This window comes from Corynebacterium hylobatis, from assembly GCF_003955685.1.
In the GTDB taxonomy this organism is placed as follows: Bacteria; Actinomycetota; Actinomycetes; order Mycobacteriales; family Mycobacteriaceae; genus Corynebacterium; species Corynebacterium hylobatis.
In genome coordinates, this window is sequence record NZ_RXHJ01000016.1 from 1 (window position 1) to 55,387 (window position 55,387).

Below are 55,387 nucleotides of genomic sequence, written 5' to 3' on the forward strand. Positions count from 1 at the left end.
AGAAAGTACTGAGACTCACTGTCAAAAAAGACCCGAGACAGCACACAACATCGGATTTGTTCTCACTGGTGCCGCTTCTCACCACGCTTTCGGTTTGATTGCCACAGACCTACTACCGAATCTTCATACCCTGGACACGGGCCAGTTCTTCCCCCGCTGGACCTGGGAACCTGTCCAGGCGCCCGAGGGTGAGCTGGACTTCGGCAGGGGCACGGCGGCGTCGATAAGCGAGCCCGGCCATGAAGGTGAAGTCCTCGACGGTTACCGCAGGGTCGACAACATCACCGACGAGATTCTGGCTCTCTACCAGGAGGCACTCGGTGCGGATGTGTCGAAGGACGACATCTTCTACTTCGTCTACGGCCAACTCCACGATCCCGGTTACCGGGAGGCCTATGCGGCGGACCTGAAGAAGATGCTCCCGCATATTGAGACGCCCACGGACCGGGCACGGTTCGATCAGCTGGCAGTTGCCGGCCGGGAGCTGATGGACCTGCACATCGGCTACGAGGATGTCGAACCATGGCCGGTGGACATCCAGGTCAAGAAGACCGCTGACCCGCAGGACCGGGAAACCGGGCGGGTGACGAAGCTGAAGTGGGCGAAGGTGCGCGATCCGGAGACCAAGAAGCTGGTCGACGATCGCACCACGCTGGTCTACAACACCAGGGTGACCATCGCCGGTATCCCTCTGGAGGCCGATGAGTACATGCTGGGGGCCCGTTCCGCCCTGGCGTGGATCATCGACCGGTACCAGGTGAAAAAGGACAAGGCGTCGGGCATCGTCAATGATCCCAACGACTGGGCCGATGAGGTGGGAAACCCGCGCTACATCGTGGATCTGATCGCCAGAACCACCCGGGTAGCTGTGGAAACCGTGCGGATCGTGGACAGTCTGCGACGTTACTAATGAGACTCAAGTGACTGGAGTTATTCAAAACACGGGCCTCTCCCCCGTTTTCCCTGTAGTCTGGCGACCATAACTTCATAACGATGTTTCCGATGATCACCAGGAGAGTGACACAATGAACACCCGCATTATGAAGACCATTGCCATCGCTGCCAGCGCCGGACTTTTCCTCGCTGCCTGTGCCGATACCGACGACACCGTCGCCGATGATCCCGGAACGGTGACCACGACCGCCACGACACCGGGTGCGTCCCCGGTCGAGACCACCATGACCACCGCTGACACCGATCCGCAGATCGAGGGCGAGGATCCTGTCTTCCGCGTCATCGACGCGGTGCTGGCCGAGTACTCGGACGGCATCATCGTGGACATCGACCGCGAGGATGACGCGGACAGCTTCGAGATCGACGTGGTCCAGGGCGAGGACCTCATCGAGCTGCAGGTCGATTTCGACGGCGCTCTGCGCGAGGACGATCGCGAGGGCGACGGCGAGCAGGTCCTCCGCGCCCAGGACGCGACCGTCACGGCTGAGGATGCCATCCAGCAGGCCCTGGAACTGCACCCGGAGGGGCTGCTGGATGAGGCTGAGCTCGACGAGGAGGATGGCACCCTGCAGTGGAGGATTTCACTGGATGACGCCGACCGCAATGACCTGGCAGAAGTGGACATCGCCGCGAACTAACGCCTGCGTCCACCCCGTACCTCCAGAAGGTCTCCCACGCAGTGGGGCACCTCCTGGAGGTTTTTTGGTTCAGGCAGTGCCGGTCCCGGCGCCGAGGTCACCTCTTCCGGCGGCGCACCAGCACAGCCAGGACGAGAAGAATGAACACCGCTCCAACGACGACCGGAGCACGGAGAAGCCTTGTCTCCGGCACCTCATTGCGCTGCTCGAGGCCACCGGAACCGGATAGAACCTCAGCCTGCTTCGCCACCGGCTCCGGCTGATCCTCCACGGATACATCTCCGGCACCCGTCAGACGTTCCTGTGCCCAGTCCGCGAAGTCCTCGCTGGTGATCACCGGCTTGTCGTATTTGCGTGCGAGTTCGGCCTTGGTGTCCTGTGCGTCCGGGTCGTCGCTGACCAGCAGGTCGCAGGTGCTCTTCGTCACCGACTGCTTGTACTCCAGATCGAGCTCCTCGCAGAGGTCGGCGAGTTTCTCTCCGTGCGGGTAGTGCTGGCCGTCGATGAAGACCGAACCGCGGAAGGCCACGCGGGTGCCGTCACGGAGGAGTTCGTTCAGGTCATCCCCGGACGTCGGCACGTCAGGCGCCGGCGGAATATGTTCCGGGGAGACCGCGTCAGTGGGGTCAGATAGGGAGGACACGCCCGAAACATACCAGGATTCCCGACTTTTCTGGGGATCCTCAGATTTCCCCGAGCTCCGCCAGCAGCTCCAGACCCCGTTTCGCCCATGCGATCTCCGCCTCGGCGTGGAGCACGCGCCCCTCATAGGAGAAGCGTTTGAAGGCGGTGACCTTCGCTCGGTCCCGGTCCGGGACGTTCTCCAGGCGCCGCACGAGGGTGGGGTTGCCGCCGCTTTCCACGCGGTGGATTTCATCGAGTGCCAGACGACGCTGGTTCTCGAAGTGAGAGATGTGTTCCCGCAGGAAGCTCGCCGCTGACTGCGGGGTTCCCCACTCCAGGTAGGCGGCCTTGAGCCGGGCGGGGTCCCGGTCGGCGACATAGGACATGGGTTCCTGCTGCCATTCATGCAACGCGTCCCTGCCCTGCTCATTGACCGTGTACTCGGTCTTGGTCTCCCCCTTGCTGCCCCAGGGCACCTCCCGGGTGTCCACCAGACCTTCGCGCTCCATCTTCCGCAGCTCGGGGTAGATCTGCGAGTTGGCGGCATGCCAGACATGGCCGACGGAGGAGGCGAACTTCTTCGCGGCGTCATAGCCGGTCATCGGACCCGAGGACAGCAGGGCGAGCAGAGCATTTCTGAGGGACACACCACATTCTTACCCCACCCAGCCACCGGGAGACCAGCACCCCCCTTCGCCGTGGTCAGCCCCATTTTGTGCAGCGCGGGAAAAATGCCCCCGAACTTTGTCTTGCGTTGGCACACAACATGCCCTACTGTGTGACCTACCCCACCAACTATCTAATAGATTAGATAGTTGGCTAGATAGAGCCAGGAGCCCATCATGTCCAACGCAGCCAACGCATCCGCTACGACGACCGCCAAGATCCTCCCCCACCCCCTCAACGCCTGGTACGTCGCGGCGTGGGATCACGAGGTGACCGCCAAGGAGATCATCTCCCGCAAGGTGGCCAACAAGTCGCTCGCGCTCTACCGCACCGAGGACGGCCGCGCCGTTGCACTGGCGGATGCGTGCTGGCACCGCCTGGCTCCCCTGTCGAAGGGCAAGCTGGTGGGCAAGGACGGCATCCAGTGCCCCTACCACGGCCTGACCTTCAACTCCGCGGGTCGCTGCACCGCCATGCCGGCCCAGGAGACCCTCAACCCCTCTGCCGCGGTGGCCTCCTACCCGGTCGTCGAGCAGTACCGCTACATCTGGGTCTGGCTGGGTGATCCCACCCTGGCCGATCCCACCCTGGTGCCGGACATGCACCAGATGACCCACCCGGAGTGGACCGGTGACGGCCGGACCATCGCCGCCGACTGCAACTACCAGCTCATCCTGGACAACCTCATGGACCTGACCCATGAGGAGTTCGTCCACGCCTCCTCCATCGGCCAGGATGAGCTCTCCGAGGCGGAGTTCGAGGTCACCCGCACCGAGGATTCCGTCACCGTCACCCGCTGGATGCGCGACCTCGATCCGCCGCCGTTCTGGAAGAAGAACATGAACGACAAGTTCCCCGACTACGAGGGCAAGGTCGACCGCTGGCAGATCATCCACTACTACTACCCGTCGACCATCTGCATCGACGTCGGCGTGGCCAAGGCCGGTACCGGCGCCCCGGAGGGCGACCGCAGCCAGGGTGTCAACGGTTACGTCATGAACACCATCACCCCGGAGACCGACCGCTCCTCCCACTACTTCTGGTCCTTCCAGCGCAACTACCGCCTGGACAGCCAGCTGATCACCACCCAGCTGCGCGACGGCGTGCACGGGGTCTTCGGTGAGGACGAGGCGATGCTCAAGGCCCAGCAGGAGGCCATCGACGCCAACCCGGACCACGAGTTCTACAGCCTCAACATCGACGCCGGCGGCATGTGGGTCCGCCGCATCCTCGAGAAGGCCCTCGCCGCCGAGAACCGCCTGGACATCCCCACCACCCACGCCCCGCTGCGGAAGAAGGCCTGATCATGAACCCCTCCATGAATGACTGGCAGGATGCGACGGTCGTCGCCACGCAGGATGTCGCCGAGCGCATCCGCCGCATCACCCTGCGCCCCACCCGCCCCGTCCAGGGCCGGACCATCCACCCCGGCGAACACCTCAAGGTGCAGGTGGACATCGGGGGCAAGGCTGACCAGCGCTCCTACTCCATCTCCGATGCCGCACAGGACGGCTCCGAGCTCTCGCTGACCGTCTTCCACACCCCGAACTCGCGCGGCGGTTCCGTCTTCATGCACACCCTGCAGGTCGGCGACACCCTGCGCGTCACCGCACCGCAGCAGAACTTCCCGCTGCGCGTCGGTGCCCCGCGCTATGTACTCGTCGCGGGCGGCATCGGCATCACCGCCATCCGCGGCATGGCCGCCCTGCTGCGCCGCCTCGGTGCGGACTACGAGATCCACTACGCAGCCCGCTCGCCGGAGGCCATGGCCTTCCGGGAGGAGCTGGCCGCTGATCACGGCGAGCGACTCCACCTCTACCTCGACTCCGAGGGTTCGCTTCTCGACGTCCCCGCCCTCATCGCGGGCATCAATGAAGGTACGGAACTGTACATGTGCGGGCCGATCCGCCTCATGGACGCCATCCGCCGCGCCTGGGAGGACGCCGGGCTGGAGCGCACGAACCTGCGCTTCGAGACCTTCGGCAACAGCGGCTGGTACGAGGCGCAGACCTTCCGTGTCAACCTCCCCCGCCTGGGGGTGTCCACCGAGATCAGCACCAACGAGACGATCCTCGAGGCCCTGCAGAAGGTCGGCGTGGAGATGATGTACGACTGCCGACGCGGCGAATGCGGCCTGTGCCAGGTCACGGTCGTCGATGTGGATGGTCACATCGACCACCGTGACGTATTCTTCTCCGATCGGCAGAAGGACTCCTCGGAGAAACTCTGCGCCTGTGTCTCCCGGGTCGTACCCCGCGAGTCCCTGTCCGTTGCCGCCAACGCTCAACTGAGCATCGACGTCCCCTGAAAGGTCCTGCCATGGACATCAGAAAAGCCATCGACACCACCCCGATGAGTGCCTACCAGTGGTACATCGTGGGCCTGGCCACCTTCCTCAACGCCCTGGACGGCTACGACGTCCTGGCGATGGCCTTCACCGCCAACTCCGTCACCGAGGAATTCGGCCTCAGCGGTAGCCAGCTCGGCTCCCTGCTCAGCGCTGGCCTGATCGGTATGGCCCTGGGCGCGCTCATTCTCGGCCCGTTGGCTGACCGCTTCGGCCGCCGCAACATCCTCATCGCCGCCCTGGTCATCAACACCATCGGCCTGGCACTGTCCGCCACCGCAGGTTCCGCCACCGAGCTGGGTCTGTGGCGTGTGGTCACCGGCCTGGGCATCGGCGGCATCCTGGCCACCGTCACGGTGATCACCAGCGAGTACTCCAACAACCGCAACCGCGGCATGGCAGTGAGCATCTACACCGCCGGCTACGGCCTGGGTGCGACCCTCGGTGGACTGCTCGCCGCCCAGATCATCCCCGTCTTCGGCTGGCGCTCCGTCTTCGCCGCCGGTGCCGCACTGACGCTGGTCTCCATCGTCTTCGTCATCGTCAGCCTGCCGGAATCGGTCGACTACCTCCGCGCCAAGCGCCCCGCGGGCGCCGAGGCCCACATGCTCAAGATCGCCCAGCGCATCGGCAAGCCCGGCATCACCGGCTTCGCCACCCCCGCCCCCGGCGCGGAGACCCGTAAGGTGCGCCTGACCGATCTGGTCACGGGAGATTTCCGTTCCACCACCCTCAAGCTGTGGGCCGCGTTCTTCTTCATCATGTTCGGCTTCTACTTCGCCAACTCCTGGACCCCGAAGCTGCTCGTCGAGTCCGGCATGACGGAGAACCAGGGCATCATCGGCGGCCTGGCGCTGACCCTGGGCGGCACTTTCGGTTCCCTCCTCTACGGCCTGATCACCGTGAAGTACAACGCCCGGCACACCCTCATGGTCTTCTCGGTGCTCTCGGCGATCACGCTCGTCGTCTTCATCACCACCACCTCGATCCCGGCGCTGGCCTTCTTCAGCGGTGTGCTGGTCGGCATGCTCATCAACGGCTGCATGGCCGGCCTGTATACGGTCACCCCGCAGAGCTACCCCTCCGAACTGCGTTCGAGTGGCGTGGGCTGGGGCATCGGTATCGGCCGCTTCGGTGCGATCCTCGCGCCGATCACCGTCGGAGCGCTTCTCGATGGCGGCTGGTCCCCCACCGCCCTCTACTCCGGTGTCGCCGTGGTCGTCGTCCTGGCGGCGGTCGCCCTCATCGGCATCCGTCCCCAGCTCGGCACCGCCGACTCCTCCGAGCCGGCATCTGCTGATGCGGCCAGGGAACCCGCTGCCGTGAACTGATCTGACTGCTGCTGCGCCGCCCTCCTTCCCCGGAGGGCGGCGCTCCTGCTTTCATCTTCGTTTCATCTTTGTCTCCTAGGCTGGACATTGAAGCCGGAAACGGCAGTAAATCCGATACCCGTACAGGAGTGAAGAACCATGAAAACCCGCAGTTTCATCGCGGCCGGTGTCACGCTGGCCATGTCCCTCAGCCTGGGCGCATGCACCGATTCCGCCCCGCAACCCACGCCCGAGACCATCTCGCTGTCCACTGAGGCAGGAAACCAGGCGGAGACCCCGGCCGCCACGACCACCACGGCCACCACGGCCACTGCCACCAGTCCGGAACAGCAGGCCGAGCAGACCGGGGAGGACCCGGTATTCGCCGCCATCGACGCTGCCCTGGCCGCCTACCCCGGCGGCATCGTCGTGGACGTCGACCGTGAGGACGGTCGCCACACCTACGACATCGACCTTGTCCTGGACAACCAGGTCATCGAGCTGGAGGTGGACGTGGACGGCACCGTCCGCGAGGACGATCGTGAGGGCGACGACGATGACGTCCGTGAGGCACGTGCCGCCACCGTCAGCGCCACCGAGGCCATCCGTGAGGCCCTGGACCGCCACCCCGGCGGCTACCTCGATGAGATCGAACTCGATGAGGATGACGGACGCCTGTACTGGGAGATCGAACTCGACGACGCCAACTTCAACGACCTGGCGGAGATCGACATCCCCGCCAACTGACAGCCGCTGACACCGTGCAGTACAACGCGCGGCGCACCCCTTCCCGCGGTGGGAGGGGCGCGTTAGCCTTTCAGCATGCACCCCACCGAGGAAGATCTCGCCGGATTCTTCGGCACCCATGACACTGAACGCCACCTGTACGACGTGTTCGCGGGCAGAACACTCGCAGGATTCCCGGGCACGCGCGTGAAAGTCCACCGCACCCAGATCAGCTTCTACCACCCTCGTCTTTTTGCGGCCGTCTGGCTCCCCGTGCGGGCTGTGCGAGGCCGACCCGAGGCTTATGTGGTGGTGACCTTCATGCTGGACAGACAGCTGGATTCACCCCGCATCGTCGAGTCCGTCGAGCCCCGCCCCGGGCGCTGGACCCACCATGTACTGGTCTCCACCCCACAGGAGATCGATGACGAGCTACTGGGCTGGGTGGAACAGGCCAGGCAGCTCGCCGACCATGGATAGCGTGCCACGATGGCGCCCATGAGGAGCTGGCCGGGGAGACATCGCGCGGGGGGAACCCGGGACCAGTCCGGGCGAGAGCGTCGATAAGCGGAAAAACCGGCGCCCCCGACAACCTGGTGGTTGTCGGGGGCGCCGGCCGAGGAGTTTAGGCGAAGACGGCGGAGGCCTCGTCCAGGCGGGCGACCTGCTCGGCGCTGAGCTCGAGCTTCGGCGCGGCCATCAGCGCCGGGAGCTGGTCGGCGGTGGAGGCGGAGGCGATCGGGGCGGTGACCCCCTTGGCCATCAGCCAGGCCAGTGCGACGGTGGCAGGCTCCGCGCCGGTCTCCTTGGCGACCTCGCGCAGGACCTCAATGGTCGCGAAGGCGTCATCGGTGGCCTGGCCCTCGGCAAAGCCCTGGCGGGCCTTGCCCTCCAGATCCTCCTTGGCAGCGTACTTGCCGGTCAGCAGGCCGGAGGCCAGGGAGAAGTAGGTGAAGACGGCCGGGCCGAACTCGTCGACGATCGGCTTGATGCCGGTCTCGTAGTCCTTGCGGGTCAGCAGGTTGTAGGCCGGCTGGACGGCGACGGGGCGGGCCGGGGAGTCAGCGGACTTCTCGAAGAACTCACGCAGGCGCTCCGGGCTGTAGTTGGACAGCGCCAGGTGCTTGATCTTTCCGGCCTTGATGAGCTCCTCGGCGATGGTGATCTGCTCCTCGATGGAGACGGTCTCGTCATCGTAGTGGTGGTAGAAGATGTCGATGGTCTCCAGGCCGAGACGCTCGAGGGAGGCGTCGACTGCGGCGTTGGTGGCCTCACGGCTGCGGCCGGTGTGGGGCTCCAGGCCGCCGGACTTGGTGGCGATGATCAGGTCACCCTTGCCCCGGGCCTTGAGGTACTCGCCGAGGACGATCTCGGACTCGCCACCCCGGCCGTCCTCCTGCCAGACGGCGTAGAGGTCGGCGGTGTCGATGAAGTTGCCGCCGGCGGCGACGAAGGCGTCGAGCACCGCGAAACTCTGCTCACGGTCGGAGGTCCAACCGAAGGTGTTGCCACCCAGGTTGAGGGGGTAGATGTCGAAGTCGGTTCCCTTGATGTGGGTCATGTTCTCGTTCACTCCTGTGTTGTGGTGTTTTCCGGGTACGTCCACTACTGTAGGTGGTATTACTTTAACTTTCAAGTTTCACCGATGAAACGGCCCCTACCTGCTGTATTAGGATGAATATCCATGAACGACACCCGCTGGCTACAACCCGAGGAATCCGCCACCTGGCTCTCGCTGTGGTCCGTGACCAACTGGTTGCCCGCCCGTCTCGACGAACAGCTCAAAGCCACCTCCGGCGTCGGACTGACCGACTACTTCGTCCTCGCCCAGGTCTCCATGGCCCCCGAGCAGAAGATCAGCATGACCGAACTGGCCGCCCTCTCCGACATGACCGCCTCCCGGCTCTCCCACACCGTGGCCCGCCTGGAGAAACGCGGCTGGGTCCACCGCTCCCCCGACCCCACAGACAAACGCACCAACATCGCCCACCTCACCGAGGAGGGCATGGACTTCCTCACCTCGGCCGCCCCGGGGCATGTGGAGGCGGTGCGCAGCCTCATCTTCGACGCCCTTGAACCCGAGGAATCCCGCGAATTCGGCCGACTGCTGGGCAAGGTCCTCAGCCGGCTCGACCCGCCCCGACTGCCACGCGCCTAGAACTGCTTCTCGACACCCGCCGCCACGATCGACCGCATGATCTGCGCAGTCTCCGTCGGCGTGGTGCCCACGTGCACACCGGCGGCCTCCAGGGCCTTCTTCTTCGCCGCGGCCGTGCCCACCGAACCCGTGACGATGGCGCCGGCATGCCCCATCGTCTTGCCCTCCGGGGCGGTGAAACCAGCAATGTAGCCCACGACCGGTTTGGTCACGTTCTCCCGGATGAACTCCGCCGCGCGCTCTTCTGCATCGCCGCCGATCTCCCCGATCATGATGATCGCCTCAGTGTCCGGGTCAGCCTCGAAGGCGGTCAGCGCATCAATGAAGGTGGTGCCGATGACCGGGTCACCGCCGATGCCGATGGCCGTGGAGATGCCGATGTCCGCGAGCTCATACATCATCTGATAGGTCAGGGTGCCCGATTTGGAGACCAGCCCCACCGGCCCGGAGCCGGTGATGTGCGCCGGGATGATCCCCGCCAGTGAGTCCCCCGGGGTGATGATGCCGGGACAGTTCGGCCCGATGATGCGCGTGCCGCCCACCTGCTTCGCGTGCGCCCACGCCTCCGAGACGTCCCGGACGGGGATCCCTTCCGTGATGACCACGGCAAGCGGTATCCGCGCGTCGACAGCCTCGAACATGGCGTCCCGCGCGAAGGCCGCGGGCACGAAGATCACCGAGACATTCGCCCCGGTCTCATCCATCGCCTCGGCCACCGTGCCGAAAACCGGCAGCTCCGTACCATGCAACGTGAGAGTCTGCCCCGCCTTGCGGGGGTTGGTGCCGCCGACGATGTTCGCGCCGGCGGCCAACATGCGGGTGGTGTGCTCCCGCCCCTCGTTGCCCGTGATGCCCTGGACGATGATCCGGGAGTTTCCGTCGAGGAATACCGACATGGTTTCAGCCCTGCACTTTCTGCTGCTCAGCGGAGGGGGAGGCGGCGAACTCGGCGGCCCGGTCAGCCGCCTCGTCCATGCTCCATACGCCCGTGACCAGCGGATGATCGTATTCCGCGAGGATCCGGCGGCCCTCGTCGACATTGTTGCCGTCGAGGCGCACCACCAGAGGTTTGGTGGCGGCCTCCCCCAGTGCCTCCAGCGCGGCGACGATGCCGTGCGCCACATCATCGCAGGCGGTGATGCCCCCGAAGACGTTGACGAAGACGCTCCTCACCTGCTCATCCGCCAGCACGATCTCCAGAGCGGCGGTCATGGTCTCCGCCGAGGCCCCGCCGCCGATGTCCAGGAAGTTGGCCGGTTTCTGCCCGCCATGTTTTTCACCGGCTGCGGCCACGACGTCGAGGGTGGACATGACCAGACCCGCACCGTTGCCGATGATCCCCACTGAACCATCGAGCGTGACGTATTTGAGCCCTTTGTCCCGGGCCTGCTGCTCCAGCGGGTCGAGATGCCCTGCGGCCTCCGCCAGTGCCGCCCGGTTGTCGTGACGGAAGGCCGCGTTGTCGTCGAGGGTGATCTTCGCGTCGATGGCGATGACCTCCCCCTGTTCGGTGAGCACCAGCGGGTTGACCTCCACGAGGGTGGCGTCCTCTGCGCGGTAGACCTCATAGAGTTTCTGCAGCACCGGCACGACCAGCTCCCCGACCTCCTCGTCGAAGCCGGCCGCTGCCACGATCTCACGGGCCTTGGCCTCGTCGAGCCCGGTCAAGGGGTCAACCTCGACCCGCGCGAGGGCCTCGGGCTTCTCCTCCGCGAGTGTTTCGATGTCCATCCCGCCCTCGGTGGAGCACATCGCCAGGTAGGAGCGGTTCGCGCGGTCCAGCAGTACCGAGAAGTAGTACTCCGCCGCGATGTCCACCGCCTGCGCGATCATCACCTGTTTGACGGTGTGACCTTTGATGTCCATTCCCAGGATGTCGCCCGCGGCGGTGGCCGCCTCCTCCGGCGTGTGGACGAGCCGAATGCCCCCGGCCTTGCCGCGACCACCGATCTTGACCTGCGCCTTGACCACAGTCACCCCGCCGATCCGGGCGGCCGCCTCACGGGCCTCCTCCGGAGTGGCAGCAACGTCCCCCCGTAGGACGGGAACACCGTAATCCTCGAACAGGTCGCGGGCCTGATACTCGAACAGATCCACGTGGCATCCCATCCGCAGCCTCGTCAGCCGCTGTTGTGTGCTTCTGTATCTATACAGTGAACTCTATCACTCTGAGTGCAGGCGGACCGGGAGAAATGGTCGTCGAAAAGGCGTCGTCGAGAGGACCCGTCCTCTCGACCAGGAGTGGGCTGATATCGGGGAGGTGATCTCGACGACGTGGTCCCGCCCAGGTGGGCGGGGCGTCGGGAAGCACCAAAAAGCGCCGCCATCCGATACGGATGACGGCGCTGTGATGCTGATGGATCAGCGGCTCACGCGAAGCGGAGGCTTAGCGTGCGGCCTCGATCTGGACAGTCTGGGCGATTGCCTCGATGACACCGGCGACCTTGACGGCCTCCCAGACCTGCTCCTTGGTCAGACCCTCCTCGCGGACGGTGTTGGCGTGGGCGACGACGCAGTTCTCGCAACCGTTGATGGTGGAGACGGCGAGCGACCACAGCTCAAAGTCGACCTTGTCAACGCCAGGCTTGGCGATGATGTTCATGCGCAGGCCCATCTTGACCTGGGAGTAGTCATCACCCAGGAAGTGGCGGGCACGGTAGGCCACGTTGTTCATGGCCATCACGGTGGCGGCACCGAGAGCTGCCTCGAAGGCCTCCTCGGAGAGGTGCTCCTTGGCCTCCTCGGCGATCTCGGAGAACACCGTGTCGTTGCGGGTGGCGGCAGCGGAGGCGACCAGTGCGCCCCACAGCTGCTGCTCGTTCAGCTCGGTGGACCGGGTCAGGGAACCCAGGTTGAGCTTCTGGTCCTTGGCGTATTCCGGCAGTGCGCCGCGCAGGTTCTCGATCGACATGTTTACTTCAGGGACTCCTGGACGACGTCCATCTTGTCGATGTTCTTGGTCGGGTCGTTGGCCTGCCAGTTGCATGCGCAGACCTCTTCGGACTGCAGGGCGTCGAGGACACGCAGGACCTCGTCGACGTTGCGGCCGACAGCGTCCGGGGTGACAGACACGAACTGGATGATGCCGTCCGGGTCGATGATGAAGGTCGCGCGGTCAGCGACGCCGTCCTTGTTCTCGACGCCGAGCTCGCGGATGAGCTCGTGCTTGATGTCGGAGAACATCGGGAACGGGACGTCCTTCAGCTCCGGGTGGGTTGCGCGCCAGTTGAAGTGGGCGAACTCGTTGTCGATGGAGCCGCCGAGGACCTGGGTGTCGCGGTCCTGGAACTCCTCATCGAGCTTGCCGAAGGCAGCGATCTCGGTCGGGCAGACGAAGGTGAAGTCCTTCGGGTAGAAGAAAACGACCTTCCACTTACCCGGGTAGGAATCCAGGGAAACGGTCTCGAAGTAGTCCTCCGGCTGCTGGGCGTTGACGCCCTGCAGGTCGCCACCCTTGAGGGCGGTGAGCTCAAACTCAGGGAACTTCTCTCCAACGGTCATGATTGCCATGCAAATGTCTCCTCGAAAAATGTGGTGAAGGCCCGTAGGAAAAGGTGATATCAGTTACCTTTTCGTTAGCCAGTTACCATTATGCACTGTCAATACAGTTTCGTCAATTAAAAAAACTTGTAAGTTAGTATAAAGTAATAGGCATGAGCAATAAAGAGTATCGTCCCACCCTTTCCCAGCTGCGGACCTTCGTGACCATCGCCGAGAACAAACACTTCGGTACCGCCGCCACCAAGCTGGGCATCTCCCAGCCCTCGCTCTCCCAGGCGCTGGTCGCCCTTGAGCACGGCCTGGGCATCCAACTCATCGAACGCTCCACCCGCCGCGTCATCGTCACACCGGCCGGAGAGCAGCTGCTCCCCTACGCCAAGTCGACCCTCGACGCTGCGGAGGCCTTCATCGCCCACTCACGTGGCACCCACGGTACCCTCATCGGCCCCCTGACGATAGGCATCATCCCCACCGTCGCCCCCTATATTCTGCCCACCCTGCTGACCGCGATCAACGAGAAGTACCCGGACCTCGTTCCCCACATCGTCGAGGACCAGACCCGCCACCTGCTGCAGATGCTCCGTGACGGTCACCTGGACCTGGCCATCATGGCCCTGCCCTCGGAGACCTCCGGCGTGGCCGAGGTACCGCTCTACAACGAGGACTTCGCGGTGGTCGTCCCCGACAACCACCCCCTGGCCGGCCGCACCGACCTCGGACTGGCCGAGCTCGACCAGCTCGACCTGCTGCTTCTCGACGACGGCCACTGCCTCCACGACCAGATCGTCGATCTGTGCCGCAAGGCCGACCTCAACCCCACCGAGGCGACCAACTCCGTCACCCGGGCCTCCTCGCTGACCACCATCATGCAGCTGGTCGTCGGGGACCTGGGTTCGACGCTGGTGCCGGTCTCAGCGCTGAACACCGAGTGTCAGCGTCCCGGCCTGGCCGTCGCGCGCTTCCGCGACGACGTCACGGCCCAGCGCCAGATCGGCCTGGTGCACCGTTCCTCCAGCTCACGCGCGGAGGAGTTCCACATGCTGGGTCAGCTGGTCACCGAGGCCTTCCACGCTGCCGTCGCGGAACCGGTCAGCGCGTGACCGGTGCCGGCAGCGGTCCGGCCGCGGCCTGACGGAACATCATCGCCTGCATGAGCAGCAGGGCCGGGGTGAGCACGATGAGTGCCAGACCGAAGGTGACGATCGCCGACACAACAACCACCAGGCCCGCGACAATGTTGAAGGCGAGCAGACGGCCGTAGTTGCGCAGCCCGGCGCGGAAACCCTGGGAGATGCCGCCGCCGAGACCGGCGCGCCGGTCAATCACGAACCACACCATGAACATGGTCAGCGGGGCGATGAGCACCGCGATCAGCATGATCAGGGCGATCCCGGCGAAGAGACCGCCCAGGAAGGCCAGCGACTCATCCGTCGAGGACATCTGGCTCTCGCCGATGGGATTGGCTGCCAGGAACAGGGGCACTGCGAGAGCCGCAAAGAGGACGCTCGTGGCGATCTGGAGCAGGATGCTCAGGCCGAAGGCGGGGCCGAAGTTGACGTTGTCGGTGAAGTCCCCCAGCCCGATCTTCGCCTTGTCCACCTGCCGGAGGGCACCGTGGTAGACGAAAATCATCAGGGCGGCCAGCGCCAGCCCGAAGATCAGCTGGGCACCCTGGTAACCGAGGCTGGTCTGCACCGCCGCACCGGCATCGAGGCCACCGAAGGCGAGTTCGATGAGGATCGAACCGGCCATGATCACGATTCCCAGGACGAGACCGCCGACGATCCACACCAGCCAGTTGCGGAAGACAGCCCCGAAGGCCCAGCTCACGGCCTCCAACGGCTGGACCTTGCCGGTACCCTGCGGCTGACTGTAGGCGGGCTGCCCGTACATCGGCTGGCCGGCGCCGTAACCGGCGTAGCCCGCACCGTAGCCTGGGGTGTCCTCGGGGTGCGGTGTGGAGGGGTAGGACGGGTACTGCGGCCGTTCGTTGGACGGCTCACCCGCCCGGTCATCAGAGGGGTCGTTCGGGGTGGACATGAGTCCGCCTTCCTGGTTTCTCGCGGTCTGGTACGCGACCAACGATAGGCGAAGGGGCGGTAAGCGGTAGGATCTGGCGTCAATCATGTCTAATCCTTCTGCAGCCCCGGTCACCCGCGAATCCCTCCTCCAGCGACTCGCCGATGTCTCGCTTGCCGACGAGCGCTCCTTCCGCCGTCGCCTGCACAAGGCCCGCGCCCCGAAGGCGCTGGCGGCGATCGCGGCGGATGTGGAACGCGCCGTCGAGAAGCGCGCCCTCATCGAGGCCGGTATCCCCGAGATCGAGTACCCCGAATCCCTGCCTGTCTCCGCCCGGCGCGAGGACATCGCCGAGGCGATCGAGAACAACCAGGTCGTCATCATCGCCGGTGAGACCGGCTCCGGTAAGACCACGCAGATCCCGAAGATCTGCCTGGAGCTGGGCCGTGGCCGGCGTGGCCTGATCGGGCACACCCAGCCGCGGCGCCTGGCGGCCCGCACCGTCGCCGAGCGTATCGCGGAGGAGCTCGGCCAGGAGATCGGTGGGACCGTCGGTTACGCGATCCGTTTCGACGACCGCGTCTCCGCCACCTCCGCCGTCAAGCTCATGACCGACGGCATCCTGCTCGCCGAGATGCAGCGGGACCGTTTCCTCAACGCCTACGACACACTCATCATCGACGAGGCCCACGAACGTTCCCTCAACATCGACTTCCTGCTGGGCTACCTGCGCCGGCTGCTGCCGAAGCGGCCGGACCTGAAGGTCATCATCACCTCCGCGACGATCGACCCCGAACGGTTCGCGGAGCACTTCGCCGACGCCGAGGGTGAGCCCGCCCCCATCATCGAGGTCTCCGGCCGTACCTTCCCGGTGGAGATCCGCTACCGGCCCATGGAGTTTGAACGCGACGGGAAGGTCATCGACCAGGACCCCATGGACGCGTTGTGCGAGGCCTGCGAGGAGCTCATGCTCGAGGGTCCCGGTGACATCCTCTGCTTCTTCCCCGGTGAACGCGACATCCGCGACGCGATGGAGGCCATCGAGGGGCGGAAGTGGAAGGGCGTGGAGGTCACCCCGCTGTTCGGTCGCCTGTCCAACCAGGAGCAGCACCGCGTGTTCCAGCCGCACTCCGGCCGACGCATCGTGCTGTCGACCAACATCGCCGAGACGTCGCTGACCGTGCCCGGCATCCGTTATGTCGTGGACACCGGTACGGCGCGTATCTCGCGCTACTCCACCCGCAACAAGGTCCAGCGTCTGCCCATCGAGCCGGTTTCGCAGGCCAGCGCGAACCAGCGTTCGGGCCGCTGTGGCCGTGTGGCCGACGGCATCGCCATCCGCCTCTACTCGGAGGAGGACTTCAACTCGCGTCCCGAGTTCACCGACCCGGAGATCCTGCGCACCAACCTCGCCAGCGTCATCCTCCAGATGGCACTCATGCGCCTGGGGGACATCGCCGAATTCCCCTTCGTGCAGCCCCCGGAGAACCGCGCCATCCGGGACGGCCTCCTCCTGCTCCACGAACTGGGCGCCCTGACCAATGAGGAAAGCGACGGTCAGCCGGTCCTCACCCCCGTGGGCCGCGACATCGCCCGCATCCCCGTCGACCCCCGCATGGCGCGCATGCTCGTGGAGGCCAACCGCCTCGGTGAGCTCGATCCCCTCATCGTCATCGTCGCCGCGATGACCATCCAGGACGTGCGCGAACGCCCCCTGGAGCAACAGGCCCAGGCCGACCAGAAGCACGCCCGCTTCAAGGACACCACCAGTGACTTCCTCAGTTCCCTGAAACTGTGGGACTACATCAACCAGTCCCGCGACGACCTGACCGGCAACGCCTTCCGTCGCCGCATGAAAGCCGAGTTCCTCCACTACATGCGCATCCGCGAGTGGTACGACCTGGTCCGGCAGCTGCGTGAGGTCACCCGCCAGCTCGGCTGGTCGACGCGTCACGACGTCACCGGTGACCGCAACCCTGATGCCATCCACCAGTCACTGCTCGCCGGCCTGCTCTCCCACATCGGTTCCCGGGACGGCAACACCCGCGAGTTCAAGGGCGCGCGCGGCACCCGCTTCATGATCTTCCCCGGTTCCTCCCTGGCCAAGAAACCGCCGGAGTTCATCATGGCCGCCGAACTGGTGGAGACCTCCCGCCTGTGGGCCCGCGACGTGGCGAAGATTGAACCAGCCTGGGTGGAGAAACTCGCCGGCCCGCTGCTCAAGCACCAGTACTCCGAACCGGCCTGGTCCCGGAAGCGCGCCTCCGGCATCGCCCACCAGAAGTCCACCCTCTACGGTGTGACCATCATCGCCGACCGGACGGTCCCCTATCACCGGGTCGATCCCGAGGCAGCCCGCGACATGTTCATCCGGCACGCCCTCATCGAGGGCGACTGGACCACCCACCACACGTTCTTCCACTCCAACGTGGAGAAACTCGAGGCCGCCGCGGAGATCGAGGAGAAGGCCCGCCGCCGCGGCATCCTCGTCGACGAGGACACCCTCTTCGACTTCTACGACTCCCGCCTGCCCCAGACCGTGACCACCGGTCGCCACTTCGACAGCTGGTGGAAGAAGGAGAGGCAGGACAACCCGCAGCTGCTCGACTTCGACCCCGAGGCGCTCCTGGGTGACGACGCCGGTTCCATCACCGAGGAGGCCTTCCCCGACACCTGGCGCAAGGGCAGCATCGACTACGACCTCGAGTACCGCTTCGAACCCGGCCACCCGCAGGACGGTGTGACCATCCTCGTGCCCATCCCGCTGCTGGCCGGCATGGACCGCGAGGGCTTCGACTGGCTGGTGCCCGGCCTGCGTGAGGAGCTGATCACTGAGCTCATCCGCACCCTGCCGAAGGAACTGCGCCGGACCGTGGTGCCCGCCCCGGACTACGCCGCCCGTGCCGTGTCCCGCCTGATCCCCCACGAGGGACCCGTGGTGGAGCAGCTCGCCGAGGTCCTGCGTTCCCTGGGCGGACGCATGATCTCCGCAGGGGACTTCCGGCCCTCCGCGCTGCCCGCGCACCTGAAGATGACCTTCGGAGCCGTGGACAAACGGGCCAAGGTCGTCGACGCCGACAAGGACCTGCGCGCCCTGATTGACCGCAACGCAGGCTCCATCCGGTCCTCGGTGTCGAAGGTCTCCCGCACCAGCGAATCCCAGGCCGTGGCGAAGTGGACCCCGGAGAATCTGGGTACCGTCGCTGAGGAGGTCACCACGGTGGTCGACGGCCACGAGGTCACCGCCTACCCCGCACTGGTGGCCACCCCGGGTGGCGTGGAGATCCGCGTGCACCCCACGAAAGCCGCTGCGGAGGCATCCATGATCACCGCCACGCTGACGCTGCTGATCCGGGAGATCACCGTCAACGCGAGCCAGATGACCAAGGGGTTGCCGCTGCAGCAGCGGGTCGCGGTGGACAACTATCCCCATGGTGGGGCCGCAGGCCTCGTCGAGGATGCCCGTGTCGCCGCCATCCGTGATCTGATGCTCGAGCACGGTGGTCCGGTGCGGTCCCCGGAGGAATTCGAGGAGCTGAAGAAGAAGGTCTCCCCCGATGTACCCGGTGCGGTCCGCCGCACGGTGGTCTCCCTGGCACCCGCGTTGATCGAGTACCAGTCCGTGGCCGAAGAGCTTGCGAAGTGGAGCGGTGGGGCCATCGACGACATGAAGGCCCAGCTGGAGTTCCTCCTGCCGCGCAACGCCGTGACCATCCACGGGGCAGCACAGCTGCGGCATCTCCCCCGCTACCTGCAGGCAGTGCGTATCCGGCTCGAGGAGATGGGGCAGGACCCGGACAAGGACGCTGACCGCCAGGACGAGGTCGAGGAGGCGCAGACCTATCTCAACCTGCGCCTGGCGAAGCTGCCGAAAGGCAGGGAGAAGACACGCGAGGTCAAGGACATCCGCTGGATGATCGAGGAGCTGCGGGTCAGCCTCTTCGCCCAGCGGCTGGGAACCGCCCGCCCCATCTCCCTGCGCCGGATCCAGAAGGCCGTGGACAAGCTGCGCTGACGCTCAGCCCTCCAGGGCTGCGGCTGCGGTCTCCTCCTCACGGGCGCGGCGACGCATGAGTCGGATCTCCGACTCGAAGTCCTCCGCGGACTCGAAGGACTTGTACACCGAGGCGAAACGCAGGTAGGCCACCTCATCCAGGGCCCGGAGGGGTTCGAGGATGGCCAGTCCGATGTCGTTGGCATCCACCTGCGAACTGCCCTGGGAACGGACGATCTCCTCCACCTGCTGGGCCAGGCGTTTGAGTGCGTCGTCGGAGACATCGCGGCCCTGGCAGGCGCGGCGCACACCCAGAATGACCTTGTCACGGCTGAAGGGCTCGGTGACGCCGTTGCGCTTGACCACCAGCAGCACGGCTTTCTCGATCGTGGTGAAACGCCCGCCGCATTTGGTGCACTCCCGGCGACGACGGATGGCGGTTCCCGCGTCGATGATGCGCGAATCGATGACTCTGGAGTGGTCATGGTGGCAGAACGGGCAGTACACGGCGTGTCTTCAGTACCTTTCGGGGACGGGACCGGCAGAAATCACTGGCACTGATCCTACCCGCCGGGAGCGGTGGCCCTAACCGTTCTGCGGGACGACGGGGCGTTCCGCGACAGTCGGGGAGGCGGGGGCATCCTCCTCACCTGTCCCCACCAGGCAGGCGCTGGCCACCGCCAGACCCAGCAGGGCTCCGAGAAGATAGGTCAGGCCGGTCTCCCGGGGGCCGGTCCCCTGCTCCGCATGGTCGTTCCCCCACACCTCCATACCGTTCGCGGTTTCCCGCCCCTGCGTTCGAGGCCACGGACGGAGCGTTCGAACGTGCCGCTCGGCGGCGCTGCCCTCATTGAAGCCCGAGGGCTCCCACACGGCAGCTGCAGACACACGGCTGCCACCACTGCCCTGATCGCTGTCACCTGCACTGGAACGGTTGCGGAAGGTGGTCATCACGGGACCCTTTCGTTGACTACGGCGAGAATATCGGGAATGCCCAACAGATTCGAACAGAAACACCGTTCAGATGTTCGAACTAGATGGTATGTTCGATTTATAGCACCAGCCGGAAACTTTGTCCACGGAACCGGCAGATCAGTCGAACATCCGTACCAGAACGTGGTACACATGTATCAGGTGAATGGCACGCTGAGCGCGGACCATTCGAACAGTCGCCACCCGCACCACCGACCTCGTACCCAAGGAGCGAGTAAGGACCATGACCCGTAAGAGCAAAACCAGTAGTCCCACCCCTTCGGGCAAGCCCGATCCCGCCACCCTCTCGGACCGGCAGCGACGGATCCTGGAGGTCATCCGGGATGCCGTAGTGCTGCGCGGTTACCCGCCGAGCATCCGGGAGATCGGTGATGCCGCCGGCCTGCAGTCCACCTCCTCCGTGGCCTACCAGCTCAACCAGCTGGAGAAGAAGGGCTTCCTGCGCCGTGACCCGAATAAGCCACGTGCCGTGGATGTCCGCACCCTCCCCTCCACCGATATGGGGAAGAAGCCGGGCCGCCGCGCCGGCGCGAAGGGCCCCCAGGCGCCCGCCGGGGCCACTGCCGCGAACTTCATCCCGGTGGTCGGCCGGATCGCGGCCGGCTCCCCGATCCTGGCTGAACAGGAGGTCGAGGAGTACTATCCGCTGCCGGCCGACCTGGTCGGTGACGGCGAGCTGTTCATGCTGCAGGTCGTGGGCGAGTCGATGAAGAACGCCGGCATCCTCGACGGCGACTGGGTGGTTGTGCGTTCCCAACCTGTCGCCGAGCAGGGCGAGTTCGTCGCCGCACTTATCGAGGGAGAGGCCACCGCGAAGGAGTTCCACAAGGATTCCACCGGCATCTGGCTGCTGCCCCATAATGAGGACTTCGCCCCCATCCCGGGCGACAAGGCGGAGATCATGGGCAAGATCGTCTCGGTGTTCCGCAAGCTCTGATGCGCATCGCCGGATCCGGGCAACCGGCACGGCAAAAACCCACATCATCCCACCGGAACGGACGGACAGTAGGGGCGGGCGGGCCCGGGGGCGAGCCCGTTCCCGCCCCTTATTCCTCCCCCATTCCTACTGCTTGATCGGCATTCCCTCCCGCGCTGCCCGTTATTTTGGAACAATGGCAGAAACAGACATTCCCCCACTGTCCGATGTCTTGCTGCGAGGCATCCGAGGAGGATCCATGTATGCAGAGGAACGCCGGCGACAGATCGCCTCCCTCACCGCCGTTGAGGGGCGGGTCAACGTCACTGAACTGGCCAATCGTTTCGACGTGACCGCTGAGACGATCCGCCGCGATCTCGCTGTGCTCGACAGGGAGGGGGTGGTGCACCGAGTCCATGGCGGAGCTGTTGCCAGCCAGAGCTTCCAGACCACCGAGTTCTCCCTCGATGCCCGATTCCGTTCCGCCCCCACCGCCAAATCGGCGATCGCGCGCGCGGCCCTGCGCTTCCTGCCGGAACCTCACCGTGGTCTCTTCCTCGACTCCGGTTCCACCATCGGTACGCTGGCGGACCTCATCGCCGAGCAGCCCAACGCCGGCCAGTGGTCGATCGTGACCAACAGCCTGCCCATCTCACTGAATCTGGCCAACAAGGGACTGCGGGAGGTGCAGTTGCTCGGGGGTTCGGTCCGGGCCATCACCCAGGCCGTGGTCGGTGACACCGCCCTGCGGACACTGGCGCTCATGCGGGCGGACGTCGCGTTCATCGGTACCAATGCCCTGACCCTGGACCACGGCCTGTCGACCGCTGATGCCCAGGAGGCGGCCATCAAGTCAGCGATGGTGACCAATGCGCACAAGGTGGTCGTCCTCTGCGACTCCACCAAGCTGGGCACCGACTACCTGGTCAGTTTCGCCAGCATCAATGACATCGACGTCCTCATCACCGACTCCTCCGCCCCGGAGTCCTACCTGGCGAACCTGCGCGAGCGCGAGGTCGAGGTCATCATCGCCGACGACTGACCTCCGCGCCCGGCCGCAGGGATCAGCTGAGCAGGACCCGGCGGGCCACCTCGCGCGCCTCATCCGGGCCTGCGGCCCCGAGGACCTCCTCGGCCGCCCGCTGGCAGGAGGCCAGATCCACCTCGGCCAGCTGCGCCCCGACCCCGGCCACCGCCGTCGCGGCCGCGGACAGGGAGGACACACCCAGCCCCGTGAGCACGCATGCCAGCAGCGGATCCGCTGCGGCCTCGCCACAGACACCGACGGGGGTGCTGGTGAGGGCACCGACCCGGCAGGTCTCCTGCACCAGGCGCAGCACCGCCGGCTGCCACGGGTCCGTGAGATAGGCCAGCTGCGGGGAGAGCCGGTCGGCGGCCATCGTGTACTGGGTGAGATCGTTGGTGCCGATGGAGACGAAGTCCAGGTGCGGCATCAGCTGGTCGGACATCAGGGCCGCGGCCGGCACCTCGACCATCGCCCCCGGGGTGAGCCCCCGGTCACGGCACAGGCCCGCGAACCACTCGGCCTCCTGTTCGGTGGCCACCATGGGTGCCATCACCCAGGTGGGGGCGTCCTCGCTGCGCCCTTCGGCGGCCAGGGCGATCGCATCGAGCTGGCGGGTCATCAACCCCTCGTTCTCCCGTGCGAGACGCAGGCCGCGCACGCCCAGGGCCGGGTTCTCCTCTTCGCTCAAGGTGGCGTAGGCGATGGGTTTGTCCGATCCCGCATCCAGGGTCCGGATGACCACCTTCGAGTCAGGGAAGGCCTCGAGGACCTTCCGGTAGACCGCCGCCTGCTCCTCGACGGTGGGTTCCGCGGAGGTCGACAGGAAGCTCAACTCGGTGCGGTAGAGGCCCACCCCTTCCACCTGAGCCTCGGCGGCGAGGCGGGCGGCGTTGCCGTCGGCGACATTGGCCAGCAGCTGGACACGGTGGCCGTCCGTGGTCTGAGCGGGGCCACGCCACTGGGCGATGACCGCGGCCCGCTCGCGGAACTCTGCGAGGGCTGCGCGGGAGGAGGCCTCATCGGCGTTGCGGGTGACGGTGCCACGGGCGCCGTCGACAAGCACGACTTCGCCGGCGGTGATCTGGCGTATCTTCTTCCCGGCGGCAACGATGCACGGCAGGTTCAGCTGGCGGGCGATGATCGCGGTGTGGCTGGTGGGCCCGCCGAGCTCGGTGACCAGGCCGACAACGTGGGAGGTGTCCAGGGTGGCGGTGTCGGCAGGCGAGAGATCGTCTGCGAAGAGAACGGCCTCGCCCTCGATGTCGGGCAGGCCGGGCTCCTCCTCACCACGCAGCTCGGCGATGACGCGGTCGCGGATGTCCCGCAGATCCGTGGTGCGCTCGGCCATCACTCCCCCGGCAGCCTCGAACATGTCGATGAATTTCTGGGTGGCGGCGACGGTGGCGTATTCGGCCGGGTGACCGAAGCCGATGTTCTTCTTCACCCCCCGGCGCCAGCCGCGGTCATTGACCATGCCCACGGTGGCGGTGAGTACCTCGGCGGCGGCCCCCTCCACGGTCTCCGCGCGGGCCGACAGGCGCCCCGCGACAGTGTCCGCAGCGGCGGTGAAGCGACCGAACTCGCTGTCGTGGGCGTCCTCGGCGATGGTCCGGCCGGCTTCCGGCAGGTCCGGCCGGGGGCGCACCCATACGGCCGGGGCATAGGCGATGCCGGCGACGACGCCGGTGCCCTTGAGGGATGCTGCTTCGGAGGTGCTGCGGGCAGATTCCATGAATCCTGACTCCCATCTCACAGAAAAAGGGTGGTGTGACCTCCAGAACACCACAGAATCCACCGTTTCGCAATGATCCGGGCAACCGCAATCCTTGACAATCGGACATGATCGGACAATAATCAGGTCACACAACAACATTGAGTGTGACTTAGTTCATCATTTCCATAACGGAGCGTTGACACCCCCTGAGACGGGCATGTGCCCGTCGACAACGCCATACGCTTGAGTCAGATCACGGCATCGGCCGGTTCCCGGCCGGGGTGCCGGGCGGTCCGGGGCCTGCGCCCCACCTGCAACCGCAATCCAGATTTTCCCGACCGGACAGGGAGCCGACAGTGATACTCACCTTGACACCGAACCCCAGCATCGACGCCACCATGCAACTGGACTCAGAGCTGCGCCGCGGCCACGTGCAACGGCCGACCTCGATCACCCAGGTCGCCGGAGGCAAGGGTGTCAACGTCTCGCACGCGATGCTGCTCGCGGGGAAGCACACCCTGGCGGTTTTCCCCGCCGGAGGCAACGACCCCTTCGTGGCCCTGACCCGCCAGACCGAGATCCCCTTCCACGCGATCCCCGTTGAGGAGGGCGTGCGCATCAACACCACCATCGCCGAACCTGACGGCACGACCACAAAGATCAACGGCCTCGGCGCCACCATCGACGACCGCGTCCGCAAGGTGGTCGAGGAGACCGTCACCCAACTCGCAGCCAGCTCCTCCTGGCTGGTCATGGCCGGTTCCCTGCCACCCGGGGTCCCCGTCGGCTGGTACACCGACCTCATCGCCACCGTGCGGGCCACCCACCCGGACCTGCCCATCGCGGTGGACACCTCGGATGCCGCGATCCGGGCGCTGGGCCAGGGTCTGGAGCGGGCAGCGCCCACCCTGATCAAACCGAACGGCCTGGAGCTGGGCCAGCTGGTCGACCGTGACGGTGAAGCCCTGGAGCAGGCGGCCGCGGCCGGTGATTTCGAGGAGGTCGTCGCCGCCGCCCGGATGGTCATCGAGCGGGGCATCAACGAGGTCCTGGTCACCCTGGGTGCCTCCGGGGCGGCTCTGGTCACCCGGGAGGGGGCCTGGTTCGCCACGCCGCCGCCCGTCGAGGTCAGGTCCACCGTCGGGGCTGGCGACAGCTCGCTGGCCGGCTATCTCATTGCCCGGGCGGAGGGCGACGGACCTGCCGACTGCCTCACCCGGGCGGTAGCCTACGGCACAGCCGCCACCGGGCTGCCAGGCACCACCATCCCGTCCCCTGCTCAACTGAATCTCACCGACACGCACGTGCGTGCCCTTTAAGACGCAGAGGTATTCCATGTCGATCATCACCACCGATCTGGTCCGTCTGGACGCAGACCTCGGGTCCACCACCACCGATGTCATCACGGCCCTGGCCGGTCTCGTCCACGAGTCCGGCCGTGCCACCTCCGCCGCCCTGCTTGCCGACGCCGCCCTGGCCCGCGAGGCCCAGAACCCCACCGGGGTGCCGGGCAGGGTGGCCATCCCCCACTGCCGTTCCGCGGCCGTGACCGAGCCCACTCTGGCTTTCGCACGCCTGTCGCAGGCAGTGGATTTCGGCGGCCCGGACGGGGACGCTGACCTGGTCTTCCTCATCGCCGCCCCGGAGGGCGGGGGTAAGGCGCACCTGAAGATCCTGTCCAAACTCGCCCGCGCGCTCGTGCGCGGCGACTTCGTCGACCGGCTCCGCGCCGCAGAAACCCCGGAGGACATCGTCGCCGCGGTCTCGGAGGTGGTGGGTGAAGGGGGCGTCGGGAAGCAGCCCGAACCACAGCCGGAACAGGCGCCGGCCACCCCGGCCGGCGCACAGGTCACCCGGATCGTCGCGGTGACCTCCTGCCCCACCGGCATCGCGCACACCTACATGGCCGCTGACGCCCTCACCCAGACAGCGCAGGGGCGTGACGACGTTGAACTCGTCGTGGAGACCCAGGGTTCCTCCTCCACGAAGGCGATCGACCCGGAGATCATCCGCAACGCTGACGCCGTCATCTTCGCCACCGACGTCGGGGTGCGCGACAAGGAACGCTTCGCCGGTAAACCCGTCATCGAATCCCCCGTCAAACGTGCCATCAACGAACCCGCGAAGATGATCGACGAGGCACTCGCCGCGGCCGTCAACCCCGACGCCCGGCGCGTGGCGGCGGGACCGGCCACCACGGAGAGCACCGGGCAGGCGGCGCAGCTGGGTTGGGCCCGCCGCATCCAGCAGGCCGTGATGACCGGCGTGTCCTACATGATCCCCTTCGTCGCCGCCGGTGGTCTGCTGCTGGCCCTCGGCTTCCTCGTGGGCGGTTATGACGTGGCCAACGGCTGGCAGGCCATCGCGCTGCAGCACTCACTGACCAACCTGCCCGGCAACGACGTGCTGGTTGACGGGGCGACGGTGACCTTCGACCGTGCGGGGCTGAGCCTGTATCTGGGTGCGGTGCTCTTCGCCACCGGTCAGATGGCGATGGGCTTCATCGTCGCCGCGCTGTCGGGCTACACGGCCTTCGCACTGGCCGGCCGTCCCGGTATCGCCCCCGGCTTCGTCGGTGGCGCCATCTCCGTGCTCGTCGGTGCCGGCTTCATCGGCGGTCTGGTCACGGGCATCCTCGCCGGCCTGGTGGCCTACTGGATCGGCAACTGGAAGGTGCCGCGGGTGTTGTCCTCGCTCATGCCCGTGGTGATCATCCCGCTGCTGACCTCACTGTTCGTCGGGCTGGTCATGTTCCTACTGCTGGGTCGCCCACTCGAGGATCTCATGACCGGGTTAACCGAGTGGCTGTCCTCCATGTCCGGTTCCTCCGCGGTGGTGCTGGGCATCATCCTCGGCCTGATGATGTGCTTCGACCTCGGTGGGCCGGTGAACAAGGCCGCCTACCTCTTCGCCACCGCGGGTCTGTCCACCGGCGATGAGTCCTCCATGCAGATCATGGCGGCGGTCATGGCCGCCGGCATGGTCCCGCCGATCGCCCTGTCCATGGCCACCATCGTGCGCCAGAAACTGTTCACCCCCGCGGAGCAGGAGAACGGCAAGTCCGCCTGGCTGCTGGGTCTGTCCTTCATCTCCGAGGGGGCGATCCCCTTCGCAGCCGCGGACCCGCTGCGCGTCATCCCCTCGATGATGGTCGGCGGTGCCGTCACGGGTGCCGTGTCCATGGGTCTGGGTGTGGGTTCCCGCGCCCCGCACGGCGGTGTGTTCGTGCTCTTCGCCATCGACCCGTGGTGGGGCTTCCTCCTGGCGATCATCGCCGGCACGGTCGTCTCGGCGATCGCGGTCATCGCGCTCAAGCAGTTCTGGCCCAACAAGGCCTCCCAGGCCATGGCAGCGGCCCCAGTCAGTGCCTAAGCTGGTCTCCAGCACCTGATAATCAACGAAAGGACCCCCACCCATGGCCTCCAAGACCGTCACTGTCGGCTCCGCAGTCGGCCTCCACGCCCGCCCCGCCGCCATCGTCGCCGATGCCGCCGGCGAGTACGACGACGAGATCCTGCTGACCCTGGTCGGCGACGAGGACGGCGAGGAGGCGGATGCCGCGTCCTCCCTCATGATCATGGCCCTCGGCGCCGAGAAGGGCGACCAGGTCACCATCACCTCGGACAATGCCGCAGCCGTGGAGAAGATCGCCGCCCTGATCGAAACCGATCTGGACGCCTCCTAGTCTTCCGCTGGTCCCCCTGGAATCACTGACGCCGCCCACCATCTTCCGGTGGGCGGCGTCAGCTGTGTGCGGGGTGTGCCGGCTCAGGCGAAGGTGGCGTAGAGATCGGTGATCATCTCCGCCGGATCCCCTTCCGGGGTGGGCATGGTGACATATTCCTCCCAGAACACCGGCCCGGTCGGTCGGCCGAGGGAGCGGACATGGTCGCTGAGCTCCTGCCACGCGGCACCCAACCCGTCGTAGGAGCCGGTGTGACGCCGGACGAACGCCTCATGCTCCGGGATCCGGTGGACCAGATCGGGGTGCGCCGCGCTCAGCGCCTCGGCGTGTTCCTCGGCGACGGGAAATCCCCCGGCGATGTCGACCACGTCGGTCAGCGGGGAGAAGTAGTAGGCGCGGGCGGGGCCGGCGGGTTCGGCGCCGACGGAGCGGACCGCCTGCAGTGCGCGGGTGAAGGCGCCGTCGAAGTAGCCGGTCATGTTGTCGGTGGGGACGGTCTCGCGGCTGGCCACGAGAATATGGGCGGGGACGATGACTGTGGTGTGGTCACTCATGTCCCCAGACTAGAAGCCGCGGCCTAGAACTTCGCGGCTTTTCCCTCACCGATTGTGGTGTAGAGCTTCTTCAGCACCGGATAGGCGATGAGGATGCCGGCCGAGCCCCAGGCGATGCCCTCGAGCTCCACACCGAAGACCGTCAGGGTCAGGTTGCCCACCCCCGCAATGAGGGCGACCGCGGCGGCCGTGAGGTTGACCGGGTTATTGAAGTTGACGTTGTTGTCCTGCCAGATGCGCACACCCAGCATGCCGATGAGTCCGTAGAGCACGATCGTCGCCCCGCCGAGCACACCGGCGGGGATGGTGAAGATCAGGGCCCCGAATTTCGGCACAAAAGCCAGGGCCACCGCGGTGAGGGCGGCGACCCAGTATGCGGCGGTGGAGTACACGCGGGTGGCGGCCATGACACCGATGTTCTCCGCGTAGGTCGTGGTACCCGAACCGCCGAAGGAACCGGCCAGCGTTGTGGCCAGACCGTCGGCGACCAGGGCGTCACCGGCCAGGTCATCGAGGTTGCGGCCGGTCATCTCACTGACCGCCTTGACGTGGCCGACGTTCTCCGCGATGAGGACGATGACCACCGGCAGGGTCACCAGGATCGCCGAGAGCTGGAACTGCGGGGACTGGAACTCGGGCAACCCGAACCAGGCGGCCTGCGCGATCGTCTCCCCGGTGCCCTCCGCGAGGTTGCCGGTCACCGCGGCGAAGGCCCAGCCGATGACCACGCCGATGAGGATGCCCAGGCGGGCCACCATGCCCCGGCCCGCGACGGTGGCCAGCACGATCGCCACCAGCGTCACCGTGGCCACCAGCGGCTGGGACTGGAAGTTGGTGGTGGCCACCGGTGCCAGGTTCAGACCGATGAGGGCGACGATCGCGCCCGTGACGGCCGGCGGCATGACCGCATCCAGGACCCGTCGCCCGGCGGCCTTGACCACGAATCCCACCGCCACCAGCACCAGACCCGCGACGAGCACCCCGCCGAGCTGGGCACCCATACCGTGCTGCTGGCTGGCCATGAGCGGGGCGATGAAGGCGAAGGAGGAACCCAGGTAACTGGGCAGCCGGTTGCGGGTGAGCAGCAGGAAGAGCATCGTGCCCAGACCGGAGAACAGCAGGGTCGTGTTGACGGGAAAACCCGTCAGGGTGGGCACCAGCAGGGTGGCGCCGAACATGGCGACCACATGCTGCATGCCGATGCCGATGGTGCGGGGCCAGCTCAGCCGCTCCTCGGGAGCGACGACCGCGCCGGGAAGGATTTTCCGGCCGTCACCGTGCACGTTCCAGCCGAACCGGCTGCGGGGCTCACTGGGGGTGTTGGTAGTCACGGCTCAACAGTAGTCCCCGGCGCCCCGCCCCAGCGCGCGGGTGTCAGGACGCCTCGGGGGTGGTCTCCGGCTCAGGGTCGACGGCGAATTCCGCGAGTTCCGCGGCGAGGGATCGCGGCAGGCGGACGTCGATGAGCGTGCCTTCGCCGGTGTATTCCTCGGAGCGGACGGTGCCGTACTCGTGGAGGCGGGAGATGATGTCACCGCGGGTGAAGGGCACGAGCAGGACGAGGTGGGCGTCAAGCGAGTTGAGGAAGAGCTCGATGCGCGCCTCCAGCTCGGGGACCCCCTCCCCCGTCATGGCGGAGATATACACGGCCTTCTCCACGGTGTGCCGCAGTTCGGCCAGCACCAGGGGATCCGCCTGGTCGATCTTGTTCACCACGATCAGCTCCGGCGGGGCCTGCTCCCCGGTCTCCTTGACGATGTCGTAGATGACCTTGTTCACCGCCTCGATCTGTTTGAGTGGGAACGGGTCGGAGCCGTCGACCACATGCAGCACCAGGTCTGCGGCAAGCACCTCCTCCAGGGTCGATTTGAAGGCCTCGACCAGCTGGGTGGGCAGGTGTCGGACGAAGCCGACGGTGTCGGTGAAGACGACGGCGCGGCCGTCGGCCAGTTCGGCGCGGCGGGTCGTGGGGTCCAGGGTGGCGAACAGGGCGTCCTCCACCAGCACGCCCGCACCGGTCAGTGCGTTGATGAGGGAGGACTTGCCGGCGTTGGTGTAGCCGGCGATGGCGATCTGCGGGATCGTCGAGGACTGGCGGCGCTGGCGTTTGATCTCCCGGGCGGTCTTCATCCCGGAGAGTTCGCGGCGTAGTTTGGCCATCTCCTGGCGCAGACGGCGGCGGTCAGCCTCGATCCGGGTCTCACCCGGACCACGCAGACCCACACCGCCGTTGGAACCGGCCCGGCCGCCGGCCTGGCGCGAGAGGTTGCCGCCCCAGCCGCGCACGCGGGTGTAGAGGTACTCCATCTGGGCCAGCGAGACCTGGGCCTTGCCCTCCTTCGACTTCGCATGCTGGGCGAAGATGTCGAGGATGAGCATGGTGCGGTCGATGACCTTGGTGTTCAGCGCGGTCTCCAGCGCGACGAGCTGACCGGGTGAGAGCTCACCGTCGCAGATGACGGTGTCGGCGTCGGTCGCGGCGATGATCTCCTTGAGCTCCTGGACCTTGCCGGAGCCGATGTAGGTGCCCGGGTCCGGCTTGTCGCGGCGCTGGTAGAGCATCTCGAGGACCTCTGCGCCGGCGGTCTCCGCCAGGGCGGAGAGTTCGGCCATGTTGGCCTCGACCTCGGCGACGGTCCCCTCGGTCCATACACCGACGAGGATCACCTGCTCCAGGCGGAGCCTGCGGTACTCGACCTCGGTGATGTCCTCGGTGTCTGTCGCCCGGATCTCGGTGTCCCGGGTGACGCGGCGGAAGCGGTTGCGTTCCGCCAGATCCAGCTCGCCGGTGGTGGGGGTGAGCAGGCCGGACAGGTCCGTGCCGGGGTCCTCCGGCAGCTGCGGCTGCGGCGTGTTGTCGCGGAAGGCGCGGGCCAGCAGGTCGTCATGGTCTCGGTCGTTCTCAGAAACATCAGTCATTGACAACCATTGTCCCACGTCGTGTCAACCAACTCCACCACCGGCACTCACGCAGGAATTCGACCGTCACCGTCCGGAGGCTTAGACTGGGCAACCATGAGCACCGACCTGAAGAGCATCGGCCTGGGATTCGACCGTTGGCAGGACGCCGTCGAAGCCGCCATCGCCACCAACCAGCTGGTTGTCACCGGCGAGATCCGTGACGGGCAGCTGATCCAGTACACGGACGCCTCCGGCGCCCAGATCAACATTCTCGCCGTCGAACCGTTCGCGACGTTCGCCGGCTTCGAGTCGGTCACCCAGACCTTCGCCCACATCAGCATGGTCAACGATGTCCTCGCCTTCTGTGAGATCGTCGATCCCAACGGCACCGTGCTGACCTCGATCACCTGCAACCTCTCCCAGGGCCCCCTGCTTGTCGACGCACCGACGCAGTCCTGGCAGCAGGTCGGCGTCACCGCCCTGGCCCTCGACGTGCAGACCTACGAGTCCCCGGAGGCCTACGAGGCCGCCACCGGCGAGGTCCTGGGCCTGCTGGTCTCCGAGGGTGCCCAGCTGGTCGCCGCCGGTTCCGGCGCAGCCGTCCCGGATGCCGCGGCCACCTTCTCCGCCCGCGTGCTGGAGGCTGAGTACCGCAACAACCAGCTCACCGGGCAGCGTTTCATCCACGCGACCGTCGACGGGGCCTTCCCCTTCGACGTCTGCCTGGTGGATGCCCCGGAGCTGCCGCAGAAGAACTCCGTCATCGCCGGTACCGCGATGCTCACCGCCTCCGTCCTCTCCCCCATCTCGGGCGGCGGCTGCGGAGGTTGCGGCGGTAGCTGCGGCTGCGGCGGCCACTAGGGGGAGGCTGACATGCCGGACAGGATGATGGTTCCGCTGGAACCGCAACGACGGTGGTGGATCCTGCTGATCATCGTGATCAGCATCCTGCTCATCCTCGCCATCCTGCGGTTGCAGGGGTTGCTGCTGATCCTGCCCATCGCGGTGATTGCGGTCCTGGTGGTGGGCAAACGCCCCGACACCTCAGAGACCCGCGCCCTGCGTTCCTCGATCGCCCTGTCCTCCGAGGACATACAGGACGTCATCGCCGAGTTCGAGAAGTTCTCCTCCTCACCGGAGGCCGAATACATGGCTGACCGCACCCTCACCCGGCCGGCGCTCCTGGACCCTGACTGCCCCGATCCCGACATCGAGGCCTTCCGTCACGAGTACGCCACGGCCCGCCGCTTCCTGGGTCGGCTGGAGGCCCGGCTGAGCAAGAACAACCTGGATATTGCCCAGCTGGAGTCCCTGCTGAAGGTGACTGACCAGCGTGCCCTGGAGATCCGGGAGGCGTGGATCGCCGCCCGGCAGGCGGCCCAGCGTCTCGGCCCGGACTACTGAAGCTCCACCTCGCCGGTGGCGATGATCCGCGAGGGCCCGGTCAGGGTGGAGGTCCCGCCCCCGATCTCCACCACCACGCGCCCTCCGGGGATGTGCACTGTGACCGTCCCCGCCGCCAGGCCGGCGTCCGCCAGGGCGGCACGCGCCGCGGCCACCGTCCCGGTGCCGCAGGAGCGGGTCTCCCCCACCCCGCGTTCGTGGACGCGCATGTGCACCTGTCCCTGCTGCAGCGGGGTGCTGATCTCCACGTTCACCCCGTGGGGGAAGAACCCGCGGTCGTAATCCGGCTCGGGCAGGTCCATCCCCGCCAGTGCGGCCGCGTCCAGACCGGGCAGCACGCAGGCCAGATGAGGATTACCCAGGTCCACGCCCAGTCCGGTGATGTACCTGTCCCCCAGCCGCGCGGTGGACACCCCGGTCACCTCGGCCGGGCCCATGTCCACCGTCACGGTGGCTGCCGTCAGGGTGCAGCCGTGCACGCGGACGCGGCGCTCCCCGGCGCGGGTGCCCACGGTGAAGTCGTCCGTGTCCACCAGTCCGCGGGAGCGCAGCCAGTGGGCGAAGACGCGTACCCCGTTGCCGCACATCTCCGCGACCGAGCCGTCGGCGTTGCGGTAGTCCATGAACCACTGCCCGTCACGGTGGTCGACGCGCAGGACACCGTCCGCCCCGAGTCCTGAGCGGCGGTCACACAGGGCCCGGACCTGGGCAGGATCCGGGTTGAAGGGTCCGGGGAGGATGAGGAAGTCGTTCTCGGTGCCGTGGCCCTTGGCGAAGGGGATGGGGTTCACCGGAGGAGTTCCAGTGCCTGCTCCGCCGGGTCCGCGGCGGCGTCGAACCAGGTGATGCGGGGGTCCCGGTTGAACCAGGAACGTTGGCGCCGCACGTAGCGGCGAGTGCCGGTGATGGTGCGTTCCACCGCCTCCTCCCAGCTCAGTTCCCCGGCGCGGGCGGCCAGGACCTGGGCGTAACCGATGGCGCGTCCCGCGGTGGAATCAGCGGCCAGGCCCTTGTCCGCCACGAGGTGATCGACCTCCTCGATGAGGCCGCGGTCGAACATCTGGCGGGTGCGCAGCTCGATGCGGGGGTTGAGCCAGGCCGGTTCGGTGCGCAACCCGAGGATGCGGGTGCCCCAGCGCGGCGGGGCGTTCTTCGGCGGTTGGGAGGCCTGGAAGGGCTGTCCGGTCAGTTCGATGACCTCGAGGGCGCGGACGGTGCGGCGGGGGTCCTTGTCCTCGATGACTGCTGCCGCGGCGGGGTCCAGCTCGGCCAGTTCGGCATGGAGGGTATCCACGCCGACCTCGGCCAGGCGGGCCGCCCAGCGGGCACGTACGGCCGGGTCGGTGGGCGGGAACCGCCAGTCGTCGACAAGTGACTGGACGTAGAGCATGGAGCCGCCGACCAGGACGGGCACCCTGCCCCGGGCCAGGATGTCGGCCACGTCGGCGACGGCCTCCGCCTGGTAGCGGGCCACCGAGGCGGTCTCGGTGACGTCGAGGACGTCGAGCTGGTGGTGCGGGATCCCCTCGCGTTCCTCGACGCTCAGCTTGGCGGTGCCGATGTCCATGCCCCGGTAGAGCTGCATGGAGTCGACGTTGACCACCTCGCCGCCGAGTTCGTGGGCCAGACGCAGGCCGAGGGCGGATTTCCCGGAGGCGGTGGGGCCGACCACCGCGATGGGCCGGATCATATCTGCCATGCCGCCACGTACCTTCCGACTCCGTGGGAGGTGTCCGCCTCCACCAGTTCCGCCCGCTGCGGTGACAGCGCCGCCAGTTCCAGCCACAGTTCCGGTTCCAGCACCCCGGCCTCCGCCAGGAAGCCACTGTCCGCGGCCCCATGGCCGGCGAGCAGGTCGCGGCACCACTGGTCTGCCTCGGGACCGCGCTCAAGCAGCGTCAGCGGGGCGCGCGGGGTCAGTCCTGCGCTGCCGTCGACCGCCACGAGCGTCAGGGCGGCCGGGTCGAGCACCCCCAGCTCCCCCCGGACCGATCCGATGGCACTGGCCCGTTCCCCCAGGACGTGGCGCTGCACCAGTTCCGGCAAGTGCCGCCCGGCACTGACCTCCACCTGTGGGGCGCCCCACGCCCGGAAGGAACCTGCCACCCCGGTCTCCCAGCGCGGGGAGCGCGAACCGACCAGGTGGATGGGGCGGGGGCCGGCGGCGTCGATAAGCGAGCGGACAGCGGCCACGATGCGCCGGCCGACCATATCAGCAGGGGCGAGGTCGGGGACCAGGGCGGGCCCGGCGGGCATGACGACAAGGTTGATGCTCACCCGGGACATCCTACTGGCTCGTGCTCACACTCCCGAAGCGTGCGCGGTATGTTTGTTGGAGCACAATTGGCAGCCGTGTCGCGCGGCAGACGACCAGCAAAGGACCCCGACATGACCAACTCCCCGACGCCTTCCCCGACGCCCGGCCCGAAGCCAGGACCCCGGCCCGGGCCGAAGCCGGGACCCCTCCCGGGGGTCGGTTCCCGTCCCACCCCCTCCCCGCGGCCGGCCGCCCCCGCTGTCGTCCGCCCGGTGAAGAACGACCCCGCCAAATGGGGCCGCGTCGACGCCGACGGCACGGTGTACGTGAAGACCGCGGACGGCGAACGCGAGATCGGATCCTGGCAGGCCGGCACCCCGGAGGAGGGACTCGCCCACTACGGCACCCGCTTCGATGACCTGGCCACCGAGGTGGAGCTGCTGGAGACCCGACTGAGCGCACACCCCGACGATGCGAACGCCATCAAGGAGACCGCCGCCCAGTTGCGCGAGACACTGCCGACGGCCGCCGCCATCGGTGACCTCACCGCCCTGGACAAACGCCTGGTCACCATCATGGAGCACTCCGAGGCCGCCGGTGAACAGGCCAGGGCGGACCGCGCACGACGCCGTGAGCAGGCCATCACCCGCAAGGAGGCGCTGGCCGGTGAGGCGGAGGAACTCGCCGAGAACTCCACCGACTGGAAGCCCGCCGGTGACCGGCTCCGCGCCATCCTCGATGAGTGGAAGACCATCCGCGGCATCGACCGCAGGACCGACGACACCCTGTGGAAGCGCTACTCCCGCGCCCGGGATGCCTTCAACCGCCGCCGCGGCTCCCACTTCGCTGAGCTCGACCGTGGCCGCGCCGCCGCCCGCCGTGCCAAGGAGGCCCTGGTGGAGCGTGCCGAGGCCATCAAGGACTCCACCGACTGGAACGAGACCGCACGCGCATTCCGGGACCTGATGAAGGAGTGGAAGGCCGCCGGCCGTGCCCCGCGCGAGGTCGACGACAAGCTGTGGGAGACCTTCCGCGGCGCCCAGGACCACTTCTTCAACGCCCGCAACGCGGTGACCGCCGAGCGGGACAAGGAGTTCGTCGCCAACGCCGAGGCGAAGGACAGTCTGCTCACCGAGTACGACGCCCAGATCGACCCCGCCAAGGATCTTGAGGGTGCCCGCGCGAAGCTACGCGACCTGCAGGAAAAATGGGAGGAGATCGGCTACGTCCCGCGCGGCCAGGTCCGCGAGTACGAGGACAGGATCGCCGCGCTGGAGAAGCGCGTCGCCGACGCCGAGGAATCCCAGTGGCGCCGCACCGACCCGGAGGCGCAGGCACGCGCCAACCAGTTCCTGGTCAAGGTCGAGGAGTTCACCACCCAGGCCGAGGCCGCCGAGGCCAAGGGCAACGCCAAGAAGGCCGCGCAGCTGCGCGAGCAGGCTGCCCAGTGGCAGGAATGGGCCGACGCCGCGGTGAAGGCCGTCGAGGACCTGTAATTGCGTTTCATCCCTGTTGATCGGCCGGTTCCGGGAACGGAACCGGCCGATGCCGTCCGTAACCTCGTCTTCCTCGCCAACCTCGCCGCCCAGGAGACCACCGGCGACACCGCCTCCTCCACCTCGGTGGAACGGGTCCAGCACCGCCTGCGCGGCTCCGCCGAATACGACACCCTCGCCTTCGCGCTCGAACTCGACCCCGAGGATGACTACGCCGGTTATCTCCTGGTGAGCACTCCCCTGCTCGAGGACACCCACGTCATGGAAGCGGAGGTCATCCTCGACGCCGGTCACCTCCCGCTTCCCGGCCACCCCCTCTCCACCGGGGCACACGAGGTGCTGGACCTGCTCTACGCGGAGGCGGAGGCCCTCGCAGCCCGCCACGGCCGGTCCACCGTCCAGACATGGCTGCTGCACCCCGCCACGGAGGAACCCGGCAGCGGTGACTGGGCCGGGCTGCTGCGCGGCCGCGGCTACGAACTCGGTCTCACCGAGATCCAGGGGGTCGTCTCCGTCGACGTGCCTGCCCCGGACTGGCCGCCGACGCTGCGTATCGACGTCGTGCGCAACCTCACCTTCCCCACCCCGCTCATCGACGACGTACTCGCCCTCTACCGGCAGGCCTCCCTCGACGTGCCCACCGGCGGGCTGGACGCCGGGGAGGTGGACTGGACTCCGCAGCGACTGGGGGCCGCCGCGCGCCGGGTGGTGAACACCGGCCGGGAGATGGTCAGCGTCGTCCTCTCCGATGCGGACGGGGTGATCGGCATCAGCGAGATCACCCGGTTCCCCGGTTCTGAGCCGGAGGTTGCCGAACAGGGTCTCACCGTCATCGCCCCCCGCGCCCGAGGGCGCGGTCTGGGTCTGGCCGTCAAACGCGAGGTGCTCCGGCAGGCCGCCGCGGCCCTGCCCGGTGTGAAGCGGGTCTACACGTCAAACGCCACCGCCAACACCTGGATGATCGGGATCAACAGGCAGCTGGGGTGGCGTGTGGTCAGCGGGGGTTCGGGCTGGCAGCTCCGGCTCTAGCTCTGCGGATCGTCCTGCGGCCGGTGGCGTTCAGAGGCCCGGGCCCGGCGGTCGTCCTGCAGCAGCGGGTTCGTCTCCGCAGCAAAATTCGCATCCTGCTGCATGCGGCCCACCTCATCGAGCGGATCTGCCTGCGCCCGGGCCCGGGCGATCTCCGCCTGCTCCGGGCTGCGGCGCAGCACCACGAAGGCGAAGCCGAGGAAGGCCAGACCCACCGCGAGCAGAGAGAGCCAGAAACCGATGTTCATCTCCACCCCGTCCTCGGCGGTGGGGCGGGTCTGGCGCAGCCAGACCGCGAAGATGGAGTAGGCGAAGCCCACGGTGGTGAACATCCAGGCCAGGGAGGCCAGCGCCGTGCGGCGGGTGATCAGCACCAGGGTGGTCAGCACACCGACACCCAGGAAGACGAGGATGGAGTAGACGTACTCGGTGATCTTGATGCCCGCCTCCTGGGCGGGAGCAAGCTGGAACAGCACCTCGTAGCCCCGGACCTGGCCCGCCTGGGGCAGGACCAGGGAGACCACGTAGAGGACGAGCGCGGCGACAAGCAGCCAGAGCTGCTTACCCAGGTACACCCGGGCGGAGGCACGTTTCTCCCGGGCGGCGAGATCGGTGCTGGTGGATTCACTCACGGTGGTGGTCTTCTCCTCAGGATCAACGGTGACGGGTCCCACCCTACCCCTGCTCAGGGGCGGGTCAGCAGCCGCAGGAATCAGCCGGCGCCGGTGCCGGGGCGGGGGCGGGGGCACCGACACCGGGCAGACCCAGACCAACGCCGATGGGTTCGGTCGTGGGCACCTGCCCGGCGGCGGACATGTCGCCGGCGCGGGTACGGCGGTGGGAGGTGACGGGGGTGTCAGCAAGCAGGAAATACGGTGCAGAGCCGGTGACCGTGGTGGTGACCACGTCCCCGGGACGGATCTCCCCGTCCAGGGCACCCTCAGGAAGGAAGTGCACCAGGCGGCCGTCGCGGGCGCGGCCGGTCATGCGGCCGGTCTTCTTGCGTCCCTCGGCCTGGACGAGCAGCTCCACATCCGTGCCCACCAGTCCGGCGTTGAGCTCCTCCGCGATGCGGTCCTGCAGGGCGAGGAGGCGCTCGAAACGCTCCTGGACGACTTCCTTGGGCACCTGGTTGTCGTAGCCCGCGGCCGGGGTACCCGGGCGTGCCGAATACTGGAAGGTGTAGGCGGAGGTGAACCGCGCCTTCTCCACGACGTCGAGAGTGTGCTGGAAATCCTCCTCCGTCTCGCCGGGAAAACCGACGATGAGGTCAGTGGTGATCGACGCGTGCGGGATCTTGGCCCGGACCTCGTCCAGGATGGCCAGGAACTTCGTGGAGCGGTAGGAACGGCGCATCTCCTTGAGCACCTTGTCCGAACCCGACTGCAGCGGCATGTGCAGCTGGGGGCAGACGGCCGGGGTCTCCGCCATCGCATCGATGACATCGGAGGTGAACTCCGCCGGGTGCGGGGAGGTGAAGCGCAGGCGCTCCAGGCCCTCGATCTGTCCGCAGGCGCGCAGCAGCTTCGAGAAGGCGGAACGGTCGCGCTCCAGATCCGGGTCGGCGAAGTTCACGCCGTAGGCGTTGACATTCTGCCCCAGCAGGGTCACCTCAGTCACGCCCTGGTCGACCAGCGCCTGCACCTCGGCGAGGATGTCACCGGGGCGGCGGTCGATCTCCCTGCCACGCAGGCTCGGGACGATACAGAAGGTACAGGTATTGTTGCAGCCCACGGAAACAGAGACCCAGCCCGCGTAGGCCGACTCCCGCTTGGCGGGCAGCACCGAGGGGAAGGCCTCGAGCGAGTCGACGATCTCGACCTGGGCCTCCTCATTGTGCCGGGCACGCTCAAGCAGGGTCGGCAGGGAGCCGATGTTGTGGGTGCCGAAGACCACGTCCACCCACGGGGCGCGGGCCACCACGGTCTCCCGGTCCTTCTGGGCCAGGCAACCGCCGACGGCGATCTGCATTCCCGGGTGCCGGTCCTTGGTGGCCTTGAGGTTGCCGAGGGTGCCGTAGAGCTTCTCGTCGGCGTTCTCCCGGACAGCACAGGTATTGAAGACCACCAGGTCAGCATCCGTTCCCGCGGCGACGGCCGAATAACCCGCCCCCTCGAGCAGCCCGGACAGGCGCTCGGAGTCATGCACGTTCATCTGGCAACCGAAGGTGCGGACCTCGTAGGTCCTGGACGGGGTATCAACGGGGGTGTTCACGGCTGGTAATTGTAGCTTTCTCCAGCGGGGGCACCCAATCCGCGGTATCGGTCACTGAGCCACCCAACAGTGTCCACCAGGTTTTTCCTGAGTGCACCTCAGTCCGTCTTTGCCCGGTCTTTGTCTGTTCTTTGTCCGGTCACAGAATCGTTTGCTCAAAACCACACCCGTGACGCCCGCCTGTGCCTAAGATCAGACTATGACTCAGACCACACCCTCATCTGATCGTGGCCCCACGGACACGCCCATGATCCGGATGACGGACGTGCAGAAGTACTTCGACGATTTCCAGGCCCTCAAGGACATCAACCTTGAGGTACCCCGGGGGCAGGTTGTCGTGGTGCTCGGCCCCTCCGGATCCGGCAAATCCACCCTGTGCCGCACCATCAACCGGCTCGAGACCATCGAGGAGGGCACCATCGAGATCGACGGTGTCCACCTGCCCGAGGAAGGCCGGGACCTGGCCAGGCTCCGCGCCGATGTCGGCATGGTCTTCCAGTCCTTCAACCTGTTCCCCCACCTGACCATCCGCGACAATGTCACCCTCGGTCCGGTCAAGGTCAAGAAGATGAAGAAGGCCGAGGCCGGGAAACGGGCCATGGAACTGCTGGAACGGGTGGGCATCGCCAACCAGGCCGACAAATACCCGGCCCAGCTCTCCGGCGGCCAGCAGCAGCGCGTGGCCATCGCCCGCGCACTGGCGATGAACCCGAAGATCATGCTCTTCGACGAGCCGACCTCCGCCCTCGACCCCGAGATGGTCAACGAGGTCCTCGACGTCATGGCCGCCCTCGCCAAGGAGGGCATGACCATGGTCGTGGTCACCCACGAGATGGGCTTCGCCCGCAAGGCAGCGGACCGTGTCCTGTTCATGGCCGACGGGGCGATCGTCGAGGACTCCACCCCCGAGGAATTCTTCACCAACCCGAAGACGGCCCGCGCCAGGGATTTCCTGGGCAAGATCCTCTCCCACTGATGTGCCACCGCTAACCCTCAATTCCCGAAGGAAACAATGATCATGAAGAAGAACCTCCTGCGTCTCGCCGCCGTCACCTCCACCGTCGTCCTCACCGGAGTCACCCTCGCCGCCTGTGGCGGGTCCTCGGGCGGCGACGGCATGCTCGCCGCCATCGAGTCCGGTGAGGTCACCATCGGCACCAAATACGACCAGCCGGGCCTGGGCCTGCGCAACCCGGACGGCTCGATGTCCGGGCTCGACGTCGACGTCGCCGAGTTCGTGGTCAACCAGATCGCCACCGACAACGGCTGGGAGGCCCCGGCCATCACCTGGCGTGAGACCCCCTCCGCTCAGCGCGAGACCCTCATCCAGAACGGTGAAGTCGACCTCATCGCCGCCACCTACTCCATCAACCAGGGCCGCTCCCAGTCCGTCAACTTCGGTGGCCCCTACCTGGTCACCCACCAGGCCCTGCTGGTGCGCGAGGCAGAGACCGCGATCACCGACCTGGAGAGCCTCGACGGCAAGATCCTCTGCTCCGTCACCGGTTCCACCCCGGCCCAGACGGTCAAGGACGCCCTGCCGGGTGTCCAGCTCCAGGAATACGACACCTACTCCTCCTGCGTCGAGGCACTGCGCCAGGGCAACATCGACGCGATGACCACCGACGCGACCATCCTGCTCGGCTACTCCGCACAGGCCCCGGGCCAGTTCAAGGTCATCGAGATGGAGCGTGACGGCGAACCGTTCACCAACGAGTACTACGGCATCGGCCTGGCCAAGGACGACACCGAGGGCACCGACGCGATCAACGCCGCGCTGACGGAGCTGCACGACTCCGGTGAATTCGACAGGCTGGTCCAGGAGAACCTCGGCAGCGACGAGTCCGTCTCCCCGGGCACCCCGGGTGACCTCTCCTTCCTCGACAACTAGCGGACCGGAAGGAGACCCCCGTGGATGCACTCTGGGCCGATCTCGGCCCCCGGTTGTGGTCGGCCTTCTGGCTGACCATCCAGCTGACGATCTACTCCGCCATCGGCGCGATGATCCTCGGCACCATCCTCACCGCCATGAGGGTCTCCCCCGTCGGGATCCTACGGAACATCGCGACCTTCTACATCAACACCCTGCGCAACACCCCGCTGACCCTCATCGTCATCTTCTGTTCCTTCGGCCTGTACCAGAACCTCGGACTGGTCCTGGCTGACCGCAGCTCACCCACCTTCCTGGTGGACCAGAACTTCCGTCTCGCCGTCCTCGGCTTCGTGCTCTACACCTCGGCGTTCGTGGCGGAGTCCCTGCGCTCCGGCATCAACACCGTGCACTTCGGGCAGGCGGAGGCCGCCCGGTCCCTCGGGCTGACCTTCGGGCAGAGTTTCAGCAACATCGTCTTCCCCCAGGCCGTCCGCGCCGCGATCGTGCCCCTGGGCAACACCCTCATCGCGCTGACGAAGAACACCACCATCGCCTCGGCGATCGGCGTCGCCGAGGCCTCCCTGCTGATGAAGTCCACCATCGAGAACCACGCGAACCTGCTGTTCATCGTGTTCGGCATCTTCGCCCTGGGCTTCATCATCCTGACTCTGCCCACCGGCCTGGCGCTCAGCCGGCTGTCCGACCGACTGGCGGTGAGGAAATAATGACCGTACGCGCCACAGTGCTCTACGACGCCCCCGGCCCCCGCGGCCGCCGCGTCAACCTCCTCCTGACCGTCGCCACCGCGGTCCTCACAGTGCTCATCCTCGCCTGGATCGGCTGGACCCTGAACAACAACGGCCAGCTCGAGGCCGCGAAATGGACCCCGTTCCTGGATTCCCAGACCTGGCGGACCTACCTGCTCCCCGGCCTGTGGGGCACGCTGAAATCGGCTTTCCTGTCGATCATCCTCGCGATGATCCTCGGCGTGCTGCTGGGCCTGGGACGCCTGTCGGAACTGGCGTGGCTGCGCTGGATCTGCGCCGTGATCATCGAGTTCTTCCGCGCCATCCCGGTACTGCTGCTCATGATCTTCGCCTACCAGCTCTTCGCCGAGTACAACATGGTCCCCTCCCGGCAGCTCGCCTTCGCCGCGGTTGTCTTCGCACTGACCATGTACAACGGTTCCGTGGTCGCGGAGATCCTGCGCTCCGGCATCAACTCCCTGCCCAAGGGACAGACCGAGGCCGCCCGTGCGCTGGGTATGTCGCACCAGCAGACCATGCGGACGATCCTGCTGCCGCAGGCGATCGCCGCCATGCTGCCGGCGCTGATCGCGCAGATGGTCATCGCACTGAAGGACTCCGCGCTGGGTTACCAGATCGGCTACGTGGAGGTCGTCCGTTCCGGCATCCAGTCCGCCTCCTTCAACCAGAACTTCCTGGCCTCGCTGACGGTCGTCGCGATCATCATGATCCTGATCAACTGGGCCCTGACCTCCCTGGCGCAGCGCGTTGAGCGGCAGCTGCGGGCCGGCCGGGCGCGCCGCAACATCCTGGCCAAGGTGCCGGAGATGCCCGACCAGGGCATCGACACCAAGGACAACGTCAACGTCGACTGGCAGGCCCCCGGTTACGTGGAGATCCAGAACCCGGACCGCTGAGCCCTCCTCAGACGGGAAAAACCGCTGCCACCCGGCTCCGGGTGGCGGCGGTCCGCTGTTTCACCGGCGGTGTCAGCCGAGACCGGCAATGCGCTCCTCGAGGGCCTCCCGCGCGATGCGCAGGCTCATGCCCTGGGGGAAACCACGGCGGGCCAGCACCCCGACGATGCGCCGCAGCGCCTTATCAGTTTCCGCCCGGTCGGCCGGGGCCTCGCGGATGGTGCGCGCCTTCTTCTCTGCCAGGGCCCGGGCGGTGGCCTCCTCGTCGGCGGCGTCGATCTGCTCAAGGGCCTCCGCCCGCGTGGCGGAGTCGACGCCCTTCTGGCGCAGCTCCTGCTCCAGTACACGGGTGGACTTGCCGCGGCGGGCGTGGCGCTGCCGGACCCATTCCCGGGCGAAGGCCGCGTCGTCGAGGAGGTTGACCGCCGCCAGGTCATCGAGCACGTCGTCGACGACCACGGGCTCGAACTCGGCCTCGATGAGCCGCTCGCGCAGCTCCTGGCGGGATCGGGCCCGCACATCAAGCAGCCCCAGGGCGCGCCGACGCACGGCCGCCTTGGCCTCCTCCGCCTCCTGGTCGAACTGGCCCGGCGTGAATCCGGCGATCGCCTCCTTCAGTTGGGCGATCTTCTGCTCCCGGCTGGTCATGGCACCTCCTGCCCGCTATTCCGCGGTGGCTGCAGCCTCAGCCTCAGCTTCAGCCTCGGCCTCGTCGTCGAAGTCGACGTTGGGCACCATGTCGACCGGCTCATCGGTGAGGGTGTCGCCTGCGGCGGCCGCCTCAGGGCCGATACCCAGCTTGATGAAGATCTTGCGCTCGATCTCGTCGGCCAGCTCCGGAGTCTCCTTGAGCAGCAGGCGGGCCTTCTCCTTGCCCTGCCCGAGCTGGTCACCCTCGTAAGTGAACCAGGAGCCGGACTTCTTCACGATGCCGTTCTCCACGCCGAGGTCGATGATGGAGGACTCCCGGGAGATGCCCTCGCCGTAGATGATGTCGAACTCGGCGATCTTGAAGGGCGGGGAGACCTTGTTCTTGACCACCTTGACGCGGGTGCGGTTACCGATGGCGTCCTGGCCGTCCTTGAGTGTCTGGATGCGGCGCACGTCGAGGCGGACCGAGGCGTAGAACTTCAGTGCCTTGCCGCCGGTGGTGGTCTCCGGGGAGCCGAACATGACGCCGATCTTCTCGCGCAACTGGTTGATGAAGATGGCGGTGGTGCCGGAGGTGTGCAGGGCTCCGGTCATCTTGCGCAGTGCCTGGCTCATCAGACGGGCCTGCAGGCCGACGTGACTGTCACCCATCTCGCCCTCGATCTCGGCCTTCGGGGTCAGGGCCGCGACGGAGTCGATGACGAGGATGTCGATGGCGCCGGAGCGCACGAGCATGTCCGCGATCTCCAGGGCCTGCTCGCCGGTGTCCGGCTGGGAGACCAGCAGGTTGTCGGTGTCCACACCGAGTTTCTTGGCGTAGTCGGGGTCCAGTGCGTGCTCGGCATCGATGAAGGCGGCGATACCGCCGGCTTTCTGTGCCTGGGCGATGGCGTGCAGCGCCACGGTCGTCTTACCGGAGGACTCCGGGCCGTAGATCTCGACGACGCGGCCGCGGGGGAAACCGCCGATGCCGAGGGCCACGTCGATCGCGGTGTTGCCGGAGGAGATGATCTGGATCGGCGGACGGTTCTCGTCACCGAGGCGCATGACCGCGCCCTTGCCGTAGTCCTTCTCGATCATCGCCAGCGCGGCGTCGAGCGCCTTCTGCCGGTCATCGCCCTTGGCGGAGGTGGCCTTCTTCTTGGTTGCCATGGTGGCGTTTCCTTCTGTTGGGTGGTCTGTGGTGACGTCGGTGGGTTGGTCGGGCAGGAAAGTGTCCACATCCTCTTGGACTCCGTTCGCCCCCGAAAGGCTCCCGGTTCAGGGATGTCCGCCCTCCCGCACGATGTTCTGGCCCCACGGTATCCACAGGGTGGGACACAAGGATCGTCGAATTCGAACTTACACGCACGTTTGTTCGAAAGCAACGTCAGCGGTCGAGGTCATCGCGTCCCAGTCGGCGCCCCTCCGGAACATCGAAGTCATCACACAACTCCAGCCACACCTTGCGCAGGTCAACACCGTCCTCGATGAGCTGCTCCGGGGTACGCCCACTGGAGACGAGCACATGGGAGTGCGCGAGGAACCGCGCTTGGGCCCGCCCGAACTCGTCCTCGAGGAGCTGATGGAATTCCGTCAGTCGCATGCCCGCATGATACCGGGACCTGTGTCCACAGGCCTCCCCGACGCTCGACTGAACACCGTTCAGTGCTACCGTGTCCCCATGACCACAACCACCACCCGCACCTCGCGGTCCACGGTCCAGGACCTGGCATATGTTGCTGTCTTCGCGGCCCTGATCATCGTGCTCGCCTTCGTCGCCATCCCCATCGGCGCCGCCGGCGTGCCGATCGTCCTCCAGAACGCCGCGATCGTGTTGGCCGGCCTCGTCCTCGGTGGCCGCCGCGGCTTCCTCGTCGCCGCGCTCGTCCTCTTCCTCGGCCTCATCGGCCTGCCCGTGCTCGCCGGTGGGCACACCACGCTCGCGGCCCTGGCCGGCCCGACCGTCGGCTACATCGTCGGCTACCTCGTCTCTGCCGGTGTCGCGGGCGCCATCGCCTACCGTGCCCCCGCACGCAACCGCGGTGCCCAGGTCGTGTGGTTCACCGTCGCCGCCGCCGTCGGCCTGCTGCTCCAGTACTTCTTCGGTGCCCTGGGACTGGTGTGGCGAGCCGGACTGAGCCTGGGCGAGTCGATCATCGCCCAGGGCGCCTTCCTCATCCCGGACGCCGCGAAATTCGCCGTCATGGTGGTCATCGCCCTCGGCATCCACGCCGCCTTCCCCGATCTCCTCTCCCGCAGGAAATAATGCCCACCATCACCTTCGACAACGTCTCCGTCGTCTTCGACGGAGACGTCTCCCCCACCCTGGACCAGATCAACCTGAATCTCACCGAACACCGGATCGGCATCATCGGCGCCAACGGCTCCGGCAAATCCACCCTCGCCCGGCTCATCAACGGACTGGGCTCCCCCACCTCGGGGCAGGTCAGCGTGGACGGACGCGACGTGGACAAATACGGCCGGGAGATCCGCCGCCGCGTCGGCTTCGTATTCTCCGACGCCGAGAACCAGATCGTCATGCCCCAGGTGCGTGACGACGTCGCCTTCTCCCTGCGCCGCCTGAAGCTCTCCCGCGCCGAACGCGATGCGCGTGTCGACGCCGCCCTCGACCGCTTCGGCCTCACCCCTCTGGCGGAGGCCTCCCCGCACACGCTCTCGGGCGGCCAGAAACAGCTGCTCGCGCTCGCCGCTGTCCTGGTCATCGAACCCGATCTGATCATCGCCGACGAACCGACCACACTGCTCGACCTGCGCAACCGCATCCGCATCGCCCGGGAGTTCGCCGCGCTGGAACAGCAGCTCATCGTGGTCACCCACGACCTGGACCTCCTCGAGGACTTCGACCGCGTCATCTGCCTGGACAACGGCCGCATCATCGCCGACGGTGAGCCCCACGAGGTGTGCGCCCACTACAGAGGCCTGATGCTCGCGTGAGGAACATCCCGCTGGGTGTCCACCTGCCCGGGAACACCCTGATCCACCGTGCCCCCGCCGGCTGGAAGTTCCTCACCCTGCTGGTCTTCATCCTGACCTCCACCTTCCTGGTGGACACCCCTGCCATGGCCGGCCTGTGGCTGGGCATGGTGGCCGTGGGTTATGTGGTGGCCCGCGTACCACTGCGGATGGCCCTCGGGCAGACCCTACCGGTCCTGCCGGTTCTACTGGCTCTGGGAGCTTTCCAGTGGTGGCAGCGCGGCCTCGACCTCGCGCTGACCATGGTGCTCGTACTGCTGGCCTCCGTGGCCGCCGCCGCGCTGCTCACCCTGACCACCACCATCGCCGAGCTGATGGCGGCCGTCGAGAAGGGTCTGTCCCCTTTCGCCCGCTTCGGCCTGCCGGTGGAGACCATCTCGCTGGCGGTCTCCCTGACCTTCCGGCTCATCCCCCTCCAGCTGGCCACCGTGCAGGAGGTGCTGGCTGCACGCAAGGCCCGCGGGGCGGGCTTCTCCATCGCGGCCTTCGGTACCCCAGTACTCATCCGTTCCATCCGCCGCGCCCGACTGCTCGCGGAGGCCCTCACCGCCCGGGGCGTCGGCGACTGATCCCTGAAGTCCGCCCCGCACCAGGCACAGAAAAACTCCCCGGAAACCAGTGGCTTCCGGGGAGTCTGCTTGTCTACGGGGTTACTCGCCGCGCAGCTCGCGCATGCGGCGGGCGACGGCGTCATCGGCGACGTTGTCGGCACCGGGCGCGCCACCCTCGATCGCCTTGTCAGCGGCCGGGGAGGACAGCTCGTTGCCGCCCTTCATCTCGGCGCGGATCTGCTCGAGGCGGGAGTGTCCGGCCATCTGGATGCCGGCCTGCTGCACCTCGGCCATGCGGCCCTCGACAGAGTCCTGGGCCAGCTCGGCCTGGCCGAGCGCGTTGGCGTAACGGCGCTCGATCTTCTCGCGCACCTGGTCCAGGTTCGGGGTGGAACCGGCGGTGATGGAGTTCATGGACTGCAGGGACTCGGAGACCTTCTCCTGCATCTTGGCCTGCTCCAGCTGGGAGAGCAGCTTGGTGCGCTCGGCGACCTTCTGCTGCAGGGCCATGGAGTTGCGCTCCACGGCCTGCTTGGCCTGGTCGGCCTGCTGCAGGGACTGGTCGTGGAGCTGCTTGGTGTCCTCGACGGACTGCTCCGCGGTGACCAGCTGGGCGGCGAAGGCCTCGGCAGCGTTCTCGTACTCGACGGCCTTCTTCTCATCGCCCTCGGCGCGGGCCTTGTCAGCCAGCTGCAGGGCCTGACGGGTGTTGGCCTGGAGCTTCTCGATCTCGCCGAGACGACGGTTCAGCTGCATCTCCAGCTGACGCTGGTTGCCGATGACGGCAGCGGCCTGCTGCGACAGCTCCTGGTGCTGGCGCTGCGCGTCCTCGATGGCCTGCTGAATCTGCACCTTCGGATCGGCGTTCTCCTCGATCTTCGAGTCGAACAGCGCCATCAGGTACTTCCATGCCTTGACGAAGGGATTAGCCATGTCGGATCGGGCCTTCCTAGATTTTGTTCAACGTTAACGACACCATGGTAGCGGACAGAACCACGTACCGTCGGGCGCGGTCGGGCGGTGTTATGCGCGCAGGGTGCCCGTGACGAATTCCTCCGTGACGGACTGCAGCGCCATGGAACCGGCGGCCTCAATGAGGACGTCCGCGACCGAGGTGCCCAGCGCATGGCAGACCGACGCCAACAGCTCGGAGGAGACCTCCTTGCGGCCGCGTTCCAGTTCGGACAGGTAACCGGGTGAGACACGCGCAGATTCTGCGAGTTCCCGCAGAGTGATGCCCTTTTCCGCCCGGAACGAGCGGAGGGCAGCACCGAGTGCCTCCCGGAGCAGGGGTTCAGGCGCCCGCCGGGAAGCGACGAGCGGGGTATCAATGACAGCGGTGGTAACCATTACTCCTTCTAACGACCAGCGGCACAGGTTTGTTCCACCCGGGCCAGCAACCCTTCCAATGCGGCGGCCACGGCGGCCTCCCGGATCTCCCGGCGGGATCCGGTGAAGTTGTGTCCCTCTGTCTCCACGCCGTTGTCGTCCGCATAGCCGATCCAGACCTCCCCCACCGGGCGTCCGTCCTGTGGATCGGGTCCGGCCACCCCGGTCAGAGACACGCCCCAGTCTGCGAGGCAGACCTTGCGCACCCCCGCCGCCATGGCGGCGGCCGCCTCCACGGAGACCGGACCGAAGGTGTCCAGCACCCGGTCCGGGACACCTGCGAGCAACATCTTCAGCTCTGTGGCGTAGGTGATCAACCCGCCCCGCAGCACCGTGGAGGCGCCGGGAGTGTCGGCGAGTGTCGCGGTGGCCAGGCCCGCGGTCAGGGACTCACAGAAGGCGACGGTGAGCCCGCGGCTCCGCAACGCCTCGACGAGGTTCACGGCTGCCGCCGGGAATCGATCAGGTACTGCGCACCCGTCCACACGGTGACCACCACGGCGGCGAGCATGACCAGCCAGCTCGGCAGGTCCATCCACGCCGGCAGGGGCATCAGGTACAGGCCTACCGCCACCGCCTGCAGGGTGGTCTTGACCTTGCCGCCCTTCGAGGCGGGGACGACCAGCCCGCGACGCAGCATGACCATCCGCCACACGGTGATGCCGAATTCCCGCACCAGGATCACGATGGTGACCCAGACGGGCAGGACACCGATGATGTTCAGGCTGACCAACGCGGCGGTCATGAGGGCCTTGTCGGCGATCGGGTCAGCGATCTTGCCGAAATCCGTCACCAGGTTGCGGGCCCGGGCGATGTCACCGTCGAGTTTGTCGGTGATCATCAGGGCCACGAAGACACCGAACGCCCACCACATGTGGTCGGCCAGCACGAGCCAGACGAACAGCGGGATGACCAGGATCCGCAGACTCGTCAACACATTGGGAAGGTTGAAGTTGCTGGGTTTCGCGGGCGTCGGTGCAGTCACGCCACACACCCTACCCGCCCGGGTCGGAGTAACATTTCTGAGCATGAAATACTTTGCAGTCCATTACCAGTACCCCCACGAGGCAGCGGAGATTGTCGCGCTGCGCCCCGAGCACCGCGAATGGCTGGCCACCCTGGCCACCGCGGACCAGCTCGTCGGCTCCGGCCCCTACACCGACGGTGAGGGCAGCGCGCTGATCATCATCCGTCTCCCCGAGACCGCCACGCTCCGTGACGCCGAGGAACTCATGGACAATGACCCGTTCACCCGCGAGAACGCGCTTGCGGGCCGCACCGTCCGGGAGTGGAACCCCGTGTTGAACGTGTTCCGCGCCCCGGACGGGAACTGACCTACTCCCTGCTGCGCGGGGTGCCGGACTGATCGGCCGGCAGGTCCGGTTCGGCATCCCCGTACTTCTCGTCGTCGGTGAGCTCATGCTCTTCCTCGCGGACGAAGACGCGGGTATCGATGGCGCCCTGGGACTTCTCCCAGTAGTTACGCCAGATGGACGCGAGCACCGTCACCGTCAGGATGCCCACGATGGCCACCAGCGACCATTCCGTCGCGATCTCCGGAACCGTCACGTTCTCACCGCCGTTGACGAACGGCAGGTTGTTCTCGTGCAGGGCGTGCAGCAGCAGCTTCACGCCGATGAAGCCCAGGATCAGCGCCAGGCCGTAGGGCAGGTAGACCAGACGGTCAAGCAGACCGTCGAGCAGGAAGTACATCTGGCGCAGGCCCATCAGCGAGAAGGCGTTGGTGGTGAACACCAGGTAGGCCTCCGTGGTGATGCCGTAGATCGCCGGGATGGAGTCGAAGGCGAACATGACGTCCACGAGGCCGATGGCCACCAGCGCCACGAACAGCGGTGTGAGGGCGAATTTGCCGTGGAAGCGGGTGGTGAGCTTGTCACCGTCGTAGCCCGGGGTGACCGGCACGACCTTGCGCAGCCATTTGATGATCCGCATGTCGTTGGGGTCGGTCTCCGGTGCGTCCGTGATCTCGTCCCACAGCAGCTTGACCGCGGTCCACAGCAGGAAGGCCGCAAACAGGTAGAACACGTCCGACCAGGCGGAGATGACGGCGGCGCCCATGAGAATGAACGCCAGGCGGAAGATCAGCGCCAGTACGATGCCGATGAGCAGCACCTTCTGCTGGTATTTACGCGGGATCTTGAAGGCGCCCATGATCAGGGCGAACACGAAGAGGTTGTCCACGCTCAGCGCCTTCTCCGTCACGTAGCCGGTGAAGTACTCGATGCCGTGCTGGTGGTCCCACATGAAGTAGACGAACACACCGAACAGCAGCGCGATGCCGACGTAGAAGGCCGACCAGATCCCTGATTCCTTGAGCGTGGGCTCATGCGGGGTGCGGACGTGGCTGTAGAAGTCGAAAACGAAGAATCCGAGAATCACCACGATGGTGGCGATCCAGATCCACAATGGAATGGTCAAGGCCAATGCCTCCGGTCTTTTCTGGGTAGATGAATGACCGGAGGTCTCCCCCACCCGCATACTCTGCGGGCCGACGCGACCGGGCCGTGAGGCCGTGCTGACGGTCAGTGCCGATTATGGGGTACTCCCCTCCATGACAAAGTCACACTATACACAACCGGCGCCTAAAAAGCCCCTGCCGATGGGTTGTAGGTCGCCTGCACGACGCGGGTCTCCCCCTCCGGTTCCCCGACGGCGGCCTCGTCCTCCCAGCCGGCCTCCTTGGGTGCCTCGGCCGGGTCGGCGCCCTTGATCATCCAGATGATGGTGTCCAGCTCGTCGGGCTTGACCAGGACGTCGCGGGCCTTGGAACCCTCGGAGGGGCCGACCACGCCACGGGTCTCCATGAGGTCCATGAGGCGGCCGGCCTTGGCGAAGCCGATGCGCAGCTTGCGCTGGAGCATGGAGGTCGAGCCGAGCTGCGAGGTGACGACGAGTTCAACGGCTTCGAGCAGGTCGTCCATGTCCTTGCCGATGTCCTCGTCGATCTCCTTCTTCGCGTCGGAGGTCTTGTCGTCGGTCACACCCTCGGTGTAGGTGGGCTCAGCCTGGCCCTTGGCGGCATCCACGACTGCCTGGACCTCCTCGTCGGTGACGAAGGCACCCTGCAGGCGCTGGGGCTTGCCCGCGCCCTGGGGGATGAACAGGGCGTCGCCCATGCCGATGAGCTTCTCCGCGCCCGGCTGGTCGAGGATGACGCGGGAGTCGGTGAGCGAGGAGGTGGCGAAGGCGAGACGGGAGGGGACGTTCGTCTTGATCAGGCCGGTGACCACGTCGACCGAGGGGCGCTGGGTGGCCAGGACGAGGTGGATGCCGGCCGCACGCGCCTTCTGGGTGATGCGGACGATCGATTCCTCGATCTCCTTCGGGGCGGTCATCATGAGATCGGCGAGCTCGTCGACCACGCAGATGATGAAGGGGTACGGGCGGTACTCCCGCTGGGAGCCGGGCGGGGTGGTGATCTCGCCGGACTTGACCTTGCGGTTGTAGTCCTTGATGTGGCGCACGCGGGTGGACTTCATGTCCAGGTAGCGTTGCTCCATCTCCTCCACCAGCCACTGGAGGGCCGCGGCGGCCTTCTTCGGCTGGGTGATGATGGGGGTGATCAGGTGCGGGATGCCCTCGTAGGGGGTCAGCTCGACCATCTTCGGGTCGACGAGGATGAGGCGGACCTCCTCAGGGGTGGCGCGGGTGAGCAGGGAGACGAGCATCGAGTTGATGAAGGCGGACTTACCGGAGCCGGTGGAACCGGCGACCAGCAGGTGCGGCATCTTCTGCGCCGAGTGGGAGACGAACTCACCCTCGATGTCCTTGCCCAGGCCGATGAGCATGGGATCGTGGTTGCCGCGGGTGGCGGGCGCATTGAGGACGTCCGCCAGCCGGACCATCTCGCGGTCGCTGTTGGGCACCTCGATACCGACGAGAGATTTGCCCGGGATCGGGGTGAGCAGGCGCACGTTGTCGGTCGCCACGGCGTAGGCCAGGTTGGACTGGAGGTTGGTGATCTTGGAGACCTTCACGCCCGGCCCCAGCTCCACCTCGTAGCGGGTGACGGTCGGGCCTCGGGAGAAGCCGGTGACGGTGGCGTCGACGTGGAACTCGGCGAAGACATCGGTGATCGCCTCGATCATCCGGTCGTTGGCCTCGGTCCGGGTCTTGGGCTTGTCACCGTCGATGAGCAGATCGGTGCTCGGCAGCTGGTAGTCGGTGGTCGTCTCCGGCTGGCGGGGGGCCGGTGCCGGTGCGGGGGTTTCCTCGCGCTCGGACTTCGGGGTGGCTGCGGGGACAGAGCGGGCGACGATCGCCCGGCGCATCGCCTGGTGTGACTGAGCGACGGCGTCCTCGGCCTCCTCAGGGGCCACGGCCGGGAACTCGTCGGTGTCGGTGACCTCCCGGCTGACCGGGGTGTCGAAGAGGGTGTGCTGGGTGTCGTGCTCGAATTCCTCGGCGTGCTCAGGCTCGGCCGGGTAGTTGTCCAGCGGGGTGCTTCTCGACGCCCGCGGGATCGCCCTCCTCCGTGGCGCCGGCGTGACCGCCGGGCGCGGGGCGCGCTGGCGGCCCTCGGCGAGGTCCGCGATGTCGTCCTCGGCGTGACCGTAGCGGTCGTCGTCCTCGACGTCCTCGTAGTCGGTGTCGGTTCCGCGGAGGTCGCCGAAGAATTCGCGGACATGATCAAATGCCTCGCGGGTGGTGATGCCGGTGGCCTTGAGCGCACCGTAGATGATGACGAGGACGAGCAGTGGGATGGCGACGTAGGAGCTGAAACCCGCGGCGAGCGTGCCACCGGTCCAGGTGCCCAGGGCACCGCCGGCGATGGCGCGGCCGGCCCAGTCGGTCGGGTTGCCGGCGAGGACGTGCACGAGGCCGAGCATGGACACGACGATGAGGGTGGTGCCGACCGCGATGCGGGGCCGGTCCCCGGGAGCGTTGCTCACGCCCAGCATGAGGGCGATGGCCAGGCCCACGAGCGCGACGGGCAGAACGAGGGCTCCCGCACCGATGACCAGGTGGGTGACGTGCGAGATCGCCTCGCCGACGGGGCCGGCGATGTCCAGCCAGACGGAGGCGCCGAGCACCGCCGCCAGCCCCAGGAGGATGAGCGCGACGCCGTCCATATCGGTGTCTGAGCCGTGGTCCCCTTCGTCGATGTCGGTGTCCTTGGCGATGACCGTGGTCTTCCTCGTTCCCCGGGTCTCCGGTTCCGTCGCTTCATCGTCCTCCCCGCGGCGGCGCGCCGTCCGGGTGAGGTTGCCCATTCCGCGGGCAGTGGCCCCGAAGAGAGTGCCGATCCCGTCGCTGACAGCACGAAAAGCGCTGCCGGTCCTCTCCTCGGAGGTCTCGGCAGCGCGGGACGCGGATCTCGGCGTGACCGCGGTGCCGGAACCCCGGGAACGCGTGGTTCCCGAGGGTCGGGTGCGGTCAGCCGTGCGTCCCTTGTTCGGGGAGCGCTTGGTTGAGCGTTGCGCCGAGTTTCGTACAGACATGGCCCCCACTGTAGTTGCTCATGCCACACTATTCACATCAGCCACACCGGACACCTGATCGAATTCTGTTTCAGCTATATCAAGCCTACAAGCCTGTCCGGTGGGCATCCGCCAGGTTTCCGTCAACCTGTAGCTCGACGACGTCGCGGCCGAAGATCCAGAGCAGCAGCTCCCCCACGTCCCCCCGGATCCGCAGGACGTTCTCCCCGTCCACGCTCACCCCCCGCTGGTCTGCCGCAACGATCCGGGGGAAACCGGTCGCGTGGAGGATGACCGGCACGGTGCTGTTCTTCAGGGTGCGGGGCGCCATCGTCGCCAGGACGCGGTAGAGCTGTGCCTGAACCACGCGGCTGAAGTCCCGGGGGCGGGCCACCCCGTCCCCGCGGCGTACGTCCTCATGGTGGATGAAGTGCTCTGCGGTGTTCATCACCGGGTCGATGAACCGCACGGGGTTGAACCGGCCCGGCCCGTCCGCCCAGTCGCGGACCAGCTCCGTGTAGTCCCGCTCGCCGGCCTTCGAGCTGGCGCGGGCCAGAAGGCCCGACATCGCGGGCACGAACATGCCGGCAGCGGCCAGCGGGTTGTTCTCACGCAGGTACAGGTGCACCGCCATGTCGCGGGTGTCCCACCCTTCGCAGAGGGTGGGGGCTTCGGGGCCGAGCTCCAGCAGGAGGTCCGCCAGGCGGACGCGTTCAGTCGCGGAAAAAGACATGCACCCCAGCATAGTGCCGGGGTGCATGTGAACAGGGTGTGACTACAGCGACGGGCGTGCCGAGGCCTGGACCTGGTCGTCGTCGATGGTCTGATCCAGGTCAGAGCTCATCGGTACGACGGTCGGCAGGATCATCGGCTCGCGGCGCCACTTCTGCTCCACGAAGCGGGAGATCCGGCGGCGCAGCTGCTGCACCATGCGGTAGGGGTTGTTCTCCCCCTCGGCTGCGAGGTCGTTGAGGACGGTCTCCGCCAGCTCCTTGACCTCCGGGGTCATGGCCCGGTCGTCCTCGGAGAAGCCCTTGGTCTCCACCGTCGGGGCCTCCATGAGGCGGCCGGTGCGGTTGTCGATCACGGCGGTGATCGAGATCAGGCCGCCGGAACCCAGGCTCGTGCGGTCGGCGAGGACATCCGCGTCGACCTCACCCATGGTGATGCCGTCGACGTAGAGGTTACCCACCGGGATCTGGCCGACGACCTGGGCGCGTCCGTCGACGAGGTCGACGACGACGCCGTTCTGGGCGAGCACCACGTTCTCCCGCGGGGTGCCGGTGGCGATGGCCAGTTCCTTGTTGGCGCGCAGGTGACGCCACTCGCCGTGGACCGGCATGGCGTTCTTCGGGCGGGCTGCGTTGTAGAGGAACAGCAGCTCGCCGGCGTAGCCGTGGCCCGAGGTGTGGACCTTGGCGTCCTTCCCGGTGACCACGGTCGCGCCGATCTGGGCGAGCATGTTGATGACGCCGAAGACGGCCTCCTCATTGCCCGGGACGAGCGAGGAGGACAGGATGATCAGGTCGCCGTCGCGGACGGTGATCTGACGGTGCTCACGCCGCGCCATGCGGGACAGGGCCGCCATCGGCTCGCCCTGGGTACCGGTGGTGATGAGCATGACCTTGTGCGGCGCCAGCTTCGAGGCGTCATCCATGGACACGATCGTGCCGCGCGGGGCCTTGAGGTAACCCATCTTCTCGGCGATCTCCATGT

The 55,387-nt window shown here is 66.9% G+C and carries 57 protein-coding genes (1 of these 57 cut by a window edge); 27 read left to right on the top strand and 30 right to left on the bottom strand.

The genetic code is table 11. The annotated features are described in order from the left end of the window. The coding region (locus tag EAH68_RS11420; protein ID WP_164546477.1) for a type ISP restriction/modification enzyme at positions 1–910 on the top strand (910 nt) is incomplete at its 5' end. 115 nt (positions 911–1,025) lie between these two features. Continuing rightward, the gene (locus EAH68_RS11425; protein WP_126121473.1) at positions 1,026–1,592 is read left to right on the top strand and encodes a PepSY domain-containing protein; all 567 of its coding nucleotides are present in this window, start codon (positions 1,026–1,028) and stop codon (positions 1,590–1,592) included. Between the two features lie 97 nt (positions 1,593–1,689). On the opposite strand, the gene EAH68_RS11430 is transcribed toward EAH68_RS11425, so the two are convergent. Both EAH68_RS11430 and EAH68_RS11435 read right to left on the bottom strand, forming a co-directional pair. Beyond that, the gene (locus tag EAH68_RS11430) at positions 1,690–2,235 is read right to left on the bottom strand and encodes a hypothetical protein (RefSeq protein ID WP_126121474.1); all 546 of its coding nucleotides are present in this window, start codon (positions 2,233–2,235) and stop codon (positions 1,690–1,692) included. Positions 2,236–2,275: 40 nt separating this feature from the next. Further along, positions 2,276–2,863: a PadR family transcriptional regulator gene (locus EAH68_RS11435; RefSeq protein WP_126121475.1), complete on the bottom strand. Its 588-nt coding sequence runs from the start codon at positions 2,861–2,863 to the stop codon at positions 2,276–2,278. A 195-nt stretch (positions 2,864–3,058) separates the two neighbouring features. Here EAH68_RS11435 and EAH68_RS11440 point away from each other — a divergent pair, with 195 nt between their 5' ends. From EAH68_RS11440 to EAH68_RS11460, 5 genes are all read left to right on the top strand, one after another. Then, on the top strand, positions 3,059–4,186 hold the full coding sequence (locus EAH68_RS11440; RefSeq protein ID WP_126121476.1) for an aromatic ring-hydroxylating dioxygenase subunit alpha: 1,128 nt from the start codon (positions 3,059–3,061) through the stop codon (positions 4,184–4,186). Positions 4,187–4,188: 2 nt separating this feature from the next. Continuing rightward, the gene (locus tag EAH68_RS11445) at positions 4,189–5,190 is read left to right on the top strand and encodes a PDR/VanB family oxidoreductase (RefSeq protein WP_439647632.1); all 1,002 of its coding nucleotides are present in this window, start codon (positions 4,189–4,191) and stop codon (positions 5,188–5,190) included. 11 nt (positions 5,191–5,201) lie between these two features. Beyond that, positions 5,202–6,560, top strand: coding sequence for an MFS transporter (locus EAH68_RS11450; protein WP_126121477.1), 1,359 nt, complete (start codon positions 5,202–5,204; stop codon positions 6,558–6,560). Positions 6,561–6,698: 138 nt separating this feature from the next. After that, positions 6,699–7,286: a PepSY domain-containing protein gene (locus EAH68_RS11455; RefSeq protein ID WP_126121478.1), complete on the top strand. Its 588-nt coding sequence runs from the start codon at positions 6,699–6,701 to the stop codon at positions 7,284–7,286. Positions 7,287–7,361: 75 nt separating this feature from the next. Continuing rightward, positions 7,362–7,745 (top strand): DUF5655 domain-containing protein, encoded by a 384-nt coding sequence (locus EAH68_RS11460; RefSeq protein ID WP_126121479.1) that lies wholly within the window; start codon positions 7,362–7,364, stop codon positions 7,743–7,745. A gap of 145 nt (positions 7,746–7,890) precedes the next feature. Here EAH68_RS11460 and EAH68_RS11465 read toward each other — a convergent pair whose 3' ends face one another. Next, the gene (locus EAH68_RS11465; protein WP_126121480.1) at positions 7,891–8,826 is read right to left on the bottom strand and encodes an aldo/keto reductase; all 936 of its coding nucleotides are present in this window, start codon (positions 8,824–8,826) and stop codon (positions 7,891–7,893) included. Between the two features lie 123 nt (positions 8,827–8,949). On the opposite strand from EAH68_RS11465, the gene EAH68_RS11470 reads away from it, so the two are divergent. Next, positions 8,950–9,423 (top strand): MarR family winged helix-turn-helix transcriptional regulator, encoded by a 474-nt coding sequence (locus tag EAH68_RS11470; protein WP_126121481.1) that lies wholly within the window; start codon positions 8,950–8,952, stop codon positions 9,421–9,423. Here EAH68_RS11470 and sucD read toward each other — a convergent pair. The 4 genes from sucD to EAH68_RS11490 form a co-directional block, all read right to left on the bottom strand. Further along, positions 9,420–10,319 carry a succinate--CoA ligase subunit alpha gene (sucD, locus tag EAH68_RS11475; protein ID WP_126121482.1) on the bottom strand — a complete coding sequence of 300 codons (900 nt, stop codon included), beginning with the start codon at positions 10,317–10,319 and terminating at the stop codon, positions 9,420–9,422. The genes EAH68_RS11470 and sucD overlap by 4 nt on opposite strands. A 4-nt stretch (positions 10,320–10,323) precedes the next feature. Next, positions 10,324–11,520, bottom strand: coding sequence for an ADP-forming succinate--CoA ligase subunit beta (gene sucC / locus EAH68_RS11480; RefSeq protein ID WP_126121483.1), 1,197 nt, complete (start codon positions 11,518–11,520; stop codon positions 10,324–10,326). A 289-nt stretch (positions 11,521–11,809) separates the two neighbouring features. Next, on the bottom strand, positions 11,810–12,334 hold the full coding sequence (gene ahpD, locus EAH68_RS11485; protein WP_126121484.1) for an alkylhydroperoxidase, AhpD family: 525 nt from the start codon (positions 12,332–12,334) through the stop codon (positions 11,810–11,812). Positions 12,335–12,336: 2 nt separating this feature from the next. Beyond that, the gene (locus EAH68_RS11490; protein WP_126121485.1) at positions 12,337–12,933 is read right to left on the bottom strand and encodes a peroxiredoxin; all 597 of its coding nucleotides are present in this window, start codon (positions 12,931–12,933) and stop codon (positions 12,337–12,339) included. Between the two features lie 143 nt (positions 12,934–13,076). On the opposite strand from EAH68_RS11490, the gene EAH68_RS11495 reads away from it, so the two are divergent. Continuing rightward, complete coding sequence (locus EAH68_RS11495) at positions 13,077–14,024, top strand: hydrogen peroxide-inducible genes activator (RefSeq protein ID WP_126121486.1); 948 nt, start codon at positions 13,077–13,079, stop codon at positions 14,022–14,024. On the opposite strand, the gene EAH68_RS11500 is transcribed toward EAH68_RS11495, so the two are convergent. After that, positions 14,014–14,964: a hypothetical protein gene (locus tag EAH68_RS11500; protein ID WP_126121487.1), complete on the bottom strand. Its 951-nt coding sequence runs from the start codon at positions 14,962–14,964 to the stop codon at positions 14,014–14,016. The genes EAH68_RS11495 and EAH68_RS11500 overlap by 11 nt on opposite strands. Before the next feature lie 85 nt (positions 14,965–15,049). Between EAH68_RS11500 and hrpA the strand changes: the two genes are divergently transcribed. Beyond that, positions 15,050–18,958, top strand: a complete 3,909-nt coding sequence (gene hrpA, locus EAH68_RS11505) for an ATP-dependent RNA helicase HrpA (RefSeq protein WP_126121488.1) — start codon at positions 15,050–15,052, stop codon at positions 18,956–18,958. 3 nt (positions 18,959–18,961) lie between these two features. Here hrpA and nrdR read toward each other — a convergent pair whose 3' ends face one another. Both nrdR and EAH68_RS11515 read right to left on the bottom strand, forming a co-directional pair. Beyond that, positions 18,962–19,444: a transcriptional regulator NrdR gene (gene nrdR, locus EAH68_RS11510; protein ID WP_126121489.1), complete on the bottom strand. Its 483-nt coding sequence runs from the start codon at positions 19,442–19,444 to the stop codon at positions 18,962–18,964. A 78-nt stretch (positions 19,445–19,522) separates the two neighbouring features. Then, entirely contained in the window at positions 19,523–19,888 is a 366-nt protein-coding gene (locus EAH68_RS11515) for a hypothetical protein (RefSeq protein ID WP_126121490.1), read from the bottom strand. Between the two features lie 265 nt (positions 19,889–20,153). On the opposite strand from EAH68_RS11515, the gene lexA reads away from it, so the two are divergent. Further along, a complete protein-coding gene (lexA, locus tag EAH68_RS11520) occupies positions 20,154–20,867 on the top strand; it encodes a transcriptional repressor LexA (protein ID WP_126121491.1) in 714 nt (237 codons plus the stop codon). A 238-nt stretch (positions 20,868–21,105) separates the two neighbouring features. Next, positions 21,106–21,888 carry a transcriptional regulator SugR gene (gene sugR / locus EAH68_RS11525; RefSeq protein WP_126121492.1) on the top strand — a complete coding sequence of 261 codons (783 nt, stop codon included), beginning with the start codon at positions 21,106–21,108 and terminating at the stop codon, positions 21,886–21,888. A gap of 22 nt (positions 21,889–21,910) precedes the next feature. Here the strand turns inward: sugR and ptsP are convergent, their stop codons facing one another. Continuing rightward, a complete protein-coding gene (gene ptsP, locus EAH68_RS11530; RefSeq protein WP_126121493.1) occupies positions 21,911–23,605 on the bottom strand; it encodes a phosphoenolpyruvate--protein phosphotransferase in 1,695 nt (564 codons plus the stop codon). Between the two features lie 338 nt (positions 23,606–23,943). Between ptsP and EAH68_RS11535 the strand changes: the two genes are divergently transcribed. Genes EAH68_RS11535 through EAH68_RS11545 form a run of 3 tightly spaced genes read left to right on the top strand, consistent with a single transcriptional unit; the run spans position 23,944 to position 27,272 of the window. Then, positions 23,944–24,906, top strand: coding sequence for a 1-phosphofructokinase family hexose kinase (locus tag EAH68_RS11535; RefSeq protein WP_126121494.1), 963 nt, complete (start codon positions 23,944–23,946; stop codon positions 24,904–24,906). Between the two features lie 16 nt (positions 24,907–24,922). After that, positions 24,923–26,959, top strand: coding sequence for a PTS fructose transporter subunit IIABC (locus tag EAH68_RS11540; protein WP_126121495.1), 2,037 nt, complete (start codon positions 24,923–24,925; stop codon positions 26,957–26,959). Between the two features lie 43 nt (positions 26,960–27,002). Next, a complete protein-coding gene (locus tag EAH68_RS11545; RefSeq protein ID WP_126121496.1) occupies positions 27,003–27,272 on the top strand; it encodes an HPr family phosphocarrier protein in 270 nt (89 codons plus the stop codon). A gap of 83 nt (positions 27,273–27,355) precedes the next feature. Here the strand turns inward: EAH68_RS11545 and EAH68_RS11550 are convergent, their stop codons facing one another. From EAH68_RS11550 to hflX, 3 genes are read right to left on the bottom strand one after another with little or no spacing between them, the layout of a single operon-like run. Further along, positions 27,356–27,826 carry a GyrI-like domain-containing protein gene (locus tag EAH68_RS11550; RefSeq protein ID WP_126121497.1) on the bottom strand — a complete coding sequence of 157 codons (471 nt, stop codon included), beginning with the start codon at positions 27,824–27,826 and terminating at the stop codon, positions 27,356–27,358. Between the two features lie 23 nt (positions 27,827–27,849). After that, on the bottom strand, positions 27,850–29,157 hold the full coding sequence (locus EAH68_RS11555; RefSeq protein WP_126121498.1) for a uracil-xanthine permease family protein: 1,308 nt from the start codon (positions 29,155–29,157) through the stop codon (positions 27,850–27,852). A 43-nt stretch (positions 29,158–29,200) separates the two neighbouring features. After that, complete coding sequence (gene hflX, locus EAH68_RS11560) at positions 29,201–30,745, bottom strand: GTPase HflX (RefSeq protein ID WP_126121499.1); 1,545 nt, start codon at positions 30,743–30,745, stop codon at positions 29,201–29,203. Between the two features lie 96 nt (positions 30,746–30,841). Here hflX and EAH68_RS11565 point away from each other — a divergent pair, with 96 nt between their 5' ends. Next, the gene (locus tag EAH68_RS11565) at positions 30,842–31,588 is read left to right on the top strand and encodes a hypothetical protein (protein ID WP_126121500.1); all 747 of its coding nucleotides are present in this window, start codon (positions 30,842–30,844) and stop codon (positions 31,586–31,588) included. Positions 31,589–31,600: 12 nt separating this feature from the next. Next, a complete protein-coding gene (locus tag EAH68_RS11570; RefSeq protein ID WP_164546479.1) occupies positions 31,601–32,131 on the top strand; it encodes a hypothetical protein in 531 nt (176 codons plus the stop codon). Here the strand turns inward: EAH68_RS11570 and dapF are convergent. Genes dapF through EAH68_RS11585 form a run of 3 tightly spaced genes read right to left on the bottom strand, consistent with a single transcriptional unit; the run spans position 32,125 to position 34,417 of the window. Next, positions 32,125–32,913, bottom strand: a complete 789-nt coding sequence (gene dapF, locus EAH68_RS11575; RefSeq protein ID WP_126121561.1) for a diaminopimelate epimerase — start codon at positions 32,911–32,913, stop codon at positions 32,125–32,127. The genes EAH68_RS11570 and dapF overlap by 7 nt on opposite strands. Positions 32,914–32,918: 5 nt before the next feature. Continuing rightward, complete coding sequence (gene miaA, locus EAH68_RS11580; protein WP_126121563.1) at positions 32,919–33,821, bottom strand: tRNA (adenosine(37)-N6)-dimethylallyltransferase MiaA; 903 nt, start codon at positions 33,819–33,821, stop codon at positions 32,919–32,921. Then, positions 33,818–34,417: a hypothetical protein gene (locus EAH68_RS11585; protein ID WP_439647633.1), complete on the bottom strand. Its 600-nt coding sequence runs from the start codon at positions 34,415–34,417 to the stop codon at positions 33,818–33,820. The genes miaA and EAH68_RS11585 overlap by 4 nt, the downstream gene beginning before the upstream one ends. A 102-nt stretch (positions 34,418–34,519) precedes the next feature. Here EAH68_RS11585 and EAH68_RS11590 point away from each other — a divergent pair, with 102 nt between their 5' ends. Both EAH68_RS11590 and EAH68_RS11595 read left to right on the top strand, forming a co-directional pair. Then, the gene (locus tag EAH68_RS11590) at positions 34,520–35,884 is read left to right on the top strand and encodes a DUF349 domain-containing protein (protein ID WP_126121502.1); all 1,365 of its coding nucleotides are present in this window, start codon (positions 34,520–34,522) and stop codon (positions 35,882–35,884) included. Further along, complete coding sequence (locus tag EAH68_RS11595; RefSeq protein WP_126121503.1) at positions 35,885–36,913, top strand: GNAT family N-acetyltransferase; 1,029 nt, start codon at positions 35,885–35,887, stop codon at positions 36,911–36,913. On the opposite strand, the gene EAH68_RS11600 is transcribed toward EAH68_RS11595, so the two are convergent. Beyond that, on the bottom strand, positions 36,910–37,545 hold the full coding sequence (locus EAH68_RS11600) for an Rv2732c family membrane protein (RefSeq protein WP_126121504.1): 636 nt from the start codon (positions 37,543–37,545) through the stop codon (positions 36,910–36,912). The genes EAH68_RS11595 and EAH68_RS11600 overlap by 4 nt on opposite strands. Positions 37,546–37,609: 64 nt before the next feature. Beyond that, positions 37,610–39,127: a tRNA (N6-isopentenyl adenosine(37)-C2)-methylthiotransferase MiaB gene (gene miaB / locus EAH68_RS11605; protein WP_277600478.1), complete on the bottom strand. Its 1,518-nt coding sequence runs from the start codon at positions 39,125–39,127 to the stop codon at positions 37,610–37,612. A 247-nt stretch (positions 39,128–39,374) separates the two neighbouring features. Between miaB and gluA the strand changes: the two genes are divergently transcribed. Genes gluA through EAH68_RS11625 form a run of 4 tightly spaced genes read left to right on the top strand, consistent with a single transcriptional unit; the run spans position 39,375 to position 42,663 of the window. Continuing rightward, entirely contained in the window at positions 39,375–40,103 is a 729-nt protein-coding gene (gene gluA / locus EAH68_RS11610; RefSeq protein WP_164546482.1) for a glutamate ABC transporter ATP-binding protein GluA, read from the top strand. A gap of 42 nt (positions 40,104–40,145) precedes the next feature. After that, positions 40,146–41,018 (top strand): glutamate ABC transporter substrate-binding protein, encoded by an 873-nt coding sequence (locus tag EAH68_RS11615; RefSeq protein WP_126121507.1) that lies wholly within the window; start codon positions 40,146–40,148, stop codon positions 41,016–41,018. Positions 41,019–41,038: 20 nt separating this feature from the next. Then, entirely contained in the window at positions 41,039–41,725 is a 687-nt protein-coding gene (gluC, locus tag EAH68_RS11620) for a glutamate ABC transporter permease GluC (protein WP_126121508.1), read from the top strand. Continuing rightward, the gene (locus tag EAH68_RS11625; RefSeq protein WP_126121509.1) at positions 41,725–42,663 is read left to right on the top strand and encodes an amino acid ABC transporter permease; all 939 of its coding nucleotides are present in this window, start codon (positions 41,725–41,727) and stop codon (positions 42,661–42,663) included. Before gluC ends, EAH68_RS11625 begins: the two co-directional genes overlap by 1 nt. A 72-nt stretch (positions 42,664–42,735) precedes the next feature. Here the strand turns inward: EAH68_RS11625 and recX are convergent, their stop codons facing one another. The 3 genes from recX to EAH68_RS11640 all read right to left on the bottom strand — a co-directional run bounded on the left by recX (position 42,736) and on the right by EAH68_RS11640 (position 44,899). After that, a complete protein-coding gene (gene recX / locus EAH68_RS11630) occupies positions 42,736–43,311 on the bottom strand; it encodes a recombination regulator RecX (protein ID WP_126121510.1) in 576 nt (191 codons plus the stop codon). Between the two features lie 15 nt (positions 43,312–43,326). Beyond that, positions 43,327–44,466 (bottom strand): recombinase RecA, encoded by a 1,140-nt coding sequence (recA, locus tag EAH68_RS11635; RefSeq protein WP_126121511.1) that lies wholly within the window; start codon positions 44,464–44,466, stop codon positions 43,327–43,329. A gap of 217 nt (positions 44,467–44,683) precedes the next feature. Beyond that, positions 44,684–44,899: a DUF3046 domain-containing protein gene (locus EAH68_RS11640; protein ID WP_126121512.1), complete on the bottom strand. Its 216-nt coding sequence runs from the start codon at positions 44,897–44,899 to the stop codon at positions 44,684–44,686. Between the two features lie 78 nt (positions 44,900–44,977). Here EAH68_RS11640 and EAH68_RS11645 point away from each other — a divergent pair, with 78 nt between their 5' ends. The 3 genes from EAH68_RS11645 to EAH68_RS11655 are packed head-to-tail and all read left to right on the top strand — an operon-like array spanning position 44,978 to position 46,859. Beyond that, the gene (locus EAH68_RS11645) at positions 44,978–45,562 is read left to right on the top strand and encodes a biotin transporter BioY (RefSeq protein ID WP_126121513.1); all 585 of its coding nucleotides are present in this window, start codon (positions 44,978–44,980) and stop codon (positions 45,560–45,562) included. Then, positions 45,562–46,251 (top strand): energy-coupling factor ABC transporter ATP-binding protein, encoded by a 690-nt coding sequence (locus EAH68_RS11650; protein ID WP_126121514.1) that lies wholly within the window; start codon positions 45,562–45,564, stop codon positions 46,249–46,251. The genes EAH68_RS11645 and EAH68_RS11650 overlap by 1 nt, the downstream gene beginning before the upstream one ends. Next, positions 46,248–46,859, top strand: coding sequence for an energy-coupling factor transporter transmembrane component T family protein (locus EAH68_RS11655; RefSeq protein WP_126121515.1), 612 nt, complete (start codon positions 46,248–46,250; stop codon positions 46,857–46,859). The genes EAH68_RS11650 and EAH68_RS11655 overlap by 4 nt, the downstream gene beginning before the upstream one ends. Positions 46,860–46,940: 81 nt before the next feature. Here EAH68_RS11655 and EAH68_RS11660 read toward each other — a convergent pair whose 3' ends face one another. The 4 genes from EAH68_RS11660 to pgsA all read right to left on the bottom strand — a co-directional run bounded on the left by EAH68_RS11660 (position 46,941) and on the right by pgsA (position 49,215). Further along, positions 46,941–47,774, bottom strand: a complete 834-nt coding sequence (locus tag EAH68_RS11660) for a PspA/IM30 family protein (protein ID WP_126121516.1) — start codon at positions 47,772–47,774, stop codon at positions 46,941–46,943. A 90-nt stretch (positions 47,775–47,864) separates the two neighbouring features. Then, positions 47,865–48,191, bottom strand: a complete 327-nt coding sequence (locus tag EAH68_RS11665; protein WP_126121517.1) for a helix-turn-helix domain-containing protein — start codon at positions 48,189–48,191, stop codon at positions 47,865–47,867. Between the two features lie 8 nt (positions 48,192–48,199). Next, positions 48,200–48,673 (bottom strand): CinA family protein, encoded by a 474-nt coding sequence (locus tag EAH68_RS11670; protein WP_126121518.1) that lies wholly within the window; start codon positions 48,671–48,673, stop codon positions 48,200–48,202. Beyond that, positions 48,670–49,215, bottom strand: a complete 546-nt coding sequence (gene pgsA / locus EAH68_RS11675) for a CDP-diacylglycerol--glycerol-3-phosphate 3-phosphatidyltransferase (protein ID WP_241228434.1) — start codon at positions 49,213–49,215, stop codon at positions 48,670–48,672. Before pgsA ends, EAH68_RS11670 begins: the two co-directional genes overlap by 4 nt. A gap of 43 nt (positions 49,216–49,258) precedes the next feature. Here pgsA and EAH68_RS11680 point away from each other — a divergent pair, with 43 nt between their 5' ends. After that, positions 49,259–49,564, top strand: a complete 306-nt coding sequence (locus EAH68_RS11680) for a YciI family protein (RefSeq protein ID WP_126121520.1) — start codon at positions 49,259–49,261, stop codon at positions 49,562–49,564. A gap of 1 nt (position 49,565) precedes the next feature. Here the strand turns inward: EAH68_RS11680 and EAH68_RS11685 are convergent, their stop codons facing one another. The 4 genes from EAH68_RS11685 to EAH68_RS11700 all read right to left on the bottom strand — a co-directional run. Next, positions 49,566–50,669 (bottom strand): TerC family protein, encoded by a 1,104-nt coding sequence (locus tag EAH68_RS11685; protein ID WP_164546480.1) that lies wholly within the window; start codon positions 50,667–50,669, stop codon positions 49,566–49,568. 164 nt (positions 50,670–50,833) lie between these two features. Next, a complete protein-coding gene (locus tag EAH68_RS11690) occupies positions 50,834–53,692 on the bottom strand; it encodes an FtsK/SpoIIIE family DNA translocase (protein WP_126121522.1) in 2,859 nt (952 codons plus the stop codon). Between the two features lie 85 nt (positions 53,693–53,777). Beyond that, entirely contained in the window at positions 53,778–54,404 is a 627-nt protein-coding gene (locus EAH68_RS11695) for a TIGR03085 family metal-binding protein (RefSeq protein ID WP_241228435.1), read from the bottom strand. A gap of 42 nt (positions 54,405–54,446) precedes the next feature. Beyond that, a protein-coding gene (locus tag EAH68_RS11700; RefSeq protein WP_126121523.1) for a ribonuclease J crosses the window boundary here: on the bottom strand, positions 54,447–55,387 show its end. It continues 1,147 nt past the right edge of the window; the window shows 941 of its 2,088 coding nt (coding positions 1,148–2,088); its start codon lies beyond the right edge, outside the window; it ends in the stop codon at positions 54,447–54,449.

Excerpts from the sequence above, each read along its gene's own strand:
- EAH68_RS11455 (WP_126121478.1), top strand. The coding sequence starts at position 6,699 with ATGAAAACCCGCAGTTTCATCGCGGCCGGTGTCACGCTGGCCATGTCC.
- EAH68_RS11640 (WP_126121512.1), bottom strand. The coding sequence starts at position 44,899 with ATGCGACTGACGGAATTCCATCAGCTCCTCGAGGACGAGTTCGGGCGG.
- EAH68_RS11490 (WP_126121485.1), bottom strand. The coding sequence starts at position 12,933 with ATGGCAATCATGACCGTTGGAGAGAAGTTCCCTGAGTTTGAGCTCACC.
- EAH68_RS11465 (WP_126121480.1), bottom strand. The coding sequence starts at position 8,826 with ATGACCCACATCAAGGGAACCGACTTCGACATCTACCCCCTCAACCTG.
- EAH68_RS11450 (WP_126121477.1), top strand. The coding sequence starts at position 5,202 with ATGGACATCAGAAAAGCCATCGACACCACCCCGATGAGTGCCTACCAG.
- ahpD (WP_126121484.1), bottom strand. The coding sequence starts at position 12,334 with ATGTCGATCGAGAACCTGCGCGGCGCACTGCCGGAATACGCCAAGGAC.
- EAH68_RS11665 (WP_126121517.1), bottom strand. The coding sequence starts at position 48,191 with ATGGTTACCACCGCTGTCATTGATACCCCGCTCGTCGCTTCCCGGCGG.
- sugR (WP_126121492.1), top strand. The coding sequence starts at position 21,106 with ATGTATGCAGAGGAACGCCGGCGACAGATCGCCTCCCTCACCGCCGTT.
- EAH68_RS11515 (WP_126121490.1), bottom strand. The coding sequence starts at position 19,888 with ATGACCACCTTCCGCAACCGTTCCAGTGCAGGTGACAGCGATCAGGGC.
- EAH68_RS11590 (WP_126121502.1), top strand. The coding sequence starts at position 34,520 with ATGACCAACTCCCCGACGCCTTCCCCGACGCCCGGCCCGAAGCCAGGA.
- ptsP (WP_126121493.1), bottom strand. The coding sequence starts at position 23,605 with ATGGAATCTGCCCGCAGCACCTCCGAAGCAGCATCCCTCAAGGGCACC.
- EAH68_RS11495 (WP_126121486.1), top strand. The coding sequence starts at position 13,077 with ATGAGCAATAAAGAGTATCGTCCCACCCTTTCCCAGCTGCGGACCTTC.
- EAH68_RS11500 (WP_126121487.1), bottom strand. The coding sequence starts at position 14,964 with ATGTCCACCCCGAACGACCCCTCTGATGACCGGGCGGGTGAGCCGTCC.
- EAH68_RS11440 (WP_126121476.1), top strand. The coding sequence starts at position 3,059 with ATGTCCAACGCAGCCAACGCATCCGCTACGACGACCGCCAAGATCCTC.
- EAH68_RS11550 (WP_126121497.1), bottom strand. The coding sequence starts at position 27,826 with ATGAGTGACCACACCACAGTCATCGTCCCCGCCCATATTCTCGTGGCC.
- EAH68_RS11460 (WP_126121479.1), top strand. The coding sequence starts at position 7,362 with ATGCACCCCACCGAGGAAGATCTCGCCGGATTCTTCGGCACCCATGAC.
- recA (WP_126121511.1), bottom strand. The coding sequence starts at position 44,466 with ATGGCAACCAAGAAGAAGGCCACCTCCGCCAAGGGCGATGACCGGCAG.
- EAH68_RS11585 (WP_439647633.1), bottom strand. The coding sequence starts at position 34,417 with ATGTCCCGGGTGAGCATCAACCTTGTCGTCATGCCCGCCGGGCCCGCC.
- miaA (WP_126121563.1), bottom strand. The coding sequence starts at position 33,821 with ATGATCCGGCCCATCGCGGTGGTCGGCCCCACCGCCTCCGGGAAATCC.
- hflX (WP_126121499.1), bottom strand. The coding sequence starts at position 30,745 with ATGACTGATGTTTCTGAGAACGACCGAGACCATGACGACCTGCTGGCC.
- EAH68_RS11615 (WP_126121507.1), top strand. The coding sequence starts at position 40,146 with ATGAAGAAGAACCTCCTGCGTCTCGCCGCCGTCACCTCCACCGTCGTC.
- EAH68_RS11690 (WP_126121522.1), bottom strand. The coding sequence starts at position 53,692 with ATGTCTGTACGAAACTCGGCGCAACGCTCAACCAAGCGCTCCCCGAAC.
- EAH68_RS11470 (WP_126121481.1), top strand. The coding sequence starts at position 8,950 with ATGAACGACACCCGCTGGCTACAACCCGAGGAATCCGCCACCTGGCTC.
- EAH68_RS11660 (WP_126121516.1), bottom strand. The coding sequence starts at position 47,774 with ATGGCTAATCCCTTCGTCAAGGCATGGAAGTACCTGATGGCGCTGTTC.
- gluA (WP_164546482.1), top strand. The coding sequence starts at position 39,375 with ATGATCCGGATGACGGACGTGCAGAAGTACTTCGACGATTTCCAGGCC.
- EAH68_RS11425 (WP_126121473.1), top strand. The coding sequence starts at position 1,026 with ATGAACACCCGCATTATGAAGACCATTGCCATCGCTGCCAGCGCCGGA.
- EAH68_RS11695 (WP_241228435.1), bottom strand. The coding sequence starts at position 54,404 with ATGTCTTTTTCCGCGACTGAACGCGTCCGCCTGGCGGACCTCCTGCTG.
- EAH68_RS11680 (WP_126121520.1), top strand. The coding sequence starts at position 49,259 with ATGAAATACTTTGCAGTCCATTACCAGTACCCCCACGAGGCAGCGGAG.
- EAH68_RS11565 (WP_126121500.1), top strand. The coding sequence starts at position 30,842 with ATGAGCACCGACCTGAAGAGCATCGGCCTGGGATTCGACCGTTGGCAG.
- EAH68_RS11570 (WP_164546479.1), top strand. The coding sequence starts at position 31,601 with ATGCCGGACAGGATGATGGTTCCGCTGGAACCGCAACGACGGTGGTGG.
- EAH68_RS11545 (WP_126121496.1), top strand. The coding sequence starts at position 27,003 with ATGGCCTCCAAGACCGTCACTGTCGGCTCCGCAGTCGGCCTCCACGCC.
- EAH68_RS11625 (WP_126121509.1), top strand. The coding sequence starts at position 41,725 with ATGACCGTACGCGCCACAGTGCTCTACGACGCCCCCGGCCCCCGCGGC.
- EAH68_RS11445 (WP_439647632.1), top strand. The coding sequence starts at position 4,189 with ATGAACCCCTCCATGAATGACTGGCAGGATGCGACGGTCGTCGCCACG.
- lexA (WP_126121491.1), top strand. The coding sequence starts at position 20,154 with ATGACCCGTAAGAGCAAAACCAGTAGTCCCACCCCTTCGGGCAAGCCC.
- sucD (WP_126121482.1), bottom strand. The coding sequence starts at position 10,319 with ATGTCGGTATTCCTCGACGGAAACTCCCGGATCATCGTCCAGGGCATC.
- EAH68_RS11540 (WP_126121495.1), top strand. The coding sequence starts at position 24,923 with ATGTCGATCATCACCACCGATCTGGTCCGTCTGGACGCAGACCTCGGG.
- recX (WP_126121510.1), bottom strand. The coding sequence starts at position 43,311 with ATGACCAGCCGGGAGCAGAAGATCGCCCAACTGAAGGAGGCGATCGCC.
- EAH68_RS11650 (WP_126121514.1), top strand. The coding sequence starts at position 45,562 with ATGCCCACCATCACCTTCGACAACGTCTCCGTCGTCTTCGACGGAGAC.
- EAH68_RS11645 (WP_126121513.1), top strand. The coding sequence starts at position 44,978 with ATGACCACAACCACCACCCGCACCTCGCGGTCCACGGTCCAGGACCTG.
- hrpA (WP_126121488.1), top strand. The coding sequence starts at position 15,050 with ATGTCTAATCCTTCTGCAGCCCCGGTCACCCGCGAATCCCTCCTCCAG.